The sequence below is a fragment of the Streptomyces sp. NPDC060027 genome (assembly GCF_042737005.1).
Taxonomy (GTDB): domain Bacteria; phylum Actinomycetota; class Actinomycetes; order Streptomycetales; family Streptomycetaceae; genus Streptomyces.
The window spans coordinates 1-56,420 of record NZ_JBHWVI010000013.1 but is presented as its reverse complement, the minus strand read 5'-3'; the positions used below and the strand labels follow the sequence as shown (position 1 = coordinate 56,420).

Here is a 56,420-nt window from a genome sequence, read left to right as displayed (position 1 = left end):
ACGCGGTACCGCAGCTGGGGCAGGGCGGGCCGGTTCCAGACCTGTGCCGGAGTGGTGGTCGGCCGGGGGCTCGGGCAACTGCCGCAGAGGCAGGCCGGGGGGCTCATCGCCCTCCTCGCAGGTCGAGGGTCACCCAGCCGTTCTCCGGCCGGGTGGAGTCGCCGTCGAGCCGGGCGATCTCCAGGGGACGCAGCCTGAGCACGCCGGAGGGCGGGACATCCGGGCCCGGACTCGCCCCGTCGTTCGTGAGACGGTGCAGACGGCGCAGCCGGGTCACCTCGGCATGGCGGACGCCGGGAATCGCGGCCGCTGCGGCGACCAGCGCACTCGTCCGTACCGGCGTGCCGAAGGTGAGGGCGTCGGGATCGAAGAAGCCCAATCCACCGTCGGGTTGCGGGCCGGGGCGCAGGGCCCGCAGCAGGGCTTGGCGGACATGACCGGCGATGTGATCGGGGTCGACGAAGACGGTGAGGGCGACGTCGAGGGGCACCTGAAGGGCAGGTCCGGTGACCACGTCATGGCCGATGCGGCGAAACCTGTGCAGGGACAGCCGCACCTCCTCCGACAGTCTGTGCGGCAGATCGGACGTGCCCTCGGCGTCGAGTGCGACGTCCGCCTCGTACCAGCTTCCTGTCCAGCGCAGGGTGGCGGCGGCCCGTTGTACTCCGGGGTGACGGGCGGCGAGGGTCTGGTAGTCCTCGGCGGTGACGGCCCGCAGCAGTTTGCGCAACGGCTCGCGCGGTGCTGCCAGCCGCACCTGCGCGACGGGTTCGGGGTCAGTGCCACCGGTCGCGGGCAACGGATTGCGAACCCGGACGACGGCGTCCAGCAGGGTGGAGCGGGACGCAATCCTGTTGATGGCTTCGCTGCCGACGTTGCCGGCCCGGCCGTGGCCGGTGCGGTAGGAGGCCAGCAGGTTCTGTCCCGGAGGCGGTGCGGTTCCGTTCCGGCCGTCTCCGAACCTGAGGTTCAGCTGACCCTGGTCATCGGTCTCGCCCACCACATGGCGGTCGCGAGGGCCGCTGGCCAGCAGGTCGCGGCGTGGCGTCCAGGCATCGGTCCCGCCGTCGGTGTCCGCGGCCCAGATCCGTACGGCGGGCAGGGCCTCGCGCGGGTCGGGACGCAGGGCGGCGCACGCCGGGCCGTGCAGTGCGGGGTTGTCCGGGTCGATCAACCGGGCGGCGTCCTCGCCCCAGGTCTGTGCGAGTTCCCAGCCGGTGTCGGCAGGCTCGAGCACATAGCCGGACCGGGCCTGTCGGGCCAGTGCTTCGAGCCGGCGGAGTTTGGGATCCAGGTACTCGTCGAAGCGCGAGAGCAGCCGAGCGAGGTCGAACCTGGAACCGTCCTCGTCGCGCACCCTGGCGAGGAGGCCCGCCTCGAACAGTGTTTCCAGGAAGTCGCGGTCGGCTGCGGACAGGGAGGCACCCGAGCGGTGCATGCCGCTCAGCCGTTCCCGGGCGCGGGCGGCCAGGCGGGACAGCTGTCGGTGTTGCCCGGCGCAGACGTCTGCGGGGCGTGGGTAGGGTGCGCACCAGGTGACCTGCGCACCGGTCAGCGGCGCCGCGAAGTGACGAGTGGTGGGGGCGGGGTCCGCACTGGGGCACCTTTGCTCGGGGCCGCGCTCGGCGGGTCCATCGATCGTTTGGGGCCCACTGCCGGGGACCCAGGTGTTCTCGATGCCGTGCTCCACCAGAACCGTGTTCCCGCGGGCGACGGCGACGTTCTTCGGCTCACCGTCCGGTCCGCAGCGGGTGGTGACGCACAAGGGGAACGCGAGGGCGTCCTGGCGAGCCCATTCGACATCGAGGACCTTGGTTTTGTAGAGCACGTCGATGCCCTGGGTGACCCGGGTGAGGCGGACGGCCTGGCGGTGAGTGGGGTCGCGGTCCGCCTCACTGCCGGTCCAGGGGTCCAGGTTCTCCTCGAGCACAAGCACATCGCCGGGGGCGAGCAGCAGCGGGCGGTCCTCGCCTTTCTCGTCCGGTCGCTGGTCCAGCAGTGTGGCCCGGGTGGTGCCGACGGGCAGCCAGCACTCCTGATCGCCCCAGGTCCACAGGCCGATGCTGTTGTGTTCGCGGCGCAGCACGATGTCCCGGCGTTCCAGCGGCCGGTACACGGGGGTGTGGCCGACCGCAAGCAGCTCGGCCGGGATCAGCGCGCCCGTCTGCGGGATGCGGCCCGAGGGGAAGGCGGTGAAGGCGAGATCGTCGGGCTGCAGGGTCAGCCGGCTGCTGGTCTCGACACAGACGAAGGTGCGGGCCGCACAGCCGTCGTGCATCGGATAGTCGACCAGGCGGGCATGGCGTCGTACGGAGGTGCGCAGCCGTGCCGTGTCGAGGTACGCCTCGGTGGCCACGGCGTCCTGCTGATAGCTGAGCTGGTCGCCGACGTGGGCGAGGAGTTCGACGATGGTGACGCCGATGTCGGGAGCGCGCCGCTCCGTCCATTCCGGCATGGTGAGGGCGAGTCGTTCGAGCAGCAGACGGCGAAAGCTCGCGTAGTCCTTGGCCAGGTAGTCGATGGCCGGTGCCGGAGGGATCTCCGCCCGAGCGATGCCGCCGGCCGGGGCGCGGTCCGCAGTCTCGGGGTCGGCCTGTTGGAAGGAGAACTCGAAGCAGTCGTAGCAGCGGTCGAAGCCGTGCCCGAGTGCGCGGAGCCGATAGGTGGACCCGTCGCCCGGCCCCTCGAGTTCCACGGTCAGGGAGGTCGCCGGGGCGTCCCCGGACTCGGGGTCGGCCGGGCCGGTGACGGAGACGACCCGGATGCCGTTGCCCCGCCGTCCGCCCTCGACACGGAAACTGTGCCGGTCCAGCCGCTCTGGGAGTCTGCCGAAGAAGAGGACGCTGAGACTGCGCCGGTCGGCGCCGACCGAGACGCTCTCGATGCCGGCCAGCCCGGCAGCCCATACGGCGGCTCGTCGCGGCTCGTCGTCACAGAGCTGACGGGCGCTCATGACGAGGTCCCTCCGCGCATGAGCACGGTGTGACTCTCCCCGGTGGCTGTCAGAACGTAGTTCACGGAAACGGTCAGGGCCGACTCCTCGGTCCTGACGGCCAGGGAATCGACGGTGAGCAGGTCACCGAGCCAGCGCTGCAGGGCAGCCTGCGCGGTCATCTCGACGGCCGCCGCAAGTTCCGGGCCGTTCTGGGCGAATACCAGGTCGAGCAGACCGCAGCCGAAGTCCGGCCGGTTCACCCGTTCACCGGGGGTGGTGAAGAGCACCTGCTCGACCATGTCGCGGACATGGTCGGCGTGTTGGGTCGTCGCGGTCCGACCGCTCGCGTCGACGTTGTAAGGGAAATCGATGTGCATCGCGTTCACGTCCCCCGCACCCGAAGCTGCATGGCCTGGACCATGGGCGGGCTGGGCGGCGTACCGACACCGACGCCCGCGCCGCAGCCCGGGGGCGGTGTCGGCTGGAGCAGCACCGGTAGCCCGTTGACCAGTACCCGGGTGGAGGTCTGGGTCCACCGGATACTTGTACAGGGCGGCGCCCCCAGGGAGGCCGCAGGGAAGCCGCAGCCCAGGACGAGGAAGGTGTCCGCTGTCGTGGCGACGGGTTGCGTGCCGACGAGCACCCGCTGCTGGGCGGGTGCCGGGGGGTTCGCGGACCCTTGGTGGGCGCACGTCACCGTGGCACCACTGTGGAGAATCAGGCCGGGCATCTCATCCTCCTCCCAGCACCGTCAGCGCGTCACCGTTGATGTGCACCCCTGTCCCGTCGAGCACGATGCCGGCGCGCCCGGCGCCGCACGAGATCTCGATGGACAGCTCATCGATCTTGATGAACGGGCCGCCGACGCCGTGGAGTTGCAAAGTGATGGCACTGCCACCGGACGGCCCGCTCTGATCACTGATGACGAGGGCGTTCTGGGAGGGGGTGGCGAGTACGATCTGCGGGACCCCCGGCGGGGTGGACTTTGCTGCGGGCGGTACTTCGGCTGCGCTGCCCGGCCAGAAACCTGTCACCACCGCCTTATTGGGATCACCATTGATGAATTGCACCCACACCCCGGATTCTGGTAGCGGCACGACGTACATGCCGCCGTTCGGCCCCGCCACCGGGAACGACGGCGAGGCCCAGATGCAAGGCTCGTCACCGAGGACCTGCGGCACCCGCACCTGCAACGCCCCCCTGCCTTCGGTGTCCACGTTGGACACCACCACGCCTTGATACAGGCCGTGCCACTTGTTCACGGACTGAGCCGTCACGGGATCACCACCGGTGTGTTGGAGACGAGAGCGTCGCGAGTGAGGGTGAAGCTCTGTTTGTATGCACCGCGGGCGATGTCGTGCGTGACACTGCGCACGTAGTAGAGGCCGTCGTAGGTCAGGCCCGCGCCGCGTACCCCCACCAGGTTGCGAGCGCTGAGCACGTGTCCGTAGCGCAGTACGTCGAGTTTGCCCTGACCGGTGATGGCGTCGGCGGACTTGGTGGTACGGCTCAGCCCCCACAGCAGAGTCTCCGTGAGCGACTGGCCGATCTGTCCGGTCAGTGGTTCCTCGCGCATAACCGGGGCCGGCCGCAGAGCAAGGGGTGGGTGGAGCAGACTGACGTCGGGTACCGGTACGGGTAGTAGGGCCTTGGAGACGGGTTCCATGCGACGGGCTGTGTACCGGGTCTGGGACAGTCCGTCGAAGCCGAAGCTCAGCGCTTCGACGTTGCCCGCCGTCCCGGAGTCGACCGTGAGTGCCGGCTGCGGCAGACCCACACGGACCTCCGGACCCCAGTAGGCGATGCTCACTCCTGGAGCGGGGCCAGGTTCGATGAAGAACACATAGCCGACCTCGTCGGCCAGCGAGCGGAGATAGGCGAGGTCGGTGGCGGACTGGACCGGGACCTCGATCGCCGGGTTCGGAAGGTTGCTGATCACCGGCGGGACGGCCAGCGGGACGATCCCGTACTGCGCGTATCCGGCGCACACCAACATCACCCGCAGGTGGTGCGGCAGGCCCGGATAGCAGCGCTCGACGTGCCGGAGGTCCATGAGCAGCGACAGATCCTCGCCGGTCAGTGTGAGGGTGGAACTACCCGGGGCCTGACCGGGGTTCATCTCCTGACGGGTGATCACCCCGTCCATGAGGACATGCGGCAGGCCGGCGACCACGGCAACCACGACCACCCGGGTCTTGGGATCCAGCAGCCCCGTGGGCAGCATCACCTCGGTCAGGGGCGACCGCTTGCTCACGGCGAACACCAGCTGGAAACCGCTCGCCGAACCACTGGACGAGGTGACCTGTACGGACTGCAAGGCATCGACGAGGACGGCCGGAGCGGGGACCGGAACCACCTTTCCCATGAGCAGCATCAGCTGGAGGCTGCGCGTCATGACGGGGCCGGGCCCATGGCCATGGGCAGGCTCCCCGGCACACCTGCCGGAAGAGCGATCCGCAGCCGACGACCGGGCACTGCCGTGAGATCGTCAGGCCGCATCGCCCCGTTGGCATCGGCGATCCGCCACGCCTGGTCCGGGTCGCCGTACTGCCTGGCCGCGATCCGGTCCAGCCGGTCGCCGGGTGCGACTACCTGAGCGCCGACGGACATGAGATCCCCAGGCTGCGGCAGGAAGCGACGCCGCACATAGGTGACGGTCCGTCCGTCAGGCGTCGTCAGGGTCGCTGTGGCGATGCCGTGGTACCTGCTGGTGGGGTCGAACATTCCTACCTCTCGGGGTCGTCCCGTGGCACTCAGATCCCGTTGTAGCCGACCGCTCCCGGGCCGTATCCGATCAGTGCAGCGAACCGCTCCTTGCTCTGCTGGTAACGGATGAAGAGGGCGCCCGCCTTGTGGGAGAAGCCGACGTCGTCGACGGTGAGGACGCGGACGGACAGACCGACCTTGGCTCTGATGGGATTCAATTCTCCGTCGTAGGCCTCCTCCGTGACGGTGAAGTCCGTGATGCGTACGGGAACGACCCGGCGCCGACCGAGCACCAGCACCGTCAGCGGGGCTTCCACCGGGGCGATCTCCAACATGCCTCGCGACGCCATGTCATTCTCCTGCGCCAGCTGCGCACTGCTCGGACAGACCGCCGTCTCCAGCGCGGACAATGCCCCGAACAGCCCAGCACCTGCCATGGGCGCGGCGCCGGCCACCGGCTTCAACTGGTCCGCCGCATCGAACTCCGCGTCGATCTTGAACGTCTCGTGCGGCGGCCCCTTCAGCCGCAACGCCTCCAGCCGGTCCCCTGCCTCACCGCCGATTCCCTGCGGCTGGAGTGTGCGTGTGAGCGTGTCGGGGTTGTACTGAAACGGCGCCACCCGCAGGACTCGCCCCTGCTCGGGGTCGAGGAACACGAAGCCGCCGCGGGGCGGGGTGGGGGTGGTCACGAGGGGATAACCTGCTCTCCGGTCTCCTGCTGGAAGCGGGCGCGGCGCGGAACGTTCGCCCGGTCTTGCTGACCCTCCGCGACCGAAGCCGAGCTACGGCCCGCCCGAAGTGGCGAGGCGGGCTGTGTGCCCGCTCGGTCAGCGCGTTCCTTCATTCCGCTCTCCCCGGCGGCAGGCGCAGGCTGCCGTGGACCGCCCGGGCGATATGGCGTCCGAAAGCGGCGGGATCCGCTGCGGCGGCGATCGTCGGCGGGGTGGCGCGGCGCAGGTGGTGGTCCTGGCGGGGGGCGACCGGGTCGCGGGACAGCAGGTCGCCGAGCTCGGATTCCAGGGCCGTACGGAGGACGGCGGTGTCGCCGGGGGCGATGCCGTCGAAGATGAGTCGTCCGATGTGCAGCTCGATTCTCATGCTGTCACCCCCGCAGCGCCGTCCCAGACGAAGTCGCCTTCGGACAGCGGCGTTTCCACCTTGCGCAGTTCCGTCCGGGCGGCCGTCAGGACCGCCGCCATCCCGATCGCGGTACCGGCCGAGGCGGCGGCGAAGGCGGCATTGAGTGCGATGTTGCGGATCATTCCGCCACTCAGCGGCAGCCCGGCGAGGTGGTCCAGGTCCAGGGGGTCGACGGGGGCTGTTTCCGGGAAGACCCGCGCCCACATCTCGCGACGTTCCGTGGTGTCGGGGAAGGCGAAGGGGACGATGAATCGCAGCCGACGCAGGAACGCGGTGTCCAGGGACCGACGCAGGTTCGTGGCGAGGATCGCCAGCCCCTGGTATGCCTCCATTCGCTGCAGCAGATAGCTGACCTCGATGTTGGCGTACCGGTCGTGGGAGTCCTTGACCTGGCTGCGCTTGCCGAACAGCGCGTCCGCCTCGTCGAAGAAGAGGATGGCGCCGCCGGGTTCGGCGGCGTCGAACAGCCGGCGCAGGTTCTTCTCCGTCTCGCCGATGTACTTGCTGACGGCCGCCGACAGATCGACTCGGTACAGGTCGAGACTCAGGTGCCGCGCGAGGACCTCGGCGGCCATCGTCTTGCCGGTACCGCTCGGACCGGTGAACAGGGCGCTGATGCCCAGTCCCCGGTTGTGTCGCTCTGAGAAACCCCAGTTCTGATAGACCGTGCAGCGCTGCGCCACCTGGTCGCCGATCTGCCGTAGCAGGGCGGCCTCCTGGGCGGGCAGCACGATGTCGTCCCAGTTCGCCTTCGGCTCCAGGCGCTGGGCCAGGGCGCCCAGGCGCGGCCGGGTGCGAGCCAAGCACGTGCGCCAGGCCGTGTCGGGGTCGGTGCCCGACGCCGTCGCGATCTCCTGGATCGCGGACAGGCCCAGCGCGAACTGGCCGGCCAGCCGGTCCGCGTCCGCCGAAGGGAACGCTGTCCTCCAGGCGGCTGCGCGTTCGGCGACCGGAGGGGGCGCGATGTCCACCCCGTGCGTCGGGGCGGGTACGTCGGGCCGCAACTCCCGGGTCGCGACGAAGCACGGGCCGCCGCTTCGCTGCAGGAAGCGCCCGACCAGCCGGTCCCTCGCGTCGTCTGCCGTGCCGACGAGCTCGGTGTCGTCCGCGTCGAGGTAGAGGGCGAGCGGGAGCAGCAGGGCCTCCCGCTGCCAGAGCCTCGCGATGCTCTCGAGTTCTGCCGTCGGCCCAGGAAGCAGCCCGGCCGGCAGCCTGTACAGCAGCAGACCCAGCTGGGCGGCGGACTGCGCGGCGACCGACTGTTTGCTCTCGCTGTCGGCGCCGAGGAGCTGGATGACAGGCAGCCGGCCGCCGGTCCAGGAGGGTGTCGGCCGCCAGCAATCCGTGATCTCCCCCTCGGCGGAGTGCCGTGGCGGTGCAAGTCCAGTTGGCGCGACGTGCGACTCCACGGCTGTCAGGAAGGGCTCGAGGCGGTCGTCGAGGTAGTCCAGTCCTTTGACGTGGTTCACGATCCGCTCGTCGGCGCGCAGCGGGCTGGTTACCAGAGGCTGTTCGGCCGTCCGGCCGATCTCCACGAGCCGCCAGAAACGCAGCCCGCGGTAGGGGGACATGATGTCCCAGGCGGGGTCCGGGAAGAGGGACAGAGCCAGTGCGAAGGTCGGGCCGGACGGCAGGGGACGGCCCTGGGCCTGGGCGCACAGGTCGGCGATCGAGGGGTCCAGCTCCTGGGCGACGCAGAGCAGCAGCGTGTGCCGTTCGAAGGGGGAGAGCTCGAGCAGACGGCCGAGACTGATCAGGGCAGGGGGAGGGTGAGCCTCGGCCGCGTGTTGCATGTCCTCCTCGGCGGCCTTCAGCTCTCCCTCGGCGACGGTAGTGGCGGCGGGTCCGGATCGCTGCTCGATGTACGCACGGAGGATCAACCGTAGCCATGCGAGCGCGGCGGACAGATACCGGTCGTTGTCCGCCTGCCAGCTGTCCTCCGGGTCCCGCGCCGATGTGGAGTTCGCCGTCCGCAGGGGGCCGGTAGGGATCTCGGGCTCGGACGCGGAAGTCGTCGTCATGTCACCACCACCGCTGTGTCGGCGGCGAACCGCGGCTGAGCGGAATTGGCATCCAGCAGAGGGCTGTCGACACCGTCGACCCGCAATCGCAGCGCGTACCGACCGGGCCGGGCATCGGCCACCCGGAAGCGGAGCGTACGGGTGGCCCGGTCGAACTGCTCTGCCGGCACCGGCAATTCCCCGACGAGCAATTCGACGCGCTGGTCGGGGTGCACCGAAGTTTCGCACGTCACCTCGACCAACGCAGTACCTCTGGCATCACGCTCGACGGGCAACGGCAGGCTGCTCGTGATCCTCGGGGCGATGCTCACCGGGAGGGCCTTGGTGGTCTGCTCCTTTCCGTCGGGCGTCGTGAGCCTCAGGGTCGCCGACCAGGTGCCGGCAGCGAGATCGTCGGGGAGAGGCGCACGTACCTCGGTGTCGCTGATCTTCCGGACGTCCTGGACAAGGCGGTTGCCGTGCAAGGAATGTGCGAGACGAAGAGACGGGACACCGGCGTCGAGTCGCTGCCCTGTGAGGACGAGGTCGTGGCCAGGCAGCGTGACCGGCACCGTGATCGCGTCCAACGCCGGCCAACGGCCGGCGGCGCTGGCGGCGGCATCGAGGCCTCGGCCGTCCTCGCCCCGGCGTACGACCGGCAGGGGAGCGCGCCCAGGCAGTGTGCTGTCGATCAGCACGACGCGGGCTTCGTAGGCGACCGAGGTGCGGTACTGGCTCTGGAACGCGGTCCACAGCTTGGAGTTGTCTTCTACGCCGAGCGGGACGTGAGTGATTCTCACCCGCTCGCCTTGCTGGTGGAGGTTGCTGAAGGGAGCGGCGGACTTGAGGTCGGCCGGACGGAGTTCGGGGTGGTCGAGCAAGGCCAGCATCGCGACGCCGAGGATGCGGTGGGCGGCTGAAGGGGCCGCGTCCCCGCTCGAGTACGGGGTGACCAGGTAGTGCAGGACCAGGGGGAGCATGGAGCGGCGGGTCTCACCGGGGAGCATGCCGTCAGGGTCGGCGTTGAGCCACCCGCCGTCGACCGATGTCTGGTACAGAAAGATGTTGAGTCCGGCGGCGGGGTGCTCCACGACCACTTCGTCAGGGGGTAGGGCGGTCACCATGATTCCGGGCACCATGCGGCCCAGCGCGCCTTGCAGGATGGCGCGGAGAGTCTCCGTCACGGCGGCTACCGCGAAGGCGTCGCTCACGACCGCCCCCGGAGGTATTCATCGAGACCGAGCTGGGGCCGCCGGGGAGACGAGCGGGGTGACACGGCCGGTGGCGGGGCAGCCCGTACCTCGAGCCGGTCGATGGTGATGCGTACAACCGCTTCGGCGGTCACCGGAGTGACAGGCGCCCGCACCTCCGTGTGCGGTGCGGTGGCGGCGAGGGGAGCGACCGCGGGCCGGACAGCGTGGGACGTGTGGGCACGGTCGCCCGGTGCGCTCGGCCGGGCTGCGGGTGCGAAAGGCGGACCGCTGCGTACGGGGAGGTCGACTTCGAGCATGTCTGCGGCAGCTGGTGAAACTCGATCATCGCCGGGCGCAGGCCCGTCGCTCTGCACGGAGGTCAGGACGACTTGGGCAGCGGCAACCCGCGCCTCGGACGGCACGACGAAGTGCGACCGGTCTCCGCCCTGGGGTCCGTCCGCGGACACCCCTTTCGGCGTCGGCGACGAGCGGCTCTTTGGCTCTGCGACGACCTTGGGGTCCACAGTGCCGACCGCACCCGGCATGGTGGTCGCTCCGGGGGTGGTGGTCGGTCTCGCAGGGGTGCCCGACGCAAGGGTGCCCGACGCAAGGGTGGCGGACGGCCCGGGTGGGGCATCCGAGCCCGGCTCGATGGACGCTGCCGGTGCGAGGGGGGATCGTGGTCGGGGCCCGGGCCGTGGGTCGCTGTCCGGCGTCGGTCCGGCGTCGGGCTGCGGGACCGTTGCGCGCCGCGGGGCGATGTCGGCCCGAGGGCTGTCGGTGTGCAGGCCGGGGCCGAGGAGGGCCCCGGTCACGTCTGTTGGCCTGGACGATGCCCGGGGCAGCGGCCGGCCAGACGTCGTACCGTCTGCCGGTGCCGTCCGTGGCCCCTGCCCCGCCTCCGGTGCGGTCGTCCTCGCTTCGGGCCCCTGACCCGGCCGTGGCTCCGGCGCCGTATCGGGTTCGTGCTGCGGCCCTGGTCCCGGCGTCGGCGGGGTCAAGCCACGTGGCTCCTGTCCGGCAGGTGCCGGAGAGCGCTGTTCCGCGGACACCGCATGAACGGAATCACCGTCCGTTTGCAAGCGTGGTGCCGCCGCGTCGAACACGTTCGGCAGCAGCGGCCGCAGTCTTGGTCCCGGCTCCCGCAGCAGCCGGCCGACGAAGTCGCTCATCCGGCCGTCGCCTCCAGGTAGAACCGGCGCCGGGCCGGGCTCACAGCCAGGACGTCGGACTCCGACCAGCCGTACACGCGCGCGAGCGTGTGCACTTCATGGAGGAGCCGACGTGCATACCCCTCGACCTCCGCCCACAGATAGTCGGCGACGTCGAGCGCCGCGGTCCAAGTGTGGCGGCAGTACGGACAGGTGAGCGGGAGGACGGTGTCGGCGCCCAGATCGAGGTCAGCGAGGCGTTGCGCCACTGTTTCGAGGACTCCTTCCGGCAGGAGCTCCGCCGCAGGGTCCGTGCCGATGACACAGCGGCTGAGCAAAGCACGGCGGGCCCCGGGGGAAGCGGGGTCGACGGCCAGCAGGTCTCGTCCGGTGAGTGCGCGGTAGGTGACCTCGTACCCCTCGGCCAGCAGCGTGGCCGGATCACGCCTCGGGCCCGGCATGTTCAGCCTCCCGGGCCCTCGCAGCTCGTCCGTGGTGACCGAGACCTCGAGAGGCTCGTCGCAGTCCGGGCAGTCGGCAGCGCATGGCAGGGCGGATCCGAAGGATCCCTCGCGCAGGTCGAGCAGCAGCGCGTTCAGGTCGGCCAGGGTGAGATCGGCGACTGCTTCGCCGGGCGGTGCCGCTGCCGCGGCGAGCAGGAGAGCGCGGACAGGCGACGCCTGCCCGTCCCCGGTCTCCCACATGCCGAGCAATTGCGTCTCGGTCAGCTCCGGCCTCATCGGGTCATCCCGACGCCGTGTCACTGAACTGCGGCTGCTGCGGCGTGTTCGTGCGCTCCCGTACCCAACCGTGGTGCTCCAGCTTGATGTGCTCGAAGGCGACGCCGTTGGCATTGGCGTCGAGATCCGGCAGCCCCTGGTACTCCGAGACCCAGCAGTCGTGGACGGAGTACGAGAGCACCTGCTGACCGCCCTCGTCGAACACGTCGATGATCAGGTCGCGGCGGAAGTCCTTGAGGGAGGTCTCCAGGCCCCCCGCCGAGTTCCGCAGGCTCCACACTCGGTTGGCCCATTCCTCGAAGGCCGTGTCGATGGTGCAGCCGCGTTCCAGGGTGATGGCCTCGTATTCGGTTCGCCCGGGCAGTTTGTGGCTGCTCCCCGGATCGCCGCCGTCACGGTGCTTGATGACCTCGGTGGTCCGCTTCAGCCCGCTGACCTTGCTGATTCCCGCGATGTACTCGGTGGATCCACTGAACTTCACCCGGAACCGGAAGTTCTTGAAAGGGTCCCGGCGCGTGATTTGCGGCATCAGTCGTCCTCCTAGACCTGGATCTGCCCGGCCAGTTGCTGAATATGGACGATCACGAATTCGGCCGGCTTCAGCGGGGCGAAGCCGACCTGGACGTTGACGATCCCGCGGTCGATGTCGTTCTGCGGGTTGTTCTCCCGGTCGCACTTGACCAGGTAGGCCTCCTGGGGTGTCCGTCCCTGGAAGGCACCCGAACGGAACAGGGAGTTCATGAACGAACCGACGTTCAGCCGGATCGACGCCCACAGCGGCTCGTCGTTGGGCTCGAACACCACCCACTGGGTCCCCCGGAAGAGGCTCTCCTCGACGAACAGGGCAAGCCGGCGCACCGGCAGGTACTTCCATTCGTCGGCGAGGCGGTCGGCTCCCCGCATGGTGCGCGCGCCCCAGGCCACCGGTCCCACGGCCGGCAGGCGGCGCAGGCAGTTGATGCCAAGAGGGTTGAGCCGACCGTTCTCCAGGTCGGTGAGCGGCACTTCCAACTCGCTGACGCCGTTGAGTGAGGCGTCCGTGCCCGCCGCGGCCTTCCAGACGCCGCGTTGCACATCGGTCCGCGCGAGAACGCCGGCCATGACCCCGCAGGGCGGGAACGGCCTCAGCGCGCCCTGGCGCAGCGGGTCGGGTGCGACGACCTGCGGGAAGTAGAGTGCGGCGTTCTTCGTGGGCTCACCCTCGGGCAGGGACGGGTCGCCGTTCTTCGCGAAGTCCGCGACCCAGTCGAGCGACAGGGCGGCGCCCCCGGATCGGTTGGTCCAGATCTTGGGCGGATCCACCAGCAGGATGGCACGTCGGTCGACGCAAAGCTGCAGCGCCCTTTGCAGAAGTCCTTTCACGTCTCCAGAGTTGGCGAGATCGTGGCAGCCGGGCAGACACAGCAGATTGAAGATGTCTGTTTTCAGAAGTTGGAAGAGGCCTGTCTTGTCGCTCTCGCCTAGGGAATACCTGTAGCTGGCCCCTGTTGGCATGACGTCGTCGGGGGAGCCGGCTTGGCCCGGGGTGCGGAAGTATTCTTTGGCTTCGTCCGGCTTCTCGGGATCGGCCAAGGGGTCGGTGCCGGGGGTCTCCGGCGTGTCGTTCGCGTGGGGCAGCTCGTCGATGCGGTGGTCTGTGTCCGGCTTGACCAGCTGGGAGCTGGCCAGCAGGTGTTCGAGACTGCGGGGGCTGTCCTTCTCGATGCTGACGTTGAGGTATCTCTCCTCCGCGCCGGTGCCGGTGTCCCGGATCGTCAAGTTGTACAGCTTGCGCTTCTTCGGATCCTGGTTCAGGCCTTCCGAGGTGTCGTAGTCGACCCGGGAGCGCAGATTCCGCGCCCACGAACCAGGGCTGGCGGCCAGGAGGACAGGCCCGCCGGTGACGCCGCTGAGGGAGGAGTTGGCGGCCCGGGTCTTGGCAACCGCCTCGGTGGACTCGGACTCGGTGTCGGTTTCGGACTCGGATTGGGGAGCGTGAGCGTGAGCCGAGGCGGGGGCGGGAGCACTGACAGCTGCCCCCTGCGAGCGACCTACGGGGAGCCTCACGGGATCAACTTCGCCCACCACCCTGACGATCTCTGCCTCGCTGCCACCGTTCATGTAGAACTGGTAGACGGCATAACTCAACGGACTGTCCGGGTGCAGGCCGCCAAAAACGCTCGCGTAGTCCGCCCAGCTGGTGATGTGCACCGGTCGGTCCACCGGTCCGCGGGGCGCGTATCCGACGAACGCGGCGACAGCGGTCGGGACTCCAGTGATGGTCCGGACCGGGCTCTTGACCTCATCAATGTAGACGCCGGGATAGGTGGGGCTCACAGGCATGGAAGCCTCTTTTCTCCGGCCCGGATACGCCGCCTGCCCCGGGCATCTGCCGACGGGTCTCCGGCAAGCCGAGGCGGCCGCGCAGGCGGCGAACGGTGAATGACGCTGTTCGAAGATCCTTTACGCAGCGTAGGCAGACTGCGCGGCGGGTGGGGTGCAGGAGAGAGCTCTCTCCTTCGATGGAGTGATGCCTTGGGGCTGATCAGCCGTCCTGCCCACGAGCGGGCGCCTGCCCTTGGCCGTTGCACGGACGGGACAGCCGGAAACACCGGCTCGGCAGCCTTTAGGGGTTGTCGTTTGGATCACGCCGCAGACGCGGGAACGGAGGCCGGGAGGCGGAAGCCGGGAACGGAGGCCGAACGCCTGGGACCGGGTCGAATGACTGGCCGCCCGCTTCGCGAAACCGCGCCCAGTGACCCAGTGACCCAGTGACCCAGTGAGTGGGGGCTGCCCGGGCCGCGCGCGGCCGTGGAATAGCACGTGATCCGCACGCGGCGGAGAGCCGCACGTATCTACGCATCGGCAAGGTGCACGCGCCACCTCGGCCAGTCACTGACGATCACCGCACTGAGCAGGCGGCCCGCTTGGGCCCGGCGGAACATAGGGAGGACGGGAGTACGCCGAGCCATGACGGGAGTGCGCAGGTGGGTGGAGGAGGGGAGATCCGCAGCTCCGAGGAGTACGCCGAGGTGCGCCAGGTCGAAGCTCTCAATCGCATGGAGGGCCCGGTCGCCGGCGGATCCCGTGCTTCTTCGGACCGCCGGCGCGCCCGCGAGACCAGCCTCCTGGTGGCAGGGCACGCGCTCGCGCGGGCCGAGTCGTTGCGTGAGGCATTGGCCATAGTCCCCCGGTTGGCCGACGCCTCGCTGCCTCTGCGCAGCCAGATGGTCCTTCGTTCGGACCGTGAGCGTCTGCACTGTGTGGACCAGCTCGGATTTCGGGACTGCGGGGGCGACGATTTCCGGGTTCCGCTGGACACCGACCACCCAGGTGCACAAGCGGCGCGTACGGGACGCCCCGTCTTCCTGTCATCCTTGGATGAATACCGTGCCCGCTTCCCTCTCCACCGGCAGCCTTGCGAGCAGGAGGACTACCACGCGTGGGCCTATCTGCCGCTGATCACGTACGGCCAGGTGACCGGTGTCTGGGTGGCCGCCTTCGGAGCTCCGGTGGAGATGACGGATGGCGTGCGCGCCCTCCTGACGACCGTGGCCCGCCTCCTCGGCCAGACCATCGAACGCACATACGCCGACGAGGCCGACCTGGCCCTCTCCCGGAGCCTGCGCAGCAGCATGAGCCGTACCGGTCCCGGCGTCGACGGCCTCACCGTCGCCGCCCGGTACGTTCCCACCGGCGGGGGCCTCATGGTCGGCGGCGACTGGTTCGACACCCTCAGCCTCCCCAACGGGCGCCTCGGCCTGGTCATCGGCGACGTCCAGGGCCACGACGTGCACGCCGCCGGGTTGATGTCCCAGCTACGCACGGCGATCCACGCCTACGCGGCCGAGGGACACGGACCCGACGCGGTCCTGGTCAGGGCCTCTCAGTTCTTGGCCGCACTGGACGAGGACCGCTTCGCCACCTGCATCTACCTGGAGGCCGACCCCGCCACCGGCACCCTGCGCATCGCACGCGCCGGACACCCACACCCTGTGTTGCGGCTCCCCGACGGAACCTGCCTGCTCAAGCACCTGCGCGGCGGCTTGCCGCTGGGCCTGAGTCTTGGAGAGGACGACTACCCGGTCAACGTCCTCACCCTCCGCGAGGACGAGATCCTCATGCTGTGCACCGACGGCCTGATCGAGACCGGCGGCCACGACATGTACTCCGGCTGGCTCCGCGTGCGCAACGCTCTCGCTCCCGGCACCTCCGAGGACCTCGAAGGCCTGGCGGACCGGCTGTTGGGGGCGGTCGTGGCCCCCCAAGACCCGGAGGAACGGCCCCCTCTGACATCCCTCACCGAGGACGACATCGCTCTGCTCCTCCTCCGCCGCGACGCCAAAGAGCCGAGCCCCGCCCTGCTTGAGCGCCACTTGTCCCTCACCCTCGAACAGGATCAGGCACGTGGCCTGTCCGAAGCCCGGAGCGAGATCCAGGGGCTTCTCCATGACTGGGCCAGTCCTGAACAGGTCGACACCGCTGTCCTGCTCACGTCCGAGCTCCTTGGCAACGTCTTGGTCCACACGGAACAGGCCGCCGGACTTCGGGCCGATCTCAAGGGGGCGCAGGGCCATAGACGACTACGCGTGGAGGTCACCGACCGCAGCGACGACGTCCCGCACCGGCGCGCCCCCGGCGAACTCTCTTCCTCCGGTCGCGGCTTGGTCCTCCTCGACCTCCTGGCCCACCAGTGGAATGTCCGTCCCGAGCCGGAGGGCAAGACGGTGTGGTTCGAGCTGGATGAGGACCGGCCCGGAGCCTGACCAATTCCAGGATGCGCAGAGGTCCGGCTCGGGAGAGTCTGATGATCATGCAACGAAAGGGTGAACGGGACGAGGTTCCGGACGAGGTTCCGGACGACGTGGAGGCTGTTCTCGACGCGTTGTACATCACCGCCCCGCCCGACTTCGTGGCGCGTCGCGAACAGTTGGCGGCTGCCGCCAGGACCGCGGGTCGCGCTGAGGATGCCCGCCTCGTTCATGCCGCTCGCCGCCCCACACTCGCGGCCTGGGCGTCGAATCTGCTGCTGCGCTCCGAGCCGGAGGAAAGCCGACGCTTCCTGGAACTGGGACAGGCGCTGCGCGCGGCCTACCAAGGCCTGGACACCGACGCCGTCAAGGAGTTGTCCGAGCAACGACGCCAGGTCGTGGCCGCGCTGTCCCGGCAGGCCGCACAGCTGGCTCGCACGGCTGGTCACCAGTTGTCGAACGCGGCGGAGCAAGAGGTCGAAGCCACTCTCCAGGCCGTACTCACCGACGAGAGCGCGGCGAGCCGGTGGGGCACCGGCCGTCTGGAGTCCGCCCTCAAGCCTCCGTCCGCCCTTCCCGACGCCCTTCCGGTGGCGTCTGGCCCACGGCGCAAGCGGCCCGGACATCGTTCACGGCCTTCAGCCGTTCCTGCGGCGCGACAGCGGCTCCGGCCAGATCGTGGTCGACCACCACCCCCGGCAGAAAGACGAACACGGTACCCAGAACGGCCAGGCCCACCACCCCGGCCAGCGGCGCCATGACCGCACGACGACCGACCGGCCGCTCGCGCCACGGATGCTGGTTGTGGCCCCGTTCCCCCATGGCAGGGGAGCCTAGGGGGTACCTGAGGAGGTGATCAAGATGCAGCCCCCACACGTGTGAGAGCAGGCGGGAAGCCCGGGCTTTCAGGCCCGGGAGGATGTCAGGATGAGCCGTCACCGACCACACTCCCCCACCTTGCCGCGGGGCGGCGGGAAGGGAGAACCGTGCGCGCCATCTCCGCCATCGATGGGCTCACCGAGCCTGCGATCACTCGCAGGCTCGCCGAACTGGGTGTCGAAGAAGGCGACATCCTGCTGGTTCACGCATCGCTGAGCTCCTTCGGGAGGGTCGCGGGTGGTGCTGCCTCCGTACTGGGTGCACTCGGTCGCGTTCTGGGCACACGGGGAACCCTGGTCGTTCCCACGTTCACTTCAGGCAATTCGGACACCTCCTCGGTGTACCGGGACCGCATTCACGGTCTGAGCGACCGCGAGCGCGCTGCCCTTCGGAACACCATGCCGCCCTTCGACCCCGAGACGACCCCCTCTACGGGCATGGGGGTTCTGGCGGAGACAGTTCGATGCGACGCGCGCTCCGTGCGCAGCGGCCATCCACAGACATCCTTTGCCGCACGGGGCCCTCAAGCCGCGAGGATCACCGACAACCATCATCCGGACTGCCACCTCGGCGAGCACTCACCCCTTGCCCGGCTGTACGAGTTGAGAGCGCGCGTACTCCTGCTGGGCGTCGGTTTCGACCGGTGCACCGCGTTCCACCTCGGGGAGTACCGCGTCCCCGATCCCCCGCGCCGCACCTACCGGTGCGTGGTCCGAAGGAACGGGCTCCGGCAGTGGTGGTCATACGACGACGTGGCTCTGGACGACAGCGACTTCGGCAGGCTCGGAGCGGACTTTGAACGGGCAGCAGCGGGTGAGCACGTACGAAGCAGCCTGATCGGGGCGGCTCACTGCAGGCTGCTGAGCCTTGTGGACTCCGTTGACTACGCCCGACATTGGCTCCCCTCACATCGCGTGACCGCCGAACAGCGCCCAGCGGACTCATGAGCGCGGACGCGGACGCGGACGTTGTCGGCAGGGCCGCTGAACGGCCGGTGGAGCCTGTGCCAGGCGAGGAACCACCTCCTCCACCAGCACGTCTCTCCCCTCATGACCGTGATCGTCGCCCCGGTCCAGCAACTGCTGGTCTTCGCCCGGCTCCAAACGCGCTCCTGCGCGTTCGCTGTCGCGCTGCTCTCGGGCATGGCCCTCTCGACCCTGGCACCGAAGCTGCCTGTGGCCAGGTACGACCTGCTGCTGGTCTACGGGCTGCTGCTCACGCTGGTCTTCCGCCTGCGCGGGTGGGAGACCGGGCGCGACGTCGCGGTCATCGCCGTATGCCATGCGATCGGACTGGCCTTCGAGCTGGTGAAGGTCGCTCACGGTTCGTGGAGCTATCCGGAGCCCGCGGCGCTCAAGATCGCGGGTGTGCCCTTGTACGGAGGGTTCCTCTATGCCGCCGTCGGCAGCTACGTCTGCCGCGCGTGGCGGCTGATGGAGCTGGAGCTCATCCGCTACCGCCCTTGGGCCACCGCGACCGTGGCCGCCGCCATCTACGTGAACTTCTTCTCCCACCATTGGCTGCCCGATGTGCGCTGGCCGCTCGCCGCACTGCTCGCCGTGGCGACCGCCGGTACGTCGGTGCGGTTCAGCGTGGGTAAAGCCCGCTACAGCATGCCGCTGCTGCTCTCGTTCGCGCTGATCGGATTCTTCTTGTGGCTGGCCGAGAACATCGCCACCTACCTCGGCGCATGGCGCTACCCGTACCAGCTCCAGGAATGGCAGCCGGTTTCCTTCGACAAGTTCGGTGCCTGGTCGCTCCTGATCAGCGTCACCTTCGTGCTCGTCGCGGCGACCAGACGGCGAGCGGATCTCACCTGAGCGTCTGAGGGCGACAGCGTCCGCATCCCCTCCACTCGAGCGCTTGGCGCCGGCCAAGGCGCCGCCGGCCTCGGCTCTTCGGGCCAGGGTTGCGGCCGCCAACAGGACCGGGGAGATGGGTCCTTCGGAATCACCGCCGCACCGAGCACTCCAGAATCCGGCCGTCGACGGTCCCGATCAACAAGTGCCCTCGCGGTGACGGTCTCGGTGCCGGATTGCACGCAGGGCTTTCTCGCAGCGCACTCCCGACGATGTGTGCGGCTTGCTGACAGTTCGGGCCCGCGGCCGGACCGGGCTGGACCTGGCGACGCGGTGGGTTTCGTAACGCACCTGAGTCATCGGTTGTCCGACCGATCCGGTATGCCGCTGCACGGGCCATCGTGGCGGCATGACTGAAACCCCCCACCACGAACCTGCGGAGCAGACCGACGCCACCCGCAGATCCATCCTCGCCACCCTGGGCGGAGCAGCCCTCGGTGTTGCCGCTCTCGGAATCCCGGCTTCGCGAGCCGCAGCCGCAGACCCAGGCGACACGCCCCAGGCCGCCACCGGACTGGCCGCTGCCTGTGTCCTGACGCCCGAGCAGACCGAAGGCCCCTACTATCTGGACCTCGAGACGGTCCGCAAGAACATCACCGAGGGCAAGGCGGGCGTCCCACTCACACTCCGCGTGACGGTCGTCGACACCGCGACCTGCTTCCCGTTGCCCAACACGGCAGTCGACATCTGGCAGTGCGACGCGCTCGGTGTCTACTCCGGCTACGTCGCGGGCGGCTCGACGCCGGACACGACATTCCTGCGAGGCGTACAGCTGACCGACTCCGCCGGCGTCGCGGAGTTCACCACCGTCTATCCCGGCTGGTACGTCGGCCGCGCAATCCACATCCACCTCAAGACCCATGCCGGCGGCACCGTGTCCAACGGGACGTACCACGGAGGCCACGTCTCCCACACGGGCCAGCTCTATTTCCCCGAGACGTACAACACCAAAATCGCCGCGTTGACCCCCTACCGGAACAACACCGCGACCCGCACCCTCAACGCGAGGGACGGCATATATCGCAAGGGGGGGTCCTCGACCCTGCTGAGCATCACCCAGGCCGGCAGCGACCTCGGCAAGGGAGTAGTCGGCACCGTCATCCTCGGTGTCAATCCCGCCGCAACGCCCTGACGCACCCTCTCGGGCGGCCGAACCGATGAGACCGGAAGGTTTCGCCCAGGAATCCCGCGGCCAGGAATCGGGAATGACCCGGCACAGGACATGCGAGTTATGCGGAGCGGCGCTGACCGCCGGATCACGCGGCGGTCGGCCAGCCCGGTATTGCTCCAATGCGTGCCGACAACGCGCGTTCAGGCAACGCTCGATACAAGGCTCCAGAGGGGAACGACCAACTTCACCGGATGCCTCCCTTTCGGATTCGGGTCGCGGGCTGCCACGAGCGCTCGACTCCTTCGTGGGGCGACGAGAGGAACTCTCCGTCCTGCGTGCCCTGCTGAGGACATCGCGCTTGCTCACGCTGACCGGAGCCGGCGGCGTCGGCAAGACGCGGCTGGCGCTGGAGTTCGCCAAAGGGCTGCCCGAGCGCTACGCGCGGGTTGACCTGGTCGAACTCGACTCGCTGCACGACGACGCTCCGCTCGCGCAGTCCGTGGCCGCCGCGCTGGGCGTGGGCGAGCGAGCGGGGCGATCCGGCACCGACGCTCTGGTCCGTGCGATCGGCAACACCTCCCGGCTTGTGATCCTGGACAACTGCGAGCATCTGGCGCAGCCGTGCGCTCGGCTGGCTGCGACCCTGCTGAGCCACTGCCCCCGGTTGCGGATCCTGGCCACCAGCCGGGAGTCGCTGCGGGTCCCCGGAGAGACCGTGTTCCGGGTCGGCGAGCTGTCTCTGCCGCCGGCCGGCAAGGGGGACGACCCGGGCGCCCTACTGAGTTCGGACGCCGTCCGCTTGTTCGTCGAACGCGCCGCCAGTCGTGCGCCCGGCTTCACCCTCTGGCGTGGCAATGCTGCGACTGTTGCCGAGATATGCCGTCGGTTGGACGGTCTGACGCTCGGCATCGAACTCGCGGCGCGCCGCGTCGGCACACTCCCACTGGGCGACATCCTCGCCGGACTGGACGACCGGCTGTTCCAGCTGTCGCTTCTGACCGACGGAAGCCGGACAGGTCCCTGTCGTCACAACGGACTGACCGCCGCGATCGACTGGAGCCATCGGCTCCTCGAGCCGACGGAACAGGCGGTTTTCCGGCGCCTCGCGGTGCTCGTCGGAGGATTCGACACGGCCGCAGCCGAGGCGGTCTGCGCCGGCGGCGGCGTCGCCCCACGCCAAATTCTCGGCGTCTTGTGCGGCCTTGAAGCCAAGTCGCTGATCGCACGGGTGCCGGGCGACGCACACCCCGCGCGCTTCCGGCAGTTGAACGTAGTTCGCGCCTGCGCCATGGAGCGTCTGATCGCATCGGGCGAGCTGGACGCCGTACGGCGGCGGTCCCTCGACTGGCTGAACAGCCTCGCGGAACACACCGGTGGCGAGGTGTTCGCCGACCAGGCCCGTGGGCCGCTCACCGGCGAACGGGACAATCTCGCAGCGGCCCTGGCCAGCGCCGGCGGCAGCGATGACCCCTCGAGCGACCGGCTGGCCCTGGAACTGGCCCGCGTGTACTACCAGCACGAACAGCCTTCGGCCGCCCGCTCGCTACTGAACGACCTTCTGCAGCGGCCTGCCACGCCTGGCCTCGGCGGCGCGGTAGCGGCACTCGCCACCCGTGTCGCCTGCCAGCAGACCGACCTGGCCGCAGCACTACGCCTTGGTGAGCAGGCGGTACGCCATGAACGCACGCGTGACCACCCCGCCGGTCTCGCCAACGCCCTGGACGCGCGGGCGGCAGCACTGCTGTGCCGTGGCGAATTCGCCGCCGCCGTCGTGGACCTGCGTGATTGCCTGCGTGTCGTCTCCGCGCTCGGCCGCCGGGAGGACACCGCGTGGTGCACCCAGCACCTGGCTTGGGCCCTGCTCCAGGCAGGCGAGGAGGCCGAGGCCGACTTGCTCATGGGTCGCTGTCTTCCGGTGCTCAGGGCGCAGGCGCACTGGAGCCGGGCTGCCGCCGCCCTGCACACCGCGGGCGCCGTACGGCTTTCCCTGGGCCGTCTGGACAACGCCGAGGAACTGTTCGGCGAGGTGCTCCGGATCGTCCCCGAAGCAAGCTTCCACGCGCTGTACCCGGTCGAGGGACTGGCCCTCGTGGCCGCCGAGAGCGGTGACTTGCGGCGAGCCCTGCGTTTGTACGAGGCGAGCGCGCAGGCACGCCGTCGGCTGGACACCGAGCCGGAAGGCCCGTGGCGCCGACGGGTGGAACTGACCGCGGCTCGTGCGCGGGCAGGGCTGTCGGCCGCCGCGCAGGACGCTGCTGTCAGCGGTGGCCGGCGACTGCGGGGAGACCGGCTCGTCGCATACGCCCTGCGGAGAGGGAGCGGCTACCCTCGCTCGGCGTCTGACGCCACCGCGGTCGTCGTGGACCAGTTCCCGCTCACAGGACGGGAGTTCACGGTCGCCGAGCTCGTCGCCGAGGGGCTGACCAACCGCCAGATCGGTGCGAAGTTAGGTCTTTCAGAACGTACTGTCGCCACCCACCTGGACAAGGTCCGCGACAAACTGGGCCTGCGCTCACGCACCCGGATCGCTCTGTGGGCGGCCGCACGAACCAGGGACGATTCCTGACGACACCAGGCCCCGTGAGTATCCTCGACGGCTCGTCCAGCGGCCGCAACTCCAGGGCCTGTCGGCCCAGACGCCCGCTCATTGCTCGCTTGCCTCACCCGAAGCGACCCACACAGCCCGTGTGGGGCAGGCGGGAATCCCGGGCCTTTAGGGCCCGGGAGGATGTCAAAAGGGGATCTCGTCCAGGAGGTGAGGGCCATTGTTGCGGACGTTGTTGACGGCCGGTGAGACGGGCCGGGCGTCGAGATGGCCCTCGGCGGGCTGGGTGAGCAGGGCGCGCAGGTCGTCCGTGTCCTGGTGGTGAGGGTCGAGCCAGGTGTCGTAGTGATCGGGTGTGAGGGCCAGTGGCATGCGGGGATGGACGCGGCCGGCCGTGTCGGTGGCCTCGGTGGTGAGGATGGTGCAGGTGATCAGCCAGGCGGCGGGGTCGTCGTCCTGTTTCACCTCGGGGTTGCGCCAGTACTCGTACAGGCCGGCGAGCGCCATCACCTGCTCGTCCTGGGGGTGGATGAAGTACGGCTGCTTGCGGGGCTTGCCGGTGGTCTCGTCCTTGACCTGCTGCCACTCGTAGAAGCCGTCGGCCGGGAGGAGACAGCGACGTTTGGCGAAGGCCCGGCGGTAGGCGGGCTTCTCGTGCACCGTCTCCACCCTCGCGTTGATCATCCGTGCGCCGCCCTTCGGGTCCTTGGCCCAGGACGGCACCAAGCCCCAGCGCAGCGGCCGCAACTCCCGCTCCGCCGCTGCGGATTCGTCCTTCTCGCGGGGGATGCGCTCGAGGACGGCCCATACGGGGTCGGTCGGGGCGACGTTCCAGCTCGGCGCGAGAGCCTCTTCGGCACGCCAGTCGGTGACCTGGAACAGCTGGACCAGGTCCTGAGGACTGCGGGTGGAGGCATAGCGACCGCACATGCAGCCCACTCTCCCACTCAACCGTGGTCTCCACCCGTGGTCCTCACCCGTGCTCGTCCCGTGTCGCGCGGACGAAGCCTGTCCTGGGCGCGGACGAAGCCCGTTCTGGCGCCGGCCGCGCGGAGGGCGGCCCCGGACAGGTGACTAGCGGCGTGCGTCCCCGCCGCAGAGGCGCAGTGTGACCGACGAACCGTGTTCCCCTTCCTGTCAGGCTCTGCCGAGACAGACCTAGACTCGGCCGCGAGAACACATCGGGGGGAACCGGGACTTGGGTACGGGTATGGATCCGGACAGGGGTGCGGGTGCGCGCGGTTCAACGGACGCCGACTCTTCCCTGATCCGCGCGGTCCGGGCCGCAGACACGGATCTGGTGAAGAAGCTTCTCCTCCTCGACAGCGATCCCGGCCTCCTCGACGCCGCGTTCTGCCTGGCGGTCCGGACGTACTCCGGGGGCATCGCCCAACTGTTGCTCGATCACGGCGCCGACCCCGGTAGTTGCGGGCCCGACGAGCTGATGCCGCTGCGCGAGGCGGTCGATTCCGGCTCGCCCGCGTTGGTCGAGGTGCTCCTGCACCACAGGATCCGGGGACGGTACCCAAGGTCCGAGCTGTTGCGGATGCTGGACCTTGCACGCCACTGGCACGACACGGGGGTCGAGACCGAACTGCGGCGCCGCACGGGCTCGCGGGGTACCGTCGGCCGCACCCGGGTCGAGGACGACGAGTTCTACAGCGTCGACGAACTCACCCTCGGCGAGGTGACCGTTCGTGACGGATACGCGGCGATCCTCACGCGCCTGGAGGAGCTGCTCGGCATCCGCTCATCGTTCGAGGAGCTGAGAAACCGCGCGTTGGCCCACTGCGACCAGGACCACGCCGCCTGGGGAGCTGTCACCATCCAGCTGAGCTCCCGGTGCGACCAGGAGACCTGGACGGCTGCCGCGGCCCTGCGCGCACATCCGGACCCCGCTCACCGGCTGTTCGGTGCCGAAGTACTGCGCCTGACCCATCTCTTCGACGGCAGCGACGAGGACGCGTTCGCGGGGCCCGCCCTCGGCGTTTTCACCGAGTGGGCGACCGAGGAGGCGGATCTCGCCGTGCTCACCGAGGTGCTGGTCGCCCTCGGAGAGCACGCCGACCCGCGCGCCGACGCGGCTCTCATGCTCTACGCCGGCCATCCCGATCCTCGGGTGCGGGGCGCGGTGGCGCGGGGGCTCGGCACGTGGTCCGAGCTGCCCGCCTTCTCCGATGACGTTCGTGAGGCGCTCCTGGTCCTGATGACGGACAGGGACACAGCGGTACGGCGGGACGCCTGCCTCACGGTCGGCCAGGCCAAGGACCGCGATCCCGTCCTGGCCGATGCGATGGCCGCTCTGCTGGACGACGCGGAGCGTCAGGTCCAGGTCGCCGCGGTGCACGGGCTCGCCCTGCACCGCGACGAGCGGTGCGTGGAAGCGTCGCGCCGTCTCGGGCCGCCGCGGCCCGGCACCTTTCCAGAGGAGCACTACCTCGACGCCGCGTGGCGGTACGCATGGCGGAACGGCGTGTGAGGTGCCCGGGTTGGTCATGCCCGCCGAAGCAGCCGGTCACCACCGCGACACCGTTCCTCAAGCCAGTTCGGTCTGAGGTTCCGAGAGTTTCAGTTCCGGTTGTTGTACGGGGGCGTCGTCGGGGTCCCACAGCTTGGTGGTCCGTACGTAGGCGTAGATCACCGACGTCATCGCCAGGACGAGGAGAGGCCCGAACACCCAAGGGTAGGACGCCATTTCCATCGGGAGCCAGCGATACGACACCAGCAACACGGCGAAGACCGTCGTACCGTAGGTGACCAGCAGGAGTCCTGGCCGGCCCCACCCGCGGTCGAACGAGCGCATCGCCGCCTCGATCGTGAGCGCGAACACCACACCGGCGAGAAGGTCGACGCCGTAGTGATAGCCGAATCCCAGCGTCGCGCTGAGTGTGGCGACGAGCCAGAAGGTCCCTACGGATCTCAGGAATCGTGAACCCTTGCGGGAATGGATGAAGATCGCGGTGGCCCACGCGGTGTGCAGGCTCGGCATGCAGTTGCGGGGGGTGATCTCGTCGAACGGCACCGGGTGCGGGGTGGTGATCGGCGGCGGAATGTCCGGCCACAGGTTCGCCGCCGCCCAGTGCCCTCCGTCGGCGCCGTAGGCGAAGACCGGCCCGACCACCGGGAAGATCATGTAGATGCCCGGTCCGAGCAGGCCTATGGCCAGGAAGGTGCGCACCAGATGATGGCCTGGGAAGCGCCGCTCGACCGCCACGTGACGTAGCTGATAGAGCGCGAAGACGGCAGCCGCCAGTGGGAGTTGACCGTAGACCCAATAGAGGACGTGGGGCCCGACCGGGTCGGTGGCCGCGACGATCTGGCCGGCCAGCCAGGAGGGGTTGCCCAGCGCGTGATCGGCCGTGGCCACGTACGGGTCGAGCACCGTCGGGTGGGTCGCCGCGGTGATGTGGAGCCAGGTGTCGCCGGTCTTGTGGCCGGCCATCAGCAGCAGACCCAGCCCGACGCCCTTGAGCAGCAGAACACGTTCCCGGCCGATGCGGCGCGTGACTGCGATGATCGCGCAGCCCAGGACCACCAGCAACGCGCCATTGCCGAAGTTCATTTCGGCGCCGACCGCCCACCGCACCAGGAAGAAGGCGACGTCGATGCCGATCGCGGCACCCATCGCGATGAAGCGTTGCCGCCAGGTGAGAACCACCATCATCAACGCCAGACCGGCATACAGCAGAGGCCCTGACTCGGGGGCGAAGACCACCTCGCGCGCCTGGTTGGTGATCGGCCCCGGGACGCCGTAGTGGCGCGCGGCGACCTCCAGGGCGACGAGGAAACCGAGAGTCGCCACACTCGCGGTGACCCACAGGGTCAACCGCGCTCGGCGCCAAGCGGCGAACGTACTGCCGCACCGTATTCGTGAAAGTACTCGCGTTATTGAAGAAATCAACTCTTTGGCCGCTTTGGTGTATTTGGTCGAATAGTCGCGCTTCGTACCGAATCGAGAGAAGGGTCGGCGAACAGGGGTGATCTTTTGCGAGTCAATCACGTTGCGGAGCCGGTGCGGGAGGGTTTCGCCTGTGACATATCGTGCGATGCCCAGTCGATCTGGCCGTCGTCGAGGGGATCCGCCCCAAGCCCCACGCACATCCCGGGGCCGACCTGGGTCTCAGGTCCCGCGCGACTGTCCCAACTGGTCGCGGCGGCGGGTGAGGTAGGCGGTCTCGGCGGTGTTGCCCGCCAGCTCGACGGCTCTGTCGTAGGCCGCTCGTGCTTCCCGGCTACAGCCCAGCCGACGCAGCAGGTCGGCGCGGGTCGCGTGGTAGGCGTGATAGCCCGTCAGCTCGTCCGCGAGGCGGTCGACGAGGGCCAGCGCCACCTGCGGGCCGTCGATCTCGGCGACCGCGATGGCTCGGTTCAGGGCGACGATCGGCGAAGGGTCGAGGCGCGCGAGCTGGTCATAGAGGGCGAGGACCTGCGACCAGTCGGTGTCGCGTACGTCGCGGGCGGAGGTGTGCACGGCGTTGATCGCCGCGAGGATCTGGTAGCGACCGGGGGCCTCACCGGTGGCCAGGCGCTCGCGTACCAGCCGATGGCCCTCGGCGATCAGGGCCGCGTCCCAGGCCCCGCGGTCCTGATCGCCGAGGGCGACGAGTTCGCCGCTCGGCGAGACCCGGGCGGCACGGCGGGCCTCGGTGAGCAGCATCAGCGCCAGCAAACCGGCCACTTCACCTTCCTGCGGCATGAGGGCACGGATCAGGCGAGTGAGCCGGATCGCCTCGGCGGTCAGGTCGTGACGTACGGGATCGGTGTCGGGGCCGGTCGCCAGGTAGCCCTCGTTGAAGACGAGGAAGAGGACGGCGAGTACGCCCGAGACGCGTCCCGGCAGATCCTCCGCGGACGGCACCCGATAGGGGATGCGAGCCCTTTTGATCTTGGCTTTCGCACGGGTGATCCGCTGCCCCATGGCGCTCTCCTGCACCAGGAAGGCGCGGGCGATCTCACTCATCGTCAGTCCGCCGACCATGCGCAGCGTCAGCGCCAGGCGGGTCTCCATCGCGAGCGCCGGATGGCAGCAGATGAAGATCAGCCGGAGCCGGTCGTCGTCGATGGGCCCGAGAGGCTCGGGCGGGTCGCCGTACGACATCTGAGCCTCCTTCTGCTTGTCCTCGCGCTTGTTCTCGCGCCGGATGCGGTCGATGGCCTTGCGGTGGGCGGTCGTGGTCAGCCAGGCACCGGGGTTGGGCGGAACACCGTCGGCCGGCCACCGCTCGACGGCGGTCGCGAACGCGTCGGCCGCCGCCTCCTCGGCGACATCGAGGTCGCCGAAGCGTCTGGCCAGGGCGGCGACCACCCGCGCCCACTCCTCGTGGTGGGCCTGGGTGATCGCCTCCCGGACGTCGATCACGCTCACAGGAACGGACGCACCTCGACCTTCCGGTTGCAGGCCTTCGATCCCTCGGTCGCGAGTTTGAGCGCCACGTCGAGGTCGGGAGCCTCGATGACCCAGAAGCCGGCGAGGTACTCCTTCGACTCCAGGTAGGGCCCGTCGGTGAACACCGCCTCCCCACCGCGGTTGTCGATCACCGTGGCCGTGTCGGGCCCTCCGAGGCCACCGGCGAAGACCCAGTAGCCCTCGGCCTGGATCCGCTCGTTGAACACGTGGATCGCGGCCATCTCGTCCGGGTCGGCGAGGTCCGCCCTGTCATGGATGACGGAAAACAGGTACTGCATCGCGCATCGTCTCCTGAGCTTCGGGGACGCCCCTCGCGGGCGACCGCTCACCCTTACTACGAACGCCTCCGCCCCGATCCGACACCACTCCGACTTCTTCGAGGACTTTCCGGTACGCCGGTTGTGAGGAGGACACGCCCAGAGGGCCGGTATCGCCCCGGCACAGCCCCGGCACGCCCGCCCGCAGGTGAGCTCAGGGGCGGACGGCAGCGTCCTGAGAGGTGAAGGCGCGCTCCAGCAGGGCGTACAGGGTGTCCCGCTCCTGCTCGTCGAGTCTGTTCAGGCCCGCCTGGGTGGTGTGCATCTTCCCGCGGATCACGTCGATGACCCGCTCGCCCTCCGCGGTCAGGACGACGTCCTTGACCCGGCGATCGGAGGGCCTCGGCTCGCGGCGTACCAGGTCGCGCTTCTCCAGCCGGTCGATGATCCCGGTCATGTTGGAGGCGTCACAGGTGAGCGTGGTGGCCAGCGCGCTCATGGAGGCAGGCCCCCGGCGCAGGACATTGAGTGTCTTGCCCTGGCTGGCCGTGAGGTGCTCGCTCGCAGCAGCGGCCGTGAAGTCGCCGTAGTAGGCAGCCAGGGAAACCGAGAGCAGTTCCATGAGCTGGGCCGGGTCGCTACGGGGAGTACCAGTCACGCCGTCAGCCTACGCCAGGAAACTTGACGATCTCAAATATCGATGGCTACGGTCAGGCTATTGCTTGAAGTCCTCAAGCATCGATGTTCTCAAGTAGTTCCGTCAGCTCTCAAGGTAGGAAAGACTCTCCGTGTCCCACGAACAGCACACGGTCACCCGACGACCCGCGGGCGACCCCGCGGTCGTCCTGGTGCTCGGGCTTGCCGCCATGGTCGTCTCGATGATGCAGACCCTGGTCGTCCCGATCCTGGGGATCATCCAGAACGACCTCGACACCACGACGGCGAACGTGAGCTGGGTGACCACGGCCACGCTCCTGTCGGCCGCCGTCTTCACGCCGCTGCTCGGGCGGTTCGGTGACCAGCACGGCAAGAAGCCGACCCTCGTGGGCGTCCTGCTCGTGATGATCGCGGGCTCGGTGCTCGCCGCCACCACGACGTCGCTGACGTGGCTGATCGTGGGCAGGGTGATGCAGGGAGCGGCCACCGCGATCTTCCCGCTCGCCCTCTCCATCCTGCGCGAGGAGATCAGGCCGGAGAAGCTGCACGGCGCGATGGCCCTGGTCAGTGGCACACTCGCGTTCGGCAGCGGGCTCGCACTGGTCGGCGCGGGGCTGCTGACCCGGGGCCATGACCCCGACTACCACCGCGTCTTCTGGCTCGCCGTGGTGCTCGCGGTCGTCGCGCTGGCGGGCGTGGTGTTCGCGGTCCCCGCCTCCCGCACGAAGACCGGAGGACGGACGGACTGGCTGGGCGCGGTCATCCTGGCGGTACTGCTGGTGCTGCTTCTGGTGCCCATCTCGCAGGGGCACGCATGGGGATGGACGTCCGGCCGTACACTCGGCGCCTTCGCCGGCGCGGTCGTGATGGCCGTCGGGTGGGTCTTCGTCGAGCGCCGGGTCAAGGAACCGATGGTGGACATGAAGATGTTCGCCCACCGTCCCGTTCTCTTCACCAACCTGGCCGGGCTGCTGCTGGGCTTCGCGATGTTCGCCCAGTTCATCGGCGTCTCCTACCTCGTCCAGATGCCCGAGGACATAGCCGGTTACGGCTTCGGCGCCTCCGTGCTCCGCGCCTCCGTCGTGTACCTGCTGCCGACCACCCTCGTCTCGCTCGTGGGCGCCCAGCTCGGCGGTGTTCTGGTCCGCCGGCTCGGCGCGCGCGGCACGCTGGCCGCAGGTGCCTGCTTCGGCGTGCTCGGCTTCACCTGGCTCAGTGCCGCGCACGACACCTCTGCCTCCGTGATCGGCGCGGGCATGGTCATCGGTCTGGCGATCAGCTTCGGCTACGCCTCCATGCCCGCGCTCATCGTTGCCAGCGTCCCGGCCCACCAGACCGGCATCGCCAACGGCATCAACTCCATCTCCCGCTCGGTCGGAAGCGCCGTCGCGAGCGCGGTGATCACCTCGCTCCTGGCATCCAAGACCATTCCGCTGCCGCAGGGAATGCCGGCACTGCCGCAGGAAAGCCAGTTCACCTTGAGCTTCGTGATCGCGGGAGTGGCGTTCCTGCTGGTCGTGGTCGTCGCCCTGTTCGGCATCAAGGCGGTGCACGCGCCTCGTACGACAGCGCCGAGCAAGGCCACGAACTCCGGAACGACGCCGCTCGCCGAAGCGGAAGCCGACGCCGAGCTCGTCTGATCGCCGCCCCGGCGTGCCCGCACCTTCTCCGAAAGGCAGCTCATCCATGACGACCTCCGGCCACCCCGGCCACGGCCGCTCCCCCGCCCCGGTCGACCACCCCACCGCGGTCGCGGCGGAGACCGCCCGCTTCGTCGCCACGGTCGAGAACGCCGACCTGGCCACACCCGTGCCCACCTGTCCCGGCTGGACGCTGGCCGACCTGGTCAAGCACACCGGCAGCGTCCAGCGCTGGTTCTCGGCACTGCTACGGGCGCGCGTCCAGGAACCCCCGCGCACGCGTGAAGTGGACCTGCGGCTCCCGGACCAGGAGGAGGGATACGCCGCGTGGCTGGACGAGAGTGCGACCGTCGCCGCGGGCACGTTCGCGGCCACCGACCTGAGCCTGCCGATGTGGGCGTGGGGCGTCGACCAGCACGCGCGCTTCTGGGCACGCCGGATGCTCTTCGAGACCCTGCTGCACCGGGCCGACGCCGAACGCGCACTCGGCCTCCGACCCGCGATCGACCGACCGGTCGCGGTCGACGGGATCGATGAGTTCCTGGTCAATCTCCCCCTTGCCACGTCTTTCGCCCCGAAGGTGGCCAACCTGCGCGGGCCCGACAAGACCATCGGCTTCCGCACGACCGACGGGGACGACGGTTGGCTCGTACGCCTGCGGCCGGACGGCTTCGGGCTCGACATGACCCGGCCCACCGCGGACACCGCGGACACCGCGGACGCGACCGTCCGGGGAACTGCGGCCGACTTGCTCCTGCTCGTCTACGGACGCCTGCCCCACGCCGCTGAGGTCTTCACGCACGAAGGCGACGAGCAGTTGCTGGACCACTGGTTCGCCAACTCCGCCTTCTGAGACGGGGTGTTGCCTCCATCGGAGGACGGCGGCCGCATCGTCCGCCGGGGCCGGCTGAGCCTCAAGGAAGACGGCGCGGCCGTGGCAGGTCCCGGCGGGGATACCCGCCGGGCGAGCGCCTTCGGTCCGAGGCGCGCATCCCCGTGGGCCCCTCCGTCGGCACCGCCACCACCACACGCAGGCGAAGCACCCGCGCGCTCGTACCCCCTCGGGGAGCTCCCGTGTCCGCGCCGCAGTCCACGGTGTCGGCGGACGGGTATGCTGCCCGCTCGCTGAGATCCGCTCCGAGCGGCAGCGGCGAGGGGGAGCATCGATGCACAGGGCTGTGGGCAGGGGGCGCAGCGGCCTGGTGGTCGTCGCCGTGCTGGCTGGTGTCGTCGCGGCTGCGGGGTGCGGTGGGGGCTCCGAGCCAAGCGGCTCCGGAACCGCGGGGTCCGCCGGCGCGACGGACTCCGGTGGCAAGGACGCTTCACCGAAGGCCCGTGCGGGTTCCCTCACTTGGGAGTTCGAGCACATCGCGGATTTCAGCGGACGGTTCACGGACGTCGCCGCCCTTGCGGATGACGACATCTGGGCGGTCGGGACCGAGAACAACGGCGAGTCCAACGCCCACCTGCTGCACTACGACGGTACGCGGTGGAAGAGAGAGCCACTGCCCGAAGCCCTCGGCACCTCCGACTACCCGCCCATTCTCCACGAGGTCGGCCCGGAATCCCTGTGGCTGCAGCCACGGCCACGGGCCTATGACGAGGGCGGCTCGAATGCCTGGGCACAATGGGACGGCAGCCGTTGGTCCGCGGTGCCGAACCCCCCGCCTGGCAATGTCGGGGACTTCGAAACCGATGGCCCGGACGACATCTGGGCCCTCACCGACGAGCGGGCCGCCCAGCACTGGGACGGCACTCGCTGGACCACGACCCGGTTGCCGTACGGCGCCTCGGACCTCGCCGTGGTGGGACCGGACGACGTCTGGGCCGTCGGCGGCCGTTCGACCGGGCCGGGCACCGAGCTGGGCACCGAGTTGGGCTACGGCGAACGGTACAGCCAACCCGCGTCCATGCACTGGGACGGCATGTCCTGGAAGTCGGTCGAGACGCCGCAGTTCCGCTTCGAGGAGCCGCTTCCGCCGGAGCCCAGCGCCGGCCTCCTCCAGGTCTTCGCGCTCGACAGCGGTGAGGTGCGCGCGTACGGCATCAACGCCTTCGAACACGGCGAGCTCGTGGGCGAACCCTCGGACGAATTCATCCGGCTGCGCTGGGACGGCTCGAAGTGGGTCGAGCAGGAACCCGCGCCCGGCGGGTGCGCCCTGCGCACCCCGGTGGGTCAGGACGACAAGGGCCTGTTCCTCGACGGCAACTGGTACATGACCGACGGCGGCCGGTGCGTGAAGATCATGCGCCACCGCCTGCCCCTGTCCACCGGTGCCCGGAAGGGGTCGAACCAGTCACTGTGGCTGGAGGACATCCACCGGGTACCCGGCACCGACGAATGGCTGGGCGCCGGACACATCCAGGTCAACCAGAGCGGGGCCCCCTTCGACGCCCCGGTCGTCGTACGACTGAGGAGCGGCGGCTGACAGTGGCCGCCCCACGCGAAGATGCCCGTTCCGGAGTTGCTTCCGCGTGGGCACGGTTCGGCGAATCCCTGGAAGGCCGCCTCTGGTGCCGCCTCGGCGTTCAGCCGTTCTGCCGCGGCAGGCGCACCACCTGGACGAAGAAGTCGTCGATCTGGCGGACGGCGGCGATGAACTGGTCCAGGTCGACCGGCTTGGTGACATAGGCGTTGGCGTGGAGTTTGTAGCTGCGCAGGATGTCCTCCTCCGCGGCAGAGGTGGTGAGGACCACGACCGGGATGTGCGACAGGGCCGGGTCCGACTTGATCTTCTCCAGGACCTGCCGGCCGTCGTACTTGGGCAGGTTGAGGTCGAGGAGGATCAGATCGGGTTGCGGAGCGCCGACGTGGGCACCGCGCCGGTAGAGGAAGTCGAGCGCCTCCTCGCCGTCCCGCACCACGTGCAGCGTGTTGCCGATCTTGTTGTCCTCGAAGGCTTCCCGGGTCATCAGCTCGTCGCCCGGGTCGTCCTCGACGAGGAGGACGTCGATGGGATTGCCGGCGGGAGTGGTCATGTCAGGGCCTTGTCTTCGGTGCGGGCGTGAGTTCCTGCCGCCGCGTCGGCGGACGGGAGAGTGAAGCAGAAGCGTGTGCCGTCCGTGTAGGTCGTGTCGATCCAGATGCGGCCGCCGTGGTATTCGACGATCTTCTTGCACAGCGCGAGGCCGATGCCGGTTCCGCCGTAGGCGTCGCGGCTGTGCAGCCGCTGGAAGATGACGAAGACCTTGTCCTCGAACTCACTGGGGATGCCGATGCCGTTGTCGGTGACGCACAGGCGCCAGGCGGCAGGGTCCTCCGGGTCCTGTTCGCAGGTGATCCGGATGTGTGGCGTGCGGTCGGCGTGACGGAACTTGACGGCGTTGCCGACCAGGTTCTGCCAGAGCATCGTCACCAGCGTCGGGTCCCCGACGATCGGAGGCAGCTCGTCCGGTCGCTCGATGCGCGCGCCGCTGTCGGTGACGGAACTGTCCAGGTTGGCCAGCGCCTTGCTGAGCGCCTGATCCAGATCGACGGAGAGGCGGGTGTCATTGACGCGGCCCACGCGGGAGAAGGTGAGCAGGTCGTTGATGAGGATCTGCATGCGCTTGGCGCCGTCGACGGCGAAGTCGATGTACTGCCGCGCGCGGTCGTCCAGCTGGTCGCCGTAGCGCTTCTCCAGAAGCTGGCAGAACGAGGCCACCTTGCGCAGCGGTTCCTGCAGATCGTGGGAGGCGACGTAGGCGAACTGTTCCAGTTCGGCGTTGGAGCGGCGCAACTCGACCGCCTGCGCGTCCAGGTCGGCGGTCTGCCGGGTCAGGACCTCCTGCTGCGCGCGGGAGGAATCCAGCTCGGCGACGATCCGCTGTCGCATGTTCTCGACGTCCTCCGCCACCGCGGTGAGATCCACCGGCCCTCCGCCGGTGATGACATGGTCGAAGTCGCCCTGTGCCACCCTGCGGGTGGCGGTCCGCAGGTCGTCCAGCGGACGTGTCACCAGCACACGGACCAGAACCGTCAGCACCACACCGGTCAGCAGGAACACCACGACCATGGCGATGAGCACGGCGTCGCGGACCTTCCGCGAGTACGCCAGCTGGTCCTGACCGTCCTCGACCGCCGCCTCCAGCCCGGCGTTCTGCTCGGCCGACGCTCTGCGGATACGGTCGAAGCTCTCCTTGCCGCGTTCGGCGGTCGCCCGGTCGATCGTGCGTGGCTCGCCCGGCGTGACGCGGTCGACGAGGGGCTCGGCGTAGGTGCGCCGCCATTCGGCCGCCAGCTTCTCGACCGTCCGCAGGTCGCCGAGGAGTCCGTCACGGTCGCCGATGAGGTCGCGCATCCGGGCCGCGGCACGCGTCTCGTCCTTCTTGCCCTCCTCGTAGGGGTCCAGGAACTGGCGGTCGGCCGCGATGGCGTAGCCGCGGATTCCCGTCTCCTGGTTCACCAGGGATGCCTGCAGCCGGTACGCCTCCGTCTGTGCGGGTTCGACGTCTCGGAGCAGATGGTCGGTGACGGAGGCCGTCCGCTGGAGCAGCACGGCGCCGATCACGGCGCCCACGACCACCAGCAGCGCCATGAATGCCAGCACCAGCCGGATCCAGCCCTGCACTGTCAGCCGACGTCCGGCCCACCGCTCGCCGGTCATGTTCCGTGTCCCGTCCTCGGAGTCACTGTTCTCACGTTCGCTCTTCATGTCCATCAGCCCCAGCGCAGGTGGAGCACGGCGACGTCGTCGGCCAGGCCGCCCTGCCCCTCAGCCAGTGCTTCGGCCCGATTGATCAACCCGTCGACGAAGGCGGCCGGCCGCAGATCGGCCAGCTGGCGCGCCACCGCCAGCAGTCCTTCCTCGCCCAGCCGCTCCGTGCCGCGTCCGACGCGCCCCTCGAACAGTCCGTCGGTGAACAGGACCATCGCCGTGCCCTCCGGGACGTCCAGGTACTCCTCGGGCCAGTGCGCCCCGCCGGGAAGGATCCCCAGCGCGGGCCCGCCTGTGACCTCCACCCACTCGACCGCGGCACCCCCGCACAGCAGCACACCGTGATGACCTGCCCGCACCATCCGGACGCGCCGCTGACCGGGACTGACGGTGAGGACGACCAGGGTGGCGAAGACGCCCACCTTGGCCCGCTCGGCCATCAGGATCTCCTCGAGCCGGCCCACCTGGTCGGCACCGGTGACACCACTGAGCACCAGGGTGCGCCAGGCTATGCGCAGCGCGACCCCCAGGGCGGCCTCGTCCGGACCGTGCCCGGAGACGTCTCCGATCATCGCGTGCACGGTGCCGTCGGCGCTCTGCACGATGTCGTAGAAGTCTCCGCCCAGCAGCGCGTGCGCGCGGCCGGGCCGGTAGCGGGTCACGACCTCCACTCCGTCTCCGCGCAGCAGCGGGCGGGGCAGCAGTCCCCGCTCCAGTCGAGCGTTCTCCTGCGCCTGCATCTGACTCGCCTGCAAGGCCGCCGCGTCCTGCTCGGCCTGCTTGCGCTGGATCGCGTAGCGGACCGCCCGTCCGAACAGCTCCGGCTCGACCCGCCCCTTGACGAGATAGTCCTGTGCTCCCGCCGCCACGGCCGCCAGGCCGGTCCCCTCCTCGGCGAGTCCCGTCAGCACCACGACGGCGACGTGTTCGGCACGCTCGCGCACCCGCGACACCGCCTCCAGACCCTGCGCGTCCGGGAGATGCAGGTCCAGCAGTACGCAGTCCGGGACCTCGGACACGAGCACGTCGCATGCCTCGGCCATGGAGCGCACCCAGCGCAGGCGCATGCCGAGCGCGCTGTCGGCGACCATCTCCTCCACGAGCAGCGCGTCGCCCGGATCGTCCTCGACCAGCAGGACCGACGGCTCCTCCGTTCCCCAGGCCGCCGCACGGTCCAGTTCAGGCGAAGCCACGCCGGCAGCCCCAGGCTGCGACGTCATCATTGAATGAACCCCCCACCCGCCACCATTCCGCCGCTGCCTGACGGATAACTCCGCGAGCATACTCACGCGTCCCCAGGAGCACGGCGTGAGGAATGCCTCTGCGGGGCCACCGCCGGAACCAGCGGCGGCGCCTGTGGCCACCTGATGACAGGTCGCACATCCATGACCACTCGGGTGCCGTGCGACGCGGCTGCGGGGAGGACCCGCAGAAGCTCGGCGGGGACGTCGGTGCCGGTGCACTCCCACCTGGTCTTGGCGTAGTACGAGCTCCGGCCGTCGAAGTAGGCGCGGGCAGGATGGGCCGGGTCGAGGGCCTCGGCCTGCACCATGGCGTACAGCTGGGCGCGGCGCGGGTGGCGGGCGTTGTAGTCGACGACGAGGTCGAGGGTGGACCGCAGGTCGCGGCTCCCGCTGAGCAGGTCAGGGCGGTCTTGCTGCAACAGCACCAGGTACATCTGCCCGGCGAGGTGCCTGGGCTGTTCGGGGTAGGGCGTCAGCGCGCGTCCTTTCCGGTGGAAGGCGGCAGGCGCAGGGCTCCGGGAGCGGTGTCCGGGACCACGGGCCGACGCGGCGGTACGGGTTCGACCGGGCGGTATCGCTCTCCGGGCTCGGGGCGGGGGTCGGGTTCTCCCTTGTTGGGCCACAGGGCCGTCGCGCGCTCCGCGAGGGCGGTGATCGTGAGGGACGGGTTGACTCCCAGGTTCGCCGAGACGGTGGAGCCGTCGATGACGTGCAGTCCGGGGTATCCGTGCAGCCGGTGGTACGGGTCGACCACGCCGGTCGTGGCGTCCTCGCCGACGGTGCAGCCGCCGATGAGGTGGCCGGTGGTGGGTATGTCGAAGAGGTCTACCCAGGTGCCGCAGGGCTGGCCTCCGATGCGGGCTGCCGCGACGCGAGCGGCCCGGTGCCCGGCCGGTATCCAGGTCGGGTTGGGTGCGCCCTCGCCGGGGCGGCTGGTGAGGCGGCGCCGACCGGTTCTGGTGCGTCGCAGGAAGGTCGTCACCGAGTTGTCGGCGGTCTGCATGACGAGCAGGACGACCGCTTGCCGGGACCAGCGGCGCGGGTTGTGCAGAGCGGGCAGGTGGCGAGCGTTGCGTGCCATGGCGGCGAGCCCCGTCAGCAGGCGGGACCGCCCCGGGACGGGGTCCGTGAGCAGCGCGCCGAGCAGGGCGAGCAGGTTGCTGCCGGGTCCGTAGCGGACCGGTTCCATATGGGTGGTCGCGTCGAGGTGGACGGAGGAGGTGATGGCGACCCCGTGTGTGTAGTCCGCGTCGCGGTCCTTGGAGCGGACGCCGAGGATCGCCTCCGAGTTGGTGCGGGTCAGCCACCCGAGGCGGGGTGAGACATCGGGGAGCGAGCCGTCGGCGCGCAGTGCGTGGAGCAGCCGTTGCGTGCCCAGGGCTCCGGCCGCGAGAACGACGTGCCGTGCGGTCAGTGTCCGCCGCTGGCGGCCCGCGACGGCGCCGGTGCGTGCCGAGGTGACGGCCCAGCCCTGGCCGTGTCGGGCGACGCGGGTGACCGTGCGCCGCTCCAGCACCGTCGCCCCGGCCCGCTCGGCGAGGCCGAGGTAGTTCTTGGGCAGGGTGTTCTTGGCGTTGTGCCGGCAACCGGTCATGCAGGCGCCGCAGTTGAGGCAGGCATGGCGGGTGGGCCCGGCGCCGCCGAAGTAGGGATCGGGGACGGGCTCGCCGGGCTGGGCGCCGGGCGGGCCGAAGTGGACGCCGACCGGGGTGGGGCGGAAGGTGTCTTCGCGGCCGAGTTCGCGAGCGGTGTCCTTGAGCAGGCGGTCGGCCGCGGTGAACACGGGGTTGGGTGTGACCCCGAGCATCCGGCGCGCCTGCGCGAAGTAGGGGGCGAGTTCGCGGCGCCAGTCGGTGATGGCGGCCCAGGCCGATCCCTCGTAGAAGGCGGCAGACGGTTCGTAGAGGGTGTTGGCGTAGCCGAGGGAACCGCCGCCGACGCCGGCGCCGCTCAGGACGAGCAGGTCACCGAGCAGGGACATGCGCAGGATTCCGGTGCAGCCCAGGCGGGGTGCGAAGAGGTAGTCCCGGACGTGCCAGGACGTTCGTGGGAAGTCGCTGTCGGCGAAGCGCCGCCCCGCTTCCAGCACCGCCACGTCGTATCCCTTCTCGGTCAGTCGCAACGCGGTGACACTTCCGCCGAAGCCCGAACCGATGACGAGGACGTCGTGGTCGAAGGCGGTCACCGGTCGCCTCGTGCGGCGAAGTCGGCGACCAGGGGGGTGACGAGCCGTTCTAGGTTCTCGCGGCGGGTTTGGGGATGACGGGCCGTGAGCGGGACGGGGCCGTCCAGCCCCGGGGTGTGGGTGACCAGGGCGAGGTGCGGCAGCATGACGAGCAGCAGGGAGAGCAGGGCGTCCAGGTCGGCGTCCTTGCGCAGGTCACCTGCCTCGACGGCGCGCTCCAGCAGGGGGCGCAGGCCGCTCAGATAGATCTCGTTGACGGGCACCCGGACCGCGTCACGTACGGCCTGGTCCATCTCCATGTTGGTGGCGGCGGTGACCCCGCGTTCCAGGGGGTGCGTGGCGAAATAGTCGAGCCAGGCTTCCAGCGCGTCGAGGAGATGGAGGGGGAACGCCCTGGTGCCGTCGTAGCCGTCGAGCCAGGGCTTCATGTGGGCGTAGATGCGCAGGGACGTCTGTTCCGCGACGTAGGTGAACAGGTCGAGCTTGCCGGAGAAGTACTGGAACAAGGAGCCCTTGGCCACGCCGGCCTCTCGGGCGATGACGTTGAGGCTGCCCGTGGAGTAGCCGTGGGTGCCGAATTCGTCCATGGCGGCGACCAGGACGCTCTCCCGCCGGGCCGGGGAGAGCCGGGTCCAGGTAGGTGTGGGCATGGGGCGCTCCTGTGGGTGACCGGGCGGTCATGTGACCGCCCGGTCATCGTGGAGCGCCGGTCATGAAGTGTCAACGCGTCGGACAGGAAAGCCTGTTGAGCTTTTCCGTGGAGCCGAGAAGCCTGCCCCGCCCCATTGACACCGCGTGGCGCGAGATCCAGCCTGTGACCAGTCGGTCACATGACCGAGTGGTCACAGGGGGCGTGGACATGCGCAAGGTGTGTGTGATCGGGGCGGGCTCATCCGGAATCGCCGCCTGCCAGGTGCTCGCCGAGCGCGGCATCCCGTACGACTGCTACGAACTGGGCTCCGAGGTCGGCGGCAACTGGAGGTACATGAACGACAACGGCCTGTCGTCCGCCTACCGCTCCCTGCACATCAACACCTCGCGCCAGGTCATGGAGTACGCCTCCTACCCGATGCCGCCGAGCAGTCCCGACTATCCCGGTCACGCGCACATCGCCCGCTACTTCGACGCCTTCGTGGACCATTTCGAGCTGCGCCCGTCCATCGCCTTCCGTACGGAGGTGGTCGATGTATCACCGACCGCCTCCGGCCAGTGGACCGTGACCCACCGCCACCGCGACACGAAGCGGCACACGGAAACCACCTACGACGCCGTCCTTGTCGCCAACGGACATCACTGGAAGCCCCGCTGGCCACAGCCGGCCCTGCCGGGAGCCACGGACTTCGCCGGCACGCAGACCCATGCGCACGACTACCGGACACCCGAGCCCTACACCGGCCGGCGCGTCATGGTGCTCGGTATCGGCAACTCCGCCTGCGACATCGCGGTGGAGACCTCACGCGTGGCGCAGCGGACGATCCTCGCGACCCGCCGCGGCGCGCACATCCTTCCCAAGTACCTGTTCGGCACACCGACCGATCACCTCACCAACTCGTGGCTGGCGAAGACCCCGCTGGCCCTGCAGGACCGCGGCCTGCGACTGCTGTTGCGCCTGAGCCGAGGCCGACTGACGGACTACGGACTGCCCGCGCCGAGCCACCGCGTTCTGGCCGCCCACCCCACCATCTCCGACGACCTCCTGTCACGGCTCGGACATGGAGACATCGTGGTCAAGCCCGCCCCGCAACGCCTTGAGGCGAAGCGGGTGCTCTTCGAGGACGGCAGCGCAGAGGACATCGACACGATCATCTACAGCACGGGATACGACATCTCCTTCCCGTTCCTCACGACCGAGCTGATCGACCCCTCCGACAACAACCTGGGTCTCTTCCACCGTGTCGTCGCACCCGGACACCCGGGTCTGTATTTCATCGGCCTCATCCAGCCGCTCGGCGCGATCATGCCGCTGGCCGAGGCACAGGCACACTGGGTCGCCGACCTGCTCCAGGACAGGTGCGCCCTGCCCGCGCGACGGGTCATGCTCGATGAGGTCGACGCCTACCGTGCCCGCCTGAGGCGGCGCTACGTCGCCTCGACCCGGCACACCATCCAGGTGGACGCGCGGGCCTACCTGCGGGAACTGGCCGGGGAGCGCCGTCGCGGCGCCGCGCGCGCCCGCAGGAGAGCGTCCCTCTGACGTCTGCGCGCATCCCGGCCGGCCGACGGGCGGCGAACCTCGCCCGGTGCGAAGATGCGCCGTCACAGGTTCGGAGGGACTGTGGAGAGATGACACATTCCCTCGTACCTCCAGGTGAGACCCCACCCGCCGAAGGCTGCATCGCCGAAGCGCATCAGGAGCGGCCGGACGGCGGAATCTGGGAACACCCCTACTTTTGGCTCTCCCTCATCGTCCTCGGCTCGGTGGTTGTCGCGGGCTTCTTCGTGGCCCGGATCAGCGGACTCTGAACGGCGCACTTGTCGCCGAGCGGCCCCGCACGGCCCGAGTGCCGTGCCGCGGGGCAGCCGCGACTCACCCTTCTCCTCGCCTGCCTGCTGGGCAAGCCGCGCAACGGCATGCCGATGTCCGGGCGTCCGGGGCCAGGACGCAGGTCGGCGACGAGCGAGGGCCTGCCGTGGGTCTTCCTAGAGTCTCCGAAGGCCGCTGAGCACCTTTTCGAGCAGCGTCACGTGGGGCCTGCCCCCATTGGCGTCGTCAACGTGGGGCTGTTGCACCGTCACGAGTCCCGCCTCCGCGAGATCCGCCACCAGGATTCGGGCGACTCCCAGCGGGATGGCAAGGTGCGCGGAGATCTCCGCGACCGACTTGACCTCTTGGCAGAGAACGCAGATCCGATACGCCTCCGGCGTCTGGGTACGAGGCTCCCAGAGGTCTGTTCTGGTGCTGACCAGCGCCTCGATGGCGAGGTGGTGGCTCGGGCGGGTGCGGCCTCCGGTCATGGCGTAGGGCCGGACGAGTGCGGAGGGCTTGGCGGGGCCGCCTGGTGCTGCGGGGAGTCGAGGTTCCTGAGCCGTGGACGGCGGAGGACGGTATGTCCTGTACGGATCACCACCGGGGGGCGTCGTCACGGTTACTGCTCCATTCGGCTGGCGCACCCGAGGACGTCGGGTACCGCAAACGGCCCACTGCCGGTGTCGGCAGAAGGTGCGCGTTCATGAACCACACGGTCCGGGCCTGCGCAGGGTGCGCTGCGTCGCACAGGAAACGGCCCAGAAGCGGGACTCTCGTCGTAATCGATTACGAGTCGATTCACAAAGAAGGACACTAGCCGCCGTTGCGGCCTCACGACGGATCTTGGCCCACTTCGTACCCCAGTTCGGAAATCAGCATATGCCACCACGCACCGTGTCCTGCCCGCACAAGCGACAGACTCCCCTGACTCGCGCCCACGATACCGGGCACAACGACCCATCGAAACAAGGCGAGTTGACTGACAGTCGACACCCGACGCCCTCAGCACCGCGGTCGGCCCCATCCTGCTACGAGACCACCCCCCGGTGCCATTGCCCCAGCCGTCGTCCGTGGGACGAGCCGACAGGCTCGCGACGGCTCCCCGGTCATCGCTGGGCATCCGGCAGCCGGTCGCATCGATAGCGTAGTCGCGTGGATCAGGACGAGCGGCTCCTTCACAGCTCGTCGTTCGGCACGGCGGCCGCCTCCTACGCCGAGCACCGCCCGGACCGCCGTACTGCGCGTCCGGCGGCTCCGAGGCATCACGTCGGCAAGATCGCCGACCGGGCTTTCAGCTCATCGGGCGACCGACCCGACAAGGTCGGCGCTCGCGTCCCACAGCCGTCCGGCCCCGGCCGAGTCGAGACCGGCCTTGGCCTGTCGGCGGACGGCCGGGGAGCCCCGGTAGCCGCCAGGCCGTCCGGCCCGGCGTAGGAGTCGCCGGGGACATCCTGGGTCGCGGCGTAGAGCAGCGACAAGGCTCCGCGCTCCGGATCGGGCGGCGGGGATGTGCATTCCCCGGCGTTGTCGATTCGTCCCTGGGTGCCTTCCTGCGCACCCGGCGCGCGGCGCGGCAACCGGTGATCCTGATGGGACAAGGCCGTGCGACCAAGGGGTCGCGTCACGAGAACACCCAAACCACACGGCCCACTCCATGTCCGTCGCGTTCGACGACTGTGGCCCAGGAAGCGGCAACTCGCCCGTCGTCTCTTGCGATCGGGGCGACGTGGGCGGAGACGAGGGTGTCGAGCGCGCCCACGGCCGCACGGATATGGGCCGGCCCGCGACGCAACCGCTCTCCCGCGCACCACCAGGACAGCTGCCCGTCCACATCCCGCGGATGCATGCCCAGGCCATGCTCGGCGCACAGAGGCCACGCCTGCCACAGAAGCTCGGTGACGGTCTCCTGCGCGGCATCGGCGACGACCGCCAGCGCAGAGGCAGGGTCGTCCGCCGAGTCGGGACACAGGTCATTGCCGTGCCACTCGCCGTTGGCCAGAGCGACGTGGACGTTCTCCGGCTCGTCCGCATCCCAGGGCGGAAGGGCCAGCAGTTGCAGGGGTTCCTGCTCGGGAAGGGTCACCGCCAGGTCCCGGTTGAGGAGGGCGAGAGCCCGGTCCCACATGGGGTACTCGCCTGCCGAGACGCGACGGGGCTCGGGGCGGTCGGAATCAGCGCGCATGGGCACCATCCTCCGCATGGGCACCATCCTCCGCCACGCAGCAACAGCCCCCATCGCACCCCCTGCGAGCGGTGCCCATGCCCTCGGAGGGAGAGCGCCCGGAGGCCCGGCACGTGTCGCCGCGGGGAATATGAGGGCACCACCCGTAAGCCGTTCGCCATTGGAGCCTGGTGGCAGGGTCCGGTCGTATTCCGGGCGGTCGGTCGGGCGGTCGGTCGGCCACAGTGCGGATGTCCGCGAGGCGGTTGTGCACTCACCGCTGCCAGGCATGCATGCCCGACGCCGTGCATCCTCACGATGCGGGAGCGGATTGCCTGGGAAATGCTTGCTGAGGCCCTTGGGGCAGCATCCGGGCGGCCGGACTCCAGGAATCCGTGAGCGATGAGTTTTGCCCTGACTTCCAGTCCCTATCCACACACCGAGATCCACACATGCGAGCAACCGCAGTCGAGGAGAGCATCATGTCCGCTACCTACACCTTCGACGTCTTTTCCAGCCTCGACGGCTTCGGCGCCGCCGGCGGCAACTGGACCGGCTACTGGGGCAAGCAGGGCCCGGAGCTCCTGGACCACCGACTCGCCCTGTACGACGAGGAGCAGCGGATGGTCTTCGGGGCCAACACCTACAGGGCGTTCGCGCAGATGCTGGCCTCGAGCACCGAGGAGTCCGACGTTCGTGACCCGTGGGTCACGCGAATGAGGAACCTGCCGACGACGGTGGTGTCGACCACTCTGGAAGGACCCCTCGACTGGCCGGACGCGAACGTCGTGAACGGCGACGCCGTCGACGTCGTCGCTCGGCTCAAGAAGGACTCCGACGTCGCGCTGCGCTCGCACGGCAGCCTGTCGATGAACCGGGCACTGATGGCCGCCGGTCTCGTCGACCGCGTCCAGGTGACGCTCTTCCCCGTGATCACCGGTCAGACCGGGCTGGACCCCATCTTCCAGGGTGCGGCCGACTTCGACCTCGAGCTCATCGAGCACCGGACGCTCGACGGCCACATCCAAGAGCTCATCTACCGACCCGTCCTGCATGTCTGAGAGAAGCCCCGTCGATGTCCGCAAGGCGTCCTCGTCGTCCGCTCCGGCGCCCGCTTCGGCGCGGTCACCTCGCCGAACAGCCCGAGGCGCACGCAGCCTCATCAATCGCAACCGACCCGCAGCAATCGAGAATTACTGGGTGGAGCTGCACCGGAGACCCTAGGCTGCCGTGGTGTGCAGGAGACGCGCCTCGACACTGCTCGGATCCGGGCGGCCCGCCGGGTAATCGACCCCATTTTCCTCGACACTCCGCTGTACCGCTGCGAGGCACTGGAGCCCGACCTCGGGTGCACGGTGAGCATCAAGCTCGAAACGGCGAACCCGGTCCGCAGCTTCAAGGCCCGTGGTACCGAGGTCGTCGCGAGCCTGCTCGCCGACCATGGCCCACGCGCCGTGGTGTGCGCCAGCGCGGGCAACCTTGGCCAAGCCCTCGCTTGGTCCGGTCGCCGCCGGGGGCTCGACGTCGCCGTCGTGGCATCCCGCTTTGCGCCTGCGGCCAAGCTTGATCGCATCCGCGCATTGGGTGCCGCCCTCGAGTTGGTGGACGGCGACTTCGACATGGCTCGCGCGCGGGCGGCAGCTGTGTCGCAGCGCGACGGCATCCGGCTGCTCGAAGACAGCCTGGACATCGAGACCTGCGAGGGCGCGGCGACCATCGGGCTGGAATTGATGGACAGCGTGCCGTCGTTCGACGCCGTCCTGATTGCCCTCGGCGGCGGGGCGCTGGCCACCGGCGTGGGGCATGTGGTGAAGGCCTGGGCACCCGAAGTCGAGGTGATCTGCGTCCAGCCGCTGGGCGCACCGGCGATGACACACTCGTGGCGCCAACGGCGTGTCGTCACCACCGACTCGACCGACACCATCGCTGACGGCGTCGCCGGCAGGCGCCCCATCCCGGCCGTCCTGGACGACCTCCTCCTGGTCGCTGACGATGTCGTCCTGGTCAAGGAGGCGTCGATCATCGCCGGTATGAGGTTCCTGTTCGACCACGCGGGCCTCGTAGTCGAACCGTCGGCCGCACTTGGCGTCGCGGCGATCCTCGAAGACCGTGACCGCTTCGCCGGCCGACACGTAGTCACCATCGTCTGCGGAAGCAATGTCGACGTGGACGCCTACCGTCGCTGGATAGGCGGGGCTCCCATCCACAGATCTTGAATGCGCGGAGGGCGAGTCGGGGCTTCGGGGACGTCCAGGTGATCCGCACGGATGCGGTCATGTCGAGCGCGGGGCACCGCGAGCCGATCGACGTGTCCGAGCGGATCGCGCGCCAGCTTGCCCGGCTCGCGCGAGCCGGGCAGCAGGTGAAAGAGGTCGTGGCCCACCCCGACCCGCGGCTGTCGGGTCGGTCCGTCATTCTCGTGTCTCGAACAGGGGCTGGAGATCCGTGAGCAGGTGGTCGAGTGCGCTGTGGTACAGCGGCGGCCCGACGGAGACCCGGGCCACACCGATTGCATCGCTGTCCTCGATCAGTCGACCAGTGCGCCGGCGGACAGATTGGCGACGGTGCCGGTCATGGCTCCCGCTCGATCCGAAGCCAGGAACGCGGCCGTCTCCGCGATCTCAGAGAGCGTAGGCAGCCTCTTCAGAAGCGTCCCTTGCACCATCCCTCCACCTTCGAGCATTTCCTGGACCGACTGCCCGCCCGCTGCCGCCATGTGCTCGAAAAGGTCCTTGGTGTAGGAACCCGCTGCCGGCGCATCGACGACAGCGTGTGGACGGATGCAGACCACCCGGATGTTGTCGGGTGCCAGCTCCGCGGCCAGAACCCGCGAGAAGGCCTCCTTGCCGGCCGCGCTCACGCTGTGTCCCAAGATGCCGCCTACAGCCAGTTTGGAACCCGGCTCGGACAACGTCAGGATCACGCCAGGACGCTCGCGGCCCATGTGGCGCGCCACAGCCTTGCTTGTGATGAACAGCGTCTGCAGAAAGCCGTCAATGGGCCGCATGAACTCCTCGAGTGAGAGGTCCGCCAGCAGAGTCCCCTGGTCGTGCATGACGCTCACCGCGTTGAGGGCGATGTCGATGCTGCCGGCCGTCGCCGCGACGGCGTCGGCGTGCTTCTCGACGGCCTGTTGATCGAGGACGTCAACTTGTGCGGTCTCGACTTTTCCGCCCGTGGCGGCGATGTCGTGCGCCACGGCGTCGAGCTTCGCCTGTGTCCGCCCGGCGATGAAGACCCTCGCGCCTTCCCGGGCGAATACCCGTGCGATGGCACCGCCGATGGCGCCCCCGCCTCCATAGATGACAGCGTTCTTGTCGCCAAGCAGCAATCCACTCATTGCGTCCTCCAAAGGTGACGGGTTCATTGCGTGCGACGTCGCCAGGGCGCCGACCTTGGTCGAGAGGCGCGCCAGAGATCTCTTCCGGCGGCCCGGCAGTCAGTCTCGGTCGTGTTTCTGACGCTGGATCTGTTCTGCGATGCGCTTGATGCGGTTCAGTCGTGCGTCCCAGGTCCTGCCGACTTCGTTCAGTTGCCGGACCGCACGGGCGAGTTGCGCCTCGTCGACTTCGTAGCGCCGCTCGCGGCCCATCGGTGTCGCGTGTACGAGGCCGGCGCGGTCGAGGACGCCCAGGTGCTTGGTGACCGCTTGGCGCGAGATCGGGAGACGATCGCTCAGGCTGGTCGGTGTACCGACTCCTTCCGCGAGCAGCAGGTCGAGCAGGCGGCGCCTGCTCGGGTCGCCTATCGCCGACCAGAGTTCGTCGTCGACTGCGGCGGTCATCGCGCCACCACGGACGGGGCGTAGCTCTGCAGTTTGGGCAGGAACAGGTCCCAGCCACGCTCGTGGTCGTGGAAGGCTTCCTCGAGCACGGCGGCCTCCCAGCCCTTTTCTCGCCAGCCGCTCTCGGTCAGGCGCAGAATCGTGCCGCCACCGGACGGCACGAGCTCGATGCTGACCAGGAGAGAGTTCTCGGCATCGGGCAGCTGACCATCCGCGGCGACCCAGCGGAAGGCGAACTTGCGGGGCGGATCCACGTCGACGACCACGATCCGTTCCACCGCGGCGCGGTCGCCCCAGACCAGTTCGCCGACCGCGCCCGGCGCGGGATCGAACGACGCGTCGTCGGACCACCACACCTTGATGTGCTCGGGACGACTCACGACATCGAACACGATCTCCGGTGCGGCGTCGATGTGGATCTCGCGTTCCAGCTTTCCGAACTCCACCACTGACCTCCAATAAGCAACCATCGGTTGCGTATGACTCTAGTCTCCGCGCCAGTGATACGCAACCTTGTGTTGCGCAATGGCCGTGAGATCGACGCGGAAGAGCGCTTGACCGGGCGACGGCGAACTTCGACACACAGAGGCACAGAGGCACAGAGGCACAGAGGCACCTCGCGACGATGAGCCGTACAGGACAGAGCACGCCTGGACGCACTCCAGCACCAACGTGGACTGCCGCGAGCGGATCCGGGAGAACGGCCAGTCCGTGAACCGTCGGTGCACCGTCCGCCTTCGGGATTGTGGTGCCCAGGCGAGCGCGACAATGGCGTGTTCGCCGGCCCGGGAGAGCGCTCCACTACAGACTGAGATGTCGTCGATCTCATCGCCGGGTGATGCCTATGCTGCCTCTATGGCTGATTCGAAGGCCAGCGCGGCCAACTGCGCCCGGCTGGTCCGGCTCGTGGCGCCGCCGGCCGCGCCCGTGGACGCCCGCGGGGATTGGATCACCGTCGAGACCGTGATCGGTACCCGGCTGCCGGAGGACTACAAGCGACTCGTCGAAGCCTACGGCTGGGGCGAGTTCTGCGACTTCCTCTACCTCCGGACGCCGTTCGGAACCAACAGGCACAACGGCATCGAGTGGCAGAGCCCCCGCCCCGCGGGATCTCCGGCGCGGGACCGTGAGCGCTGTCCGCATCCACTGCACCCGGCTCCGGGCGGGCTGCTGATCTGGGGCACCACCACGGACGCCGACCGGCTGTGCTGGCTCACCGACGGGGCTCCCGAGCAGTGGCCTGTCGTGGTGTGGAGCAGCGAGGGCTGGTACGAGACCCATCGCATGAGCGCGGCCGAGTTTCTCGAAGGCTGGGCGGGCGGGCACGTACGCTCCGGCCTGCTCGGAAGCATGGAGCCGGATGTGGCGCCGTGGTTCAACGCCTTCCGTACCCGCACTCACCGGTGCCTGTTGCTCTCTGAAGGCCTCTTGCCCTACCCCGATCGGCTGCGGATCCTGCGCGAGACGCTGGCTCCCACCGCGGAACGGGGCTCGTGGCGCTCCGAGCACGACGAGGCGAGACAGGACCACTTCGCAGTCGTCGATGCCGACTGGCTGCTGACCTACGACGCGCCCCGGCCTCACCAGATCCGGATCAGCTTCCCACCAGAGGACGGCGGACAGGTTCGCCGGCGTCTCTTCGCCGCTGTTCGGCTCATGGGATGCGAGGTGCTTCGGACGACGACCGCGTCCGGAACGTCCCTGTCGTCCTGGGACGCGGCGACGGACGAGGACGAGGAGTAGCGGGAGAGTCCCCACCGGAGGATGCCGCGTCCGTCGCGCGGCCACCGTAACGGCGCACGGGCCCCACGGACGCCGAGTGCGCCGAGTGCGCCGATGTGGCAGTTCCCGTGCCACGCAAGGTTCGGATCGCCCGAGCCCGCCGGCCGCAGAACCTCACCACGGCCGGCAGAGGCACGGCGCCGGGCCCGTCAGATACGCCAGGCCCGGATCATGTCGGCGGCGCCGAACACATCATTCTTGCCGGCGATCAGTTCTCTGCAGAGCTCGACGAGCTCCCCGTAGGGCGCGTCGAGTCCTTCGCCACTGGCGTGCATGTAGGCGATGGTGACGGTGCACGCGAAGCGGACGTTGAGCGAGGGAAGCGGCCGCAGCTGGAGCAGCGTGTGCAGCAGCGCCGCCGCGCGCCAGGACGCATCGGGGTCGACGCCGAGGCGGGGCGGGTCCACACGGTGCCGCGCCACCGCCGCGACGAGCGCGGAGAAGTCTGAGATATGGGGCTGGTCAGGGAGGGCTGTTTCGTGCTGCTGCAGGAGCCAGCGCACGTCAATGTGCACCACGGGTGCCATGGGGTTCAGGCAGCCCTACCCGTCGCGCGGTTGACGGGGCCGTCGGCGATGCCCGCGGCGGCGATGGCCTCGGCCAGCGCAGGATCGTTGAAGACGCGCTGGAAGACTGCCGCGCCCTCCTTGAGTGCCCGGTGCTGGGCGATGGCGTCCGCGGTGGAGACCCTCACGAATGCGACCTCCTGTCCCCCACCGCAGGGCAATTGCGCCTTGTACGGGGCCAACGCCGAGACGACGCCGGAGCCTGACTCGTCCGCCTGGTTCCCCCTGCTGCCCGACACCAGGCTCCAGCCCGACACCAGGCACTACTTCGACGTCACCGGCACCGAGGAAGTCACCCACGTGCGGCTCGACATGTTCCCCGACGGAGGAATCTCGCGCCTGCGCGTCCTCGGTTCGGTCGACACGGCGGCACGGCACGCACTTGCCCTGCGGGTATTTCAACTCGCTTCCCGCCGAACAGGCGCAGGCCGTCCTCACCGCAGCAGGCCCACCGGTGGACGCTGCGGCCGAACTCACCGCCCGGCGGCCGCTCGACGAGAACGACTCGGCCCTCGCGGAGATCCCCGCTCTGTTCGGCGAGTGAAGTCACCCCTGCGGCCCCGAACGCGCCGCCCCGGCCGGTACCCGTGCGTGTCTTCCGGCTGAAGGCACGCACGCCGGGGCCGCAGGAGGTGACGGTTCGCGTGTGCGCACCCTCTGACGTACGCCCCCGCCCTGACCGAGTGAGTTCTTCCGCCCGAAGGGGCGAAGTTCCAGCGGGTCAGCGGATATTGGGCGGGATGTCAGGCACCGCAACGGGACGGAGCACGGTGAGAGAGTCCTCCTGGCGGGCCATCATCGCAAAGGGGAACCTGTCGATCTCCAGGCAGAGTTCGACATCGTCCGGGTGGTATCCGCTCCGCAGTCCAGCGGCAAGATCGGCCGCGGCACGAGAGGTTCTCGCGCGGTGGAGATAGGGGGCCGCCTCGACATCGCCTCCGGCCATGCGTCGGCCAATGTACTCAGCGCAGGCCAGGTCCTCGTCGGCCTGGCCTCCCTCGCCGGTGACGACGAACGTCACCGGACCGGAGTCCCTGGTCCGCAGGAACCCCGCGGTCGGGCCGGCCACCACGAAGCTCGCGCACAGGACCAGCGGTGCGTTCGCGACGGCCAGCGCGCCCACGGTCCCTGCCGTCGTCTTCTGCACCAGCGTGCGGCCGGCGAAATCGCGTGACCTGAGCAGGCCTGGTGAGTTCACCGCGTCGAAGCCCGCCGCCGGAGCTCCGTCCTTCAGAGCCAGCCAACCCGGGCGCCTCTGTTTCAAGGCAAGCGCCTCGCTCTCCGTCGAGGCCAGGACGATCCGCTCGACGCCACGCGAGAAGGCCCAGGCAGCCACGGTGAAGGCGCGCATGACGTCGATGACGACAGCGACACGGGGAACACCGGTCAACTCTGGGATGCCTACGAAGTGATGCTCCATCGCTCCATTCTGACGCCCTGGATCATCCGAACGGCACGATCGATCCGGCTGCTGCCGGGGTGACGGTCACCGCCGGTGCGAAGGCGGCGACGGTGGCGGGGGATGTCCTTCGGTGGACGCCGGGGAGGGGCGGCGTGAACTGGTGGCCCGACCTGACCGGTGAGGCGAAGTGCGCAGGTCATTCGTTCCAGTCGAGCGAGAACCGGCCCGTGGCGCTGTCGCGGCTGACGGTGCAGATCCGGGGTGGGAGAGTGAAGTTCTCTGCCGCCCATCCGGCGATCGCCGGAGCGAGGGCCTCCTCCGCGTAGTTGACCTCGAAGATCTCCAAGGCCCGAACTGAAATCAGGATGTGAGGGCTGGTCTCGACGCGTTCGATGTCGCCGGCCACTTTGCCCAAGCCGGCCCGCAACCAGGCGACTTCGCGCTCGTTGAGGACCAGCTCATTCCCGTGGAAGGCGTTGGTGACTTCCGAAGCGTCCAACCAGACCCGGTCACTGACGGGAACGCCCATGGCGGGCACGTCCGTCAGGTGCATGGCCTCGGCCGCTATCCCGAGAAACAGCCCGAAGCCGCCCTTCTGCATCTTGTAGCGATAGGCTCCCATGCTCCTCAGCCATTTCGTGGGGCCGGCCGGCCGCTGGTCAAGGAGTGACGGGGCCACTGGTCACGGGGGTCCATCGGCCGTCGGCCACCGAGTACACCGTCAGGCGCCGGTTGCGGGTGTCGCCGTACCCGTCGAAAGCGACGTGACCCGTGACCCCGTCGAAGGAGAGCCGGGCCACGGCCGGTGGCATCTTCGCACGGGCATCCCGCGGCAGGGTGCCGCCGTTGGCCGTCACGAGGGACTTCACGGCCTCGATCAGACTCCAGGCCGCGTCGTAGGCGTACGGTCCGTACCAGCCTGCCGCCTCCCTGTACCCCGCCTTGCGGTACCCGGCGAGGAAGTCCGTCCCGCCCGCCGCGCGTTCGGCGGGCACGCCGATGTTGACGGCGAGGTCGCCGTCGGCCTTCGGGCCGGACGTGAGGAACTGCTGGTCGAAGATGCCGTCGCCGCCCATCAGGGGGATGCCGACCCCGGCCTGCTTGAGCTGCTTGGAGAGCGGTCCAGCGCTGTCGTAGTAACCGCCGAAGTAGACGGAGTCGGCGCCCGAGGCCCGGACCTTCGCGGCGAGGCCGGGGAACTCGCGCTGCCCGGGGTCGACCTGCTCCGTGCCGACCACGGTCCCGCCGAGCTTCTCGAACGCGGCCCGGAACCCGGAGGTGAGGCCGGTTCCGTAGACACTCTTGTCGTCGATGACGTACACCTTGCGCTTCTCGGCCTCGGCGTGGAGGTACCGGGCGGCGAACGGCCCCTGGTCCACGTCCGTGGTCACGGTGCGGAAGTACGTGTCGTACGGACGGGCTTTGGTGCCCGCGGCCCAGCTCGGGCCCAGCGTCAGCGCGGGGTCGGTGTTGCCCGGTGAGACGTTGACCAGGTCCGCCTGGGCCAGGGGGGCCACCAGGGTCCGGGCCGTGCCGGAGTTCAGCGGTCCGACGACGCCCAGTACCTTCGCGTCGGACACGAAGCGGACGGCGTTCAGCGCCCCCTTGGCGGGGTCGGCCGCGTCGTCCAGGGCCTTGATCTCGAACTTCACGCCGGGGACGTACCCCTTCTCGTTCGCGGTCCTGACCGCCAGGTCGGCCGAGTTCCGGATGCCGAGGCCCATCGCGGACAGACCGCCGCTGAGCGGTGCGTCCACCCCGATCACCACCGTGACGGCAGAGGCCGTGGCGCCGCTGCCGGCCGCTCCGCCGCCGCGGGGCTTCTCATTCTCTCCGTAGAGGGTCCAGGTCAGGACGGAACCGGCCGCGAGCGTGGCCAGCGCCGTGCCCAGGACCACGGAACGCCGGGTGAGGGCGCGCGACCCCTGCTCGTCCTTCTCCACCTTGGCCGTCGTCCCCAGCGAGACCAAGTCCTCGGTCGGGGGCACGGGTGCGGGCTCCGGCGGCGGGCCGGTCGGCCGGTCCGGGGCGGGGTGCCGGGGGTCGACCGGGACCGCCCCGGAGTCCAGGACAGTGGGCTTGTGCGGTGCAGGGGGCGTACGGGGCTTGGGCGGCGCAGGGGGTGGTGCCTGCCGCGTTGAGGCGTCCGATGCCGGTTCGGGTGCGGGATCACGCTCCGGCCCCGGCTCCGGCGTGGCGGCCGCGTCCTCCTGGGCCGGCAAGGAGCGCAGCACCGACGCCAGCATCCCCGCGGCCTCGGTGGCGCCCACCCGCTGCTCCGGGTCCTTGGTGAGCAGTGCCTCCAGTACGGGCGCGAGCGGTCCGGCATGGACCGGCGGCCGGTACGGGCGCGTGAAGACGGCCACGGCCAGGGCGTGGAGCCCTTCCGCCTCGAACGGCGGCTGCCCCTCGACGGCGTGGTAAAGGGTGGCGCCGAGTGCCCACAGGTCGTTGGCGGGGGTCGGGCGCTTGCCCTCCAGCTGCTCCGGGGGCATGTACTGCGGCGTGCCGATGACGATCCCGCTGTGGCTCAGCTTGGTCGTGGCGTCCGCGAGGTGCGCGATGCCGAAGTCGGTGAGGACAACCCGGTCCTTGGTCAGGAGCACGTTGTCCGGTTTGATGTCGCGATGGACGATCCGCGCCTCGTGCGCCTCGGCCAGCGCGTCGAGCATGGCGGCGCCGATCTCGGCCACCCGCCGCACGGGCAGTCGGCCCTCCCGGCGGATGGCGGCGGCCAGGGACTGCCCGCGGATGAACTCCATGACGATCACGGGGGCGCCGTGGTGTTCCACGACATCGTGGATCGTGATGATCCCGGGGTGGCTGAGAGTGACCGCCGCGCGGGCCTCGCCGGTGAAGCGCCTGAGCAGCGTGGCGCGGTCGCCCTCGTCCAGCCCCGGCGGGAAGAGGATCTCCTTGATCGCGACCTCGCGTCCGAAGAGCTGCTGGTCCAGGCCACGCCAGACCCGGCCCATACCGCCCTGGCCAATGCGTTCGACCAGCTGGTAGCGGTCGGCGATGAGTTCGGAGTTCTGCTCGGTCACGCGCACACTCTAGGTCCTGGTGCGCCGTTCAGGTGAGGGAACGGTGGCTTGATCACATCCCTGGGAACGGTGGCGGGCCGAGCCCGGGGCGGGGCTCGGAAGTGGCCGAATGGAATCGCCGAGCACGTCGACACCGTGGAAAGGATCTCCGGCTGTCGCGCAACCGTTCCCCCGCCCAGCGGGTCCTACTTGGCATCAGAACCTCTCGGAGGGGACCCGGGGGACTATGAGGTTCTGATACGGAGGGGGAAGCCGAGGAGCCCGATCGAGAGATCGAGTTCCTCGAAGTTCGTGTCCCCTGGGCGGGCCGCGCTCAGTCCTCGGCTTCCGGCCTCCGCCTGGGCGACCGTTACGTGTCTGCAGTGACAGAGGGAAGAAGCAGCCGGTACTCGCGCAGTCCCCGTGACGGCGCAGGCACCGGGCTGCTCCTGCGCATGCTGCCCGGGGAAGCGGAGCACCGACCGGCAGCTCGAGCAGGACGACTACCGAATCGGGAGACCGTTCTTGCTGCGTATCCACTTCACGTCCGAAGACCTGACCCGCATCCAGGTGGCGAGCACACCCGACCCGCTGTGGGAGATCACCTTCAGCCTCCAGCGGCTCCAGACCTCGCAGGGCCGTTGGGCCTACGCCGACTGGCACCGCAGCACCCGCGCCACGCTCGCCGGCACCCGGCTCGGCGCCGCCGTGCGTCGGCTGCTCACCCCGGTGCTGCCCAGAGCCGCCTACCTGCCCGACTTCCTGACCCCGCCCGAGTCCGCGGACGGACTGGAGCGCGGGCTCACGGCGATCCTCGACACCCCGCCCGCCCGCGTCACTCACGAGATGGACCTGCTGGCCCGGATCAGCGGCGCCCCCGACTGGGTGCCCAGACTGGCGGAACGCGACAGCCGGAACGAACTGGTCCGGGTCCTGCGGGCCTACCACGACGCCGTCGTCGCACCCCACTACGACCACATGTGCGAGTCGCTCGCCGGCGAGCGCGGTCTGCTCGCCCGCGCGACGCTCGACAGCGGCGTCGGAGGACTGCTCTCCGGCCTCTCGCCCTATATGCGCTGGCGCCCGCCGGTGCTGCACGTCGACTACGTCGAGGACCGCGATCTGCGCCTCGAAGGACGCGGCCTGCGCCTGGTGCCCTCCTATTTCTGCTGGCAATTACCTATGTCCCTGGCCGACGACACCTTGCAGCCGGTACTGGTCTACCCCCTGCACGGCGCCCGACTCCCCGAACCCGCCCACCCCGACGTCGCCCTGGGCGCACTGCTGGGCAGAACCCGGGCCACCGCGCTGCGCACGCTCGCCCTCGGTGCAACGACCTCGGAGCTCGCCCGCACCCTGGGCGTCTCTCCCGCCACGGCCACACACCACACGACGGTCCTGCGGGACGCCGGACTGATCACGAGCCGACGCGTGCAGAACACCGTCCTGCACATCCTCACGCCCCTCGGGGCGACGATGCTCCGCAGGCCCGCACCGGAGCCCTTCGCGGCGAAGTCCGGTCAACGGTAGGCACTTCCCCGACGGTCCGAGACCGTATCCACTGCCTCAGTCACCCCAGCCGTCACCGCAGTCCCGCAGGAATAGGGCATTCCACCGTCTGGCACAGCACTTTCGACCGTGTTCGAAGGTCGTGGTGCGGGCGGGACCCGCGATGCGACTGTTCCCGCGGCACCAACGGGCCCGCGAACGTCGACAGCCCGACCACGACCGAAACACGGGAGACAGACATGCTGAACAGGCCAGGCATCAACCGGACCTTCGCCGCCGGAGCGCTCGCGCTCGTCACCGCCGCCACCGGCGTGGCCCTCGCCCCGGTCGCGTCCGCCGCCCCGCAGGCCTGCGTCGCCTCGTCAGTGACCACCGGCGCACGCGACTCGGTCGGCACGGTCCGCAACAAGTCCGCCAGCAGCACCTGCGGCGACCTGAACCTGACGTACTCCTACAACAGCACGTCCGCGATCTACGACTTCTACGCGGGCCGCCTGCGCCGCTCCAACGGCACCTGGTTCACCTGCTCCGCGGGGTACGTCTACGCCGAGGACGGCTCCCACAGCATCAACGATGACGACTTCTGGCTGTGCACCGACGTCGGCGACAACACACCGTTCACCGTAGCCAGCTGGTACGGCGGTGGCGACACCGTCACGATCACCCACTGACCACCACCCCGAGTTCCCGGGGTGCCGCCGGTGTACAGC

At 69.4% G+C, this 56,420-nt stretch carries 54 protein-coding genes and 2 pseudogenes (1 of these 56 running past the window's edge); 19 read left to right on the top strand and 37 right to left on the bottom strand.

Annotated elements, in window-relative coordinates:
- The 14 genes from ACFWBT_RS05675 to ACFWBT_RS05610 form a co-directional block, all read right to left on the bottom strand.
- Window positions 1-107, bottom strand: the start of a protein-coding gene (locus ACFWBT_RS05675; RefSeq protein ID WP_385696301.1) for a putative baseplate assembly protein. It extends 3,088 nt beyond the left edge of the window; the window shows 107 of its 3,195 coding nt (coding positions 1-107); it begins with the start codon at window positions 105-107; its stop codon lies off the left edge, out of view.
- Window positions 104-2,953: a putative baseplate assembly protein gene (locus tag ACFWBT_RS05670; protein ID WP_385696299.1), complete on the bottom strand. Its 2,850-nt coding sequence runs from the start codon at window positions 2,951-2,953 to the stop codon at window positions 104-106. The genes ACFWBT_RS05675 and ACFWBT_RS05670 overlap by 4 nt, the downstream gene beginning before the upstream one ends.
- A complete protein-coding gene (locus ACFWBT_RS05665) occupies window positions 2,950-3,312 on the bottom strand; it encodes a GPW/gp25 family protein (RefSeq protein WP_385696335.1) in 363 nt (120 codons plus the stop codon). The genes ACFWBT_RS05670 and ACFWBT_RS05665 overlap by 4 nt, the downstream gene beginning before the upstream one ends.
- Before the next feature lie 5 nt (window positions 3,313-3,317).
- Window positions 3,318-3,665, bottom strand: coding sequence for a hypothetical protein (locus ACFWBT_RS05660; protein WP_356785323.1), 348 nt, complete (start codon window positions 3,663-3,665; stop codon window positions 3,318-3,320).
- A 1-nt stretch (window position 3,666) separates the two neighbouring features.
- Window positions 3,667-4,197, bottom strand: coding sequence for a phage baseplate assembly protein V (locus tag ACFWBT_RS05655; RefSeq protein ID WP_385696297.1), 531 nt, complete (start codon window positions 4,195-4,197; stop codon window positions 3,667-3,669).
- A gap of 11 nt (window positions 4,198-4,208) precedes the next feature.
- Window positions 4,209-5,330, bottom strand: a complete 1,122-nt coding sequence (locus ACFWBT_RS05650; protein WP_385696296.1) for a hypothetical protein — start codon at window positions 5,328-5,330, stop codon at window positions 4,209-4,211.
- Window positions 5,327-5,659 carry a LysM domain-containing protein gene (locus ACFWBT_RS05645; RefSeq protein WP_355854331.1) on the bottom strand — a complete coding sequence of 111 codons (333 nt, stop codon included), beginning with the start codon at window positions 5,657-5,659 and terminating at the stop codon, window positions 5,327-5,329. Before ACFWBT_RS05645 ends, ACFWBT_RS05650 begins: the two co-directional genes overlap by 4 nt.
- A 29-nt stretch (window positions 5,660-5,688) precedes the next feature.
- Window positions 5,689-6,330: a hypothetical protein gene (locus tag ACFWBT_RS05640; protein WP_385696294.1), complete on the bottom strand. Its 642-nt coding sequence runs from the start codon at window positions 6,328-6,330 to the stop codon at window positions 5,689-5,691.
- Window positions 6,331-6,481: 151 nt separating this feature from the next.
- Window positions 6,482-6,739, bottom strand: coding sequence for a hypothetical protein (locus tag ACFWBT_RS05635; protein WP_385696292.1), 258 nt, complete (start codon window positions 6,737-6,739; stop codon window positions 6,482-6,484).
- Entirely contained in the window at window positions 6,736-8,802 is a 2,067-nt protein-coding gene (locus tag ACFWBT_RS05630) for an ATP-binding protein (protein WP_385696290.1), read from the bottom strand. Before ACFWBT_RS05630 ends, ACFWBT_RS05635 begins: the two co-directional genes overlap by 4 nt.
- Window positions 8,799-9,965, bottom strand: a complete 1,167-nt coding sequence (locus ACFWBT_RS05625) for a DUF4255 domain-containing protein (RefSeq protein WP_385696288.1) — start codon at window positions 9,963-9,965, stop codon at window positions 8,799-8,801. The genes ACFWBT_RS05630 and ACFWBT_RS05625 overlap by 4 nt, the downstream gene beginning before the upstream one ends.
- Window positions 9,966-11,142: 1,177 nt before the next feature.
- Window positions 11,143-11,865: a hypothetical protein gene (locus ACFWBT_RS05620; RefSeq protein WP_385696286.1), complete on the bottom strand. Its 723-nt coding sequence runs from the start codon at window positions 11,863-11,865 to the stop codon at window positions 11,143-11,145.
- 4 nt (window positions 11,866-11,869) lie between these two features.
- Window positions 11,870-12,394, bottom strand: a complete 525-nt coding sequence (locus ACFWBT_RS05615; RefSeq protein WP_385696283.1) for a phage tail protein — start codon at window positions 12,392-12,394, stop codon at window positions 11,870-11,872.
- Window positions 12,395-12,405: 11 nt separating this feature from the next.
- Window positions 12,406-14,055 (bottom strand): phage tail sheath family protein, encoded by a 1,650-nt coding sequence (locus ACFWBT_RS05610; protein ID WP_385696281.1) that lies wholly within the window; start codon window positions 14,053-14,055, stop codon window positions 12,406-12,408.
- Window positions 14,056-14,831: 776 nt separating this feature from the next.
- Between ACFWBT_RS05610 and ACFWBT_RS05605 the strand changes: the two genes are divergently transcribed.
- Window positions 14,832-16,610, top strand: a complete 1,779-nt coding sequence (locus ACFWBT_RS05605) for a SpoIIE family protein phosphatase (protein WP_385696278.1) — start codon at window positions 14,832-14,834, stop codon at window positions 16,608-16,610.
- Window positions 16,611-17,150: 540 nt separating this feature from the next.
- Here the strand turns inward: ACFWBT_RS05605 and ACFWBT_RS05600 are convergent.
- Window positions 17,151-17,417: a hypothetical protein gene (locus tag ACFWBT_RS05600; protein ID WP_385696275.1), complete on the bottom strand. Its 267-nt coding sequence runs from the start codon at window positions 17,415-17,417 to the stop codon at window positions 17,151-17,153.
- 164 nt (window positions 17,418-17,581) lie between these two features.
- On the opposite strand from ACFWBT_RS05600, the gene ACFWBT_RS05595 reads away from it, so the two are divergent.
- From ACFWBT_RS05595 to ACFWBT_RS05580, 4 genes are all read left to right on the top strand, one after another.
- Window positions 17,582-18,421, top strand: coding sequence for an aminoglycoside N(3)-acetyltransferase (locus ACFWBT_RS05595; protein ID WP_385696273.1), 840 nt, complete (start codon window positions 17,582-17,584; stop codon window positions 18,419-18,421).
- A gap of 102 nt (window positions 18,422-18,523) precedes the next feature.
- Window positions 18,524-19,294, top strand: coding sequence for a DUF817 domain-containing protein (locus ACFWBT_RS05590; protein WP_385696271.1), 771 nt, complete (start codon window positions 18,524-18,526; stop codon window positions 19,292-19,294).
- A 388-nt stretch (window positions 19,295-19,682) separates the two neighbouring features.
- The gene (locus ACFWBT_RS05585; protein WP_385696268.1) at window positions 19,683-20,465 is read left to right on the top strand and encodes an intradiol ring-cleavage dioxygenase; all 783 of its coding nucleotides are present in this window, start codon (window positions 19,683-19,685) and stop codon (window positions 20,463-20,465) included.
- Window positions 20,466-20,802: 337 nt separating this feature from the next.
- Window positions 20,803-23,010, top strand: a complete 2,208-nt coding sequence (locus ACFWBT_RS05580) for an ATP-binding protein (protein ID WP_385696267.1) — start codon at window positions 20,803-20,805, stop codon at window positions 23,008-23,010.
- A 165-nt stretch (window positions 23,011-23,175) separates the two neighbouring features.
- Here the strand turns inward: ACFWBT_RS05580 and ACFWBT_RS05575 are convergent, their stop codons facing one another.
- Window positions 23,176-23,919 (bottom strand): SOS response-associated peptidase, encoded by a 744-nt coding sequence (locus ACFWBT_RS05575; protein ID WP_385696264.1) that lies wholly within the window; start codon window positions 23,917-23,919, stop codon window positions 23,176-23,178.
- A 370-nt stretch (window positions 23,920-24,289) separates the two neighbouring features.
- On the opposite strand from ACFWBT_RS05575, the gene ACFWBT_RS05570 reads away from it, so the two are divergent.
- Complete coding sequence (locus tag ACFWBT_RS05570; protein WP_385696262.1) at window positions 24,290-25,468, top strand: HEAT repeat domain-containing protein; 1,179 nt, start codon at window positions 24,290-24,292, stop codon at window positions 25,466-25,468.
- A 57-nt stretch (window positions 25,469-25,525) separates the two neighbouring features.
- Here ACFWBT_RS05570 and ACFWBT_RS05565 read toward each other — a convergent pair whose 3' ends face one another.
- The 4 genes from ACFWBT_RS05565 to ACFWBT_RS05550 all read right to left on the bottom strand — a co-directional run bounded on the left by ACFWBT_RS05565 (window position 25,526) and on the right by ACFWBT_RS05550 (window position 29,275).
- Complete coding sequence (locus ACFWBT_RS05565) at window positions 25,526-26,890, bottom strand: phosphatase PAP2 family protein (protein WP_385696333.1); 1,365 nt, start codon at window positions 26,888-26,890, stop codon at window positions 25,526-25,528.
- 219 nt (window positions 26,891-27,109) lie between these two features.
- The gene (locus ACFWBT_RS05560) at window positions 27,110-28,354 is read right to left on the bottom strand and encodes an RNA polymerase sigma factor (RefSeq protein ID WP_385696259.1); all 1,245 of its coding nucleotides are present in this window, start codon (window positions 28,352-28,354) and stop codon (window positions 27,110-27,112) included.
- The gene (locus ACFWBT_RS05555) at window positions 28,351-28,674 is read right to left on the bottom strand and encodes a YciI family protein (protein WP_385696257.1); all 324 of its coding nucleotides are present in this window, start codon (window positions 28,672-28,674) and stop codon (window positions 28,351-28,353) included. Before ACFWBT_RS05555 ends, ACFWBT_RS05560 begins: the two co-directional genes overlap by 4 nt.
- Before the next feature lie 193 nt (window positions 28,675-28,867).
- A complete protein-coding gene (locus ACFWBT_RS05550; protein WP_385696330.1) occupies window positions 28,868-29,275 on the bottom strand; it encodes a MarR family winged helix-turn-helix transcriptional regulator in 408 nt (135 codons plus the stop codon).
- 166 nt (window positions 29,276-29,441) lie between these two features.
- On the opposite strand from ACFWBT_RS05550, the gene ACFWBT_RS05545 reads away from it, so the two are divergent.
- The 3 genes from ACFWBT_RS05545 (at window position 29,442) to ACFWBT_RS05535 (ending at window position 33,379) form a co-directional block, all read left to right on the top strand.
- Entirely contained in the window at window positions 29,442-30,950 is a 1,509-nt protein-coding gene (locus tag ACFWBT_RS05545) for an MFS transporter (RefSeq protein ID WP_385696255.1), read from the top strand.
- Between the two features lie 46 nt (window positions 30,951-30,996).
- On the top strand, window positions 30,997-31,803 hold the full coding sequence (locus ACFWBT_RS05540; protein WP_385696252.1) for a maleylpyruvate isomerase family mycothiol-dependent enzyme: 807 nt from the start codon (window positions 30,997-30,999) through the stop codon (window positions 31,801-31,803).
- 313 nt (window positions 31,804-32,116) lie between these two features.
- Entirely contained in the window at window positions 32,117-33,379 is a 1,263-nt protein-coding gene (locus ACFWBT_RS05535) for a hypothetical protein (protein ID WP_385696249.1), read from the top strand.
- 100 nt (window positions 33,380-33,479) lie between these two features.
- Here the strand turns inward: ACFWBT_RS05535 and ACFWBT_RS05530 are convergent, their stop codons facing one another.
- The 6 genes from ACFWBT_RS05530 to ACFWBT_RS05505 all read right to left on the bottom strand — a co-directional run bounded on the left by ACFWBT_RS05530 (window position 33,480) and on the right by ACFWBT_RS05505 (window position 39,666).
- The gene (locus tag ACFWBT_RS05530) at window positions 33,480-33,929 is read right to left on the bottom strand and encodes a response regulator (protein WP_385696246.1); all 450 of its coding nucleotides are present in this window, start codon (window positions 33,927-33,929) and stop codon (window positions 33,480-33,482) included.
- Complete coding sequence (locus ACFWBT_RS05525) at window positions 33,926-35,536, bottom strand: CHASE3 domain-containing protein (protein ID WP_385696328.1); 1,611 nt, start codon at window positions 35,534-35,536, stop codon at window positions 33,926-33,928. The genes ACFWBT_RS05530 and ACFWBT_RS05525 overlap by 4 nt, the downstream gene beginning before the upstream one ends.
- Before the next feature lie 53 nt (window positions 35,537-35,589).
- Window positions 35,590-36,807, bottom strand: coding sequence for a PP2C family protein-serine/threonine phosphatase (locus tag ACFWBT_RS05520; RefSeq protein WP_385696243.1), 1,218 nt, complete (start codon window positions 36,805-36,807; stop codon window positions 35,590-35,592).
- Window positions 36,808-36,872: 65 nt separating this feature from the next.
- The gene (locus tag ACFWBT_RS05515) at window positions 36,873-37,256 is read right to left on the bottom strand and encodes a hypothetical protein (protein WP_385696240.1); all 384 of its coding nucleotides are present in this window, start codon (window positions 37,254-37,256) and stop codon (window positions 36,873-36,875) included.
- Window positions 37,257-37,303: 47 nt separating this feature from the next.
- On the bottom strand, window positions 37,304-39,016 hold the full coding sequence (locus ACFWBT_RS05510; RefSeq protein WP_385696238.1) for an FAD-dependent oxidoreductase: 1,713 nt from the start codon (window positions 39,014-39,016) through the stop codon (window positions 37,304-37,306).
- Window positions 39,013-39,666, bottom strand: a complete 654-nt coding sequence (locus ACFWBT_RS05505) for a TetR/AcrR family transcriptional regulator (protein ID WP_385696236.1) — start codon at window positions 39,664-39,666, stop codon at window positions 39,013-39,015. Before ACFWBT_RS05505 ends, ACFWBT_RS05510 begins: the two co-directional genes overlap by 4 nt.
- A 209-nt stretch (window positions 39,667-39,875) precedes the next feature.
- Here ACFWBT_RS05505 and ACFWBT_RS05500 point away from each other — a divergent pair, with 209 nt between their 5' ends.
- Both ACFWBT_RS05500 and ACFWBT_RS05495 read left to right on the top strand, forming a co-directional pair.
- Window positions 39,876-41,210: a flavin-containing monooxygenase gene (locus ACFWBT_RS05500; RefSeq protein WP_385696234.1), complete on the top strand. Its 1,335-nt coding sequence runs from the start codon at window positions 39,876-39,878 to the stop codon at window positions 41,208-41,210.
- Between the two features lie 89 nt (window positions 41,211-41,299).
- Entirely contained in the window at window positions 41,300-41,479 is a 180-nt protein-coding gene (locus tag ACFWBT_RS05495; RefSeq protein ID WP_385696231.1) for a DUF6480 family protein, read from the top strand.
- Between the two features lie 177 nt (window positions 41,480-41,656).
- On the opposite strand, the gene ACFWBT_RS05490 is transcribed toward ACFWBT_RS05495, so the two are convergent.
- Window positions 41,657-42,100 carry a DUF742 domain-containing protein gene (locus ACFWBT_RS05490; RefSeq protein ID WP_385696228.1) on the bottom strand — a complete coding sequence of 148 codons (444 nt, stop codon included), beginning with the start codon at window positions 42,098-42,100 and terminating at the stop codon, window positions 41,657-41,659.
- A gap of 1,004 nt (window positions 42,101-43,104) precedes the next feature.
- Entirely contained in the window at window positions 43,105-43,665 is a 561-nt protein-coding gene (locus tag ACFWBT_RS05485) for a hypothetical protein (RefSeq protein WP_385696225.1), read from the bottom strand.
- A 461-nt stretch (window positions 43,666-44,126) separates the two neighbouring features.
- On the opposite strand from ACFWBT_RS05485, the gene ACFWBT_RS05480 reads away from it, so the two are divergent.
- From ACFWBT_RS05480 to ACFWBT_RS05470, 3 genes are all read left to right on the top strand, one after another.
- Window positions 44,127-44,705 (top strand): dihydrofolate reductase family protein, encoded by a 579-nt coding sequence (locus ACFWBT_RS05480; protein ID WP_385696223.1) that lies wholly within the window; start codon window positions 44,127-44,129, stop codon window positions 44,703-44,705.
- A 174-nt stretch (window positions 44,706-44,879) separates the two neighbouring features.
- Window positions 44,880-45,860: a threonine/serine dehydratase gene (locus ACFWBT_RS05475; RefSeq protein ID WP_385696220.1), complete on the top strand. Its 981-nt coding sequence runs from the start codon at window positions 44,880-44,882 to the stop codon at window positions 45,858-45,860.
- Window positions 45,861-45,898: 38 nt separating this feature from the next.
- Entirely contained in the window at window positions 45,899-46,093 is a 195-nt protein-coding gene (locus tag ACFWBT_RS05470) for a hypothetical protein (protein WP_385696218.1), read from the top strand.
- A gap of 78 nt (window positions 46,094-46,171) precedes the next feature.
- Here ACFWBT_RS05470 and ACFWBT_RS05465 read toward each other — a convergent pair whose 3' ends face one another.
- From ACFWBT_RS05465 to ACFWBT_RS05455, 3 genes are all read right to left on the bottom strand, one after another.
- Window positions 46,172-46,984 (bottom strand): SDR family NAD(P)-dependent oxidoreductase, encoded by an 813-nt coding sequence (locus ACFWBT_RS05465; RefSeq protein WP_385696215.1) that lies wholly within the window; start codon window positions 46,982-46,984, stop codon window positions 46,172-46,174.
- Window positions 46,985-47,083: 99 nt separating this feature from the next.
- Window positions 47,084-47,428 (bottom strand): ArsR/SmtB family transcription factor, encoded by a 345-nt coding sequence (locus tag ACFWBT_RS05460; protein WP_385696212.1) that lies wholly within the window; start codon window positions 47,426-47,428, stop codon window positions 47,084-47,086.
- Complete coding sequence (locus ACFWBT_RS05455; RefSeq protein ID WP_385696210.1) at window positions 47,425-47,874, bottom strand: SRPBCC domain-containing protein; 450 nt, start codon at window positions 47,872-47,874, stop codon at window positions 47,425-47,427. Before ACFWBT_RS05455 ends, ACFWBT_RS05460 begins: the two co-directional genes overlap by 4 nt.
- 409 nt (window positions 47,875-48,283) lie before the next feature.
- Here ACFWBT_RS05455 and ACFWBT_RS05450 point away from each other — a divergent pair, with 409 nt between their 5' ends.
- Complete coding sequence (locus ACFWBT_RS05450) at window positions 48,284-49,171, top strand: SMI1/KNR4 family protein (RefSeq protein WP_385696208.1); 888 nt, start codon at window positions 48,284-48,286, stop codon at window positions 49,169-49,171.
- Window positions 49,172-49,359: 188 nt separating this feature from the next.
- On the opposite strand, the gene ACFWBT_RS05445 is transcribed toward ACFWBT_RS05450, so the two are convergent.
- A complete protein-coding gene (locus tag ACFWBT_RS05445) occupies window positions 49,360-49,737 on the bottom strand; it encodes a toxin Doc (protein WP_385696205.1) in 378 nt (125 codons plus the stop codon).
- Between the two features lie 5 nt (window positions 49,738-49,742).
- Window positions 49,743-49,904: a hypothetical protein gene (locus tag ACFWBT_RS05440; protein WP_385696203.1), complete on the bottom strand. Its 162-nt coding sequence runs from the start codon at window positions 49,902-49,904 to the stop codon at window positions 49,743-49,745.
- Here ACFWBT_RS05440 and ACFWBT_RS05435 point away from each other — a divergent pair.
- Together ACFWBT_RS05435 and ACFWBT_RS05430 are read left to right on the top strand one after the other, a co-directional pair.
- Window positions 49,879-50,124 (top strand): annotated as a pseudogene (locus tag ACFWBT_RS05435) (hypothetical protein); the annotation flags it as partial. The gene ACFWBT_RS05440 and the pseudogene ACFWBT_RS05435 overlap by 26 nt on opposite strands.
- 34 nt (window positions 50,125-50,158) lie before the next feature.
- The gene (locus ACFWBT_RS05430; protein ID WP_385696338.1) at window positions 50,159-50,320 is read left to right on the top strand and encodes a hypothetical protein; all 162 of its coding nucleotides are present in this window, start codon (window positions 50,159-50,161) and stop codon (window positions 50,318-50,320) included.
- Window positions 50,321-50,497: 177 nt separating this feature from the next.
- Here the strand turns inward: ACFWBT_RS05430 and ACFWBT_RS05425 are convergent, their stop codons facing one another.
- From ACFWBT_RS05425 to ACFWBT_RS05410, 4 genes and pseudogenes are all read right to left on the bottom strand, one after another.
- Complete coding sequence (locus ACFWBT_RS05425) at window positions 50,498-51,196, bottom strand: 2-phosphosulfolactate phosphatase (RefSeq protein WP_385696200.1); 699 nt, start codon at window positions 51,194-51,196, stop codon at window positions 50,498-50,500.
- Window positions 51,197-51,374: 178 nt separating this feature from the next.
- Window positions 51,375-51,800, bottom strand: a complete 426-nt coding sequence (locus ACFWBT_RS05420; protein ID WP_385696197.1) for a hypothetical protein — start codon at window positions 51,798-51,800, stop codon at window positions 51,375-51,377.
- Window positions 51,801-51,837: 37 nt separating this feature from the next.
- Window positions 51,838-53,076, bottom strand: a complete 1,239-nt coding sequence (locus tag ACFWBT_RS05415; protein WP_385696325.1) for a branched-chain amino acid ABC transporter substrate-binding protein — start codon at window positions 53,074-53,076, stop codon at window positions 51,838-51,840.
- A gap of 366 nt (window positions 53,077-53,442) precedes the next feature.
- Window positions 53,443-54,222, bottom strand: a pseudogene (locus tag ACFWBT_RS05410) (serine/threonine-protein kinase); the annotation flags it as partial.
- Window positions 54,223-54,726: 504 nt separating this feature from the next.
- Here ACFWBT_RS05410 and ACFWBT_RS05405 point away from each other — a divergent pair.
- Entirely contained in the window at window positions 54,727-55,731 is a 1,005-nt protein-coding gene (locus tag ACFWBT_RS05405; RefSeq protein WP_385696194.1) for an ArsR/SmtB family transcription factor, read from the top strand.
- Between the two features lie 218 nt (window positions 55,732-55,949).
- Complete coding sequence (locus ACFWBT_RS05400) at window positions 55,950-56,381, top strand: hypothetical protein (RefSeq protein ID WP_385696192.1); 432 nt, start codon at window positions 55,950-55,952, stop codon at window positions 56,379-56,381.
- Window positions 56,382-56,420 lie beyond the last annotated feature (39 nt).

Excerpts from the sequence above, each read along its gene's own strand:
- ACFWBT_RS05670 (WP_385696299.1), bottom strand. The coding sequence starts at position 2,953 with ATGAGCGCCCGTCAGCTCTGTGACGACGAGCCGCGACGAGCCGCCGTA.
- ACFWBT_RS05665 (WP_385696335.1), bottom strand. The coding sequence starts at position 3,312 with ATGCACATCGATTTCCCTTACAACGTCGACGCGAGCGGTCGGACCGCG.
- ACFWBT_RS05660 (WP_356785323.1), bottom strand. The coding sequence starts at position 3,665 with ATGCCCGGCCTGATTCTCCACAGTGGTGCCACGGTGACGTGCGCCCAC.
- ACFWBT_RS05650 (WP_385696296.1), bottom strand. The coding sequence starts at position 5,330 with ATGACGCGCAGCCTCCAGCTGATGCTGCTCATGGGAAAGGTGGTTCCG.
- ACFWBT_RS05645 (WP_355854331.1), bottom strand. The coding sequence starts at position 5,659 with ATGTTCGACCCCACCAGCAGGTACCACGGCATCGCCACAGCGACCCTG.
- ACFWBT_RS05635 (WP_385696292.1), bottom strand. The coding sequence starts at position 6,739 with ATGAGAATCGAGCTGCACATCGGACGACTCATCTTCGACGGCATCGCC.
- ACFWBT_RS05630 (WP_385696290.1), bottom strand. The coding sequence starts at position 8,802 with ATGACGACGACTTCCGCGTCCGAGCCCGAGATCCCTACCGGCCCCCTG.
- ACFWBT_RS05620 (WP_385696286.1), bottom strand. The coding sequence starts at position 11,865 with ATGAGGCCGGAGCTGACCGAGACGCAATTGCTCGGCATGTGGGAGACC.
- ACFWBT_RS05615 (WP_385696283.1), bottom strand. The coding sequence starts at position 12,394 with ATGCCGCAAATCACGCGCCGGGACCCTTTCAAGAACTTCCGGTTCCGG.
- ACFWBT_RS05600 (WP_385696275.1), bottom strand. The coding sequence starts at position 17,417 with ATGGGGGAACGGGGCCACAACCAGCATCCGTGGCGCGAGCGGCCGGTC.
- ACFWBT_RS05590 (WP_385696271.1), top strand. The coding sequence starts at position 18,524 with ATGACCGTGATCGTCGCCCCGGTCCAGCAACTGCTGGTCTTCGCCCGG.
- ACFWBT_RS05585 (WP_385696268.1), top strand. The coding sequence starts at position 19,683 with ATGACTGAAACCCCCCACCACGAACCTGCGGAGCAGACCGACGCCACC.
- ACFWBT_RS05575 (WP_385696264.1), bottom strand. The coding sequence starts at position 23,919 with ATGTGCGGTCGCTATGCCTCCACCCGCAGTCCTCAGGACCTGGTCCAG.
- ACFWBT_RS05555 (WP_385696257.1), bottom strand. The coding sequence starts at position 28,674 with ATGCAGTACCTGTTTTCCGTCATCCATGACAGGGCGGACCTCGCCGAC.
- ACFWBT_RS05550 (WP_385696330.1), bottom strand. The coding sequence starts at position 29,275 with ATGGAACTGCTCTCGGTTTCCCTGGCTGCCTACTACGGCGACTTCACG.
- ACFWBT_RS05540 (WP_385696252.1), top strand. The coding sequence starts at position 30,997 with ATGACGACCTCCGGCCACCCCGGCCACGGCCGCTCCCCCGCCCCGGTC.
- ACFWBT_RS05535 (WP_385696249.1), top strand. The coding sequence starts at position 32,117 with ATGCACAGGGCTGTGGGCAGGGGGCGCAGCGGCCTGGTGGTCGTCGCC.
- ACFWBT_RS05530 (WP_385696246.1), bottom strand. The coding sequence starts at position 33,929 with ATGACCACTCCCGCCGGCAATCCCATCGACGTCCTCCTCGTCGAGGAC.
- ACFWBT_RS05525 (WP_385696328.1), bottom strand. The coding sequence starts at position 35,536 with ATGACCGGCGAGCGGTGGGCCGGACGTCGGCTGACAGTGCAGGGCTGG.
- ACFWBT_RS05520 (WP_385696243.1), bottom strand. The coding sequence starts at position 36,807 with ATGACGTCGCAGCCTGGGGCTGCCGGCGTGGCTTCGCCTGAACTGGAC.
- ACFWBT_RS05505 (WP_385696236.1), bottom strand. The coding sequence starts at position 39,666 with ATGCCCACACCTACCTGGACCCGGCTCTCCCCGGCCCGGCGGGAGAGC.
- ACFWBT_RS05500 (WP_385696234.1), top strand. The coding sequence starts at position 39,876 with ATGCGCAAGGTGTGTGTGATCGGGGCGGGCTCATCCGGAATCGCCGCC.
- ACFWBT_RS05495 (WP_385696231.1), top strand. The coding sequence starts at position 41,300 with ATGACACATTCCCTCGTACCTCCAGGTGAGACCCCACCCGCCGAAGGC.
- ACFWBT_RS05485 (WP_385696225.1), bottom strand. The coding sequence starts at position 43,665 with ATGCGCGCTGATTCCGACCGCCCCGAGCCCCGTCGCGTCTCGGCAGGC.
- ACFWBT_RS05480 (WP_385696223.1), top strand. The coding sequence starts at position 44,127 with ATGTCCGCTACCTACACCTTCGACGTCTTTTCCAGCCTCGACGGCTTC.
- ACFWBT_RS05465 (WP_385696215.1), bottom strand. The coding sequence starts at position 46,984 with ATGAGTGGATTGCTGCTTGGCGACAAGAACGCTGTCATCTATGGAGGC.
- ACFWBT_RS05460 (WP_385696212.1), bottom strand. The coding sequence starts at position 47,428 with ATGACCGCCGCAGTCGACGACGAACTCTGGTCGGCGATAGGCGACCCG.
- ACFWBT_RS05450 (WP_385696208.1), top strand. The coding sequence starts at position 48,284 with ATGGCTGATTCGAAGGCCAGCGCGGCCAACTGCGCCCGGCTGGTCCGG.
- ACFWBT_RS05445 (WP_385696205.1), bottom strand. The coding sequence starts at position 49,737 with ATGGCACCCGTGGTGCACATTGACGTGCGCTGGCTCCTGCAGCAGCAC.
- ACFWBT_RS05425 (WP_385696200.1), bottom strand. The coding sequence starts at position 51,196 with ATGGAGCATCACTTCGTAGGCATCCCAGAGTTGACCGGTGTTCCCCGT.
- ACFWBT_RS05420 (WP_385696197.1), bottom strand. The coding sequence starts at position 51,800 with ATGGGAGCCTATCGCTACAAGATGCAGAAGGGCGGCTTCGGGCTGTTT.
- ACFWBT_RS05400 (WP_385696192.1), top strand. The coding sequence starts at position 55,950 with ATGCTGAACAGGCCAGGCATCAACCGGACCTTCGCCGCCGGAGCGCTC.